Annotated in this window: 56 protein-coding genes and 2 other annotated features (1 of these 58 running past the window's edge); of the genes, 14 read left to right on the forward strand and 42 right to left on the reverse strand. The window is 36.6% G+C overall.

Annotated elements, in window-relative coordinates; genetic code table 11:
• Positions 1-432: hypothetical protein (locus BCI01S_RS25665; RefSeq protein WP_167555739.1), on the forward strand; the 432-nt coding region annotated here is incomplete at its 5' end.
• A gap of 78 nt (positions 433-510) precedes the next feature.
• On the opposite strand, the gene galU is transcribed toward BCI01S_RS25665, so the two are convergent.
• The 10 genes from galU to BCI01S_RS25395 all read right to left on the reverse strand — a co-directional run bounded on the left by galU (position 511) and on the right by BCI01S_RS25395 (position 9,309).
• The gene (galU, locus tag BCI01S_RS19550; RefSeq protein ID WP_047942642.1) at positions 511-1,407 is read right to left on the reverse strand and encodes a UTP--glucose-1-phosphate uridylyltransferase GalU; all 897 of its coding nucleotides are present in this window, start codon (positions 1,405-1,407) and stop codon (positions 511-513) included.
• 343 nt (positions 1,408-1,750) lie between these two features.
• Positions 1,751-2,305: a YdhK family protein gene (locus BCI01S_RS19555; RefSeq protein WP_047942644.1), complete on the reverse strand. Its 555-nt coding sequence runs from the start codon at positions 2,303-2,305 to the stop codon at positions 1,751-1,753.
• A gap of 60 nt (positions 2,306-2,365) precedes the next feature.
• Positions 2,366-4,057, reverse strand: a complete 1,692-nt coding sequence (locus tag BCI01S_RS19560; RefSeq protein ID WP_061800808.1) for an ATP-binding protein — start codon at positions 4,055-4,057, stop codon at positions 2,366-2,368.
• Between the two features lie 140 nt (positions 4,058-4,197).
• Entirely contained in the window at positions 4,198-6,228 is a 2,031-nt protein-coding gene (locus BCI01S_RS19565) for a Na+/H+ antiporter (protein ID WP_061800809.1), read from the reverse strand.
• 105 nt (positions 6,229-6,333) lie between these two features.
• Positions 6,334-6,843, reverse strand: coding sequence for a DinB family protein (locus BCI01S_RS19570; protein WP_061800810.1), 510 nt, complete (start codon positions 6,841-6,843; stop codon positions 6,334-6,336).
• A gap of 12 nt (positions 6,844-6,855) precedes the next feature.
• Positions 6,856-7,368, reverse strand: coding sequence for a GNAT family N-acetyltransferase (locus tag BCI01S_RS19575; protein ID WP_047942647.1), 513 nt, complete (start codon positions 7,366-7,368; stop codon positions 6,856-6,858).
• 141 nt (positions 7,369-7,509) lie between these two features.
• On the reverse strand, positions 7,510-7,866 hold the full coding sequence (locus BCI01S_RS19580) for a GIY-YIG nuclease family protein (RefSeq protein WP_047942650.1): 357 nt from the start codon (positions 7,864-7,866) through the stop codon (positions 7,510-7,512).
• Between the two features lie 17 nt (positions 7,867-7,883).
• Positions 7,884-8,630, reverse strand: a complete 747-nt coding sequence (locus BCI01S_RS19585; protein WP_061800811.1) for a DUF2087 domain-containing protein — start codon at positions 8,628-8,630, stop codon at positions 7,884-7,886.
• A gap of 383 nt (positions 8,631-9,013) precedes the next feature.
• Complete coding sequence (locus BCI01S_RS25390) at positions 9,014-9,166, reverse strand: hypothetical protein (protein ID WP_156485467.1); 153 nt, start codon at positions 9,164-9,166, stop codon at positions 9,014-9,016.
• 2 nt (positions 9,167-9,168) lie between these two features.
• Complete coding sequence (locus tag BCI01S_RS25395) at positions 9,169-9,309, reverse strand: hypothetical protein (RefSeq protein ID WP_156485468.1); 141 nt, start codon at positions 9,307-9,309, stop codon at positions 9,169-9,171.
• Between the two features lie 89 nt (positions 9,310-9,398).
• On the opposite strand from BCI01S_RS25395, the gene BCI01S_RS19590 reads away from it, so the two are divergent.
• Positions 9,399-9,968, forward strand: a complete 570-nt coding sequence (locus tag BCI01S_RS19590) for an HAD hydrolase-like protein (RefSeq protein WP_061800812.1) — start codon at positions 9,399-9,401, stop codon at positions 9,966-9,968.
• A gap of 45 nt (positions 9,969-10,013) precedes the next feature.
• Here BCI01S_RS19590 and BCI01S_RS19595 read toward each other — a convergent pair whose 3' ends face one another.
• The 10 genes from BCI01S_RS19595 to BCI01S_RS19640 form a co-directional block, all read right to left on the reverse strand.
• The gene (locus BCI01S_RS19595; protein WP_201781399.1) at positions 10,014-10,805 is read right to left on the reverse strand and encodes a metallophosphoesterase; all 792 of its coding nucleotides are present in this window, start codon (positions 10,803-10,805) and stop codon (positions 10,014-10,016) included.
• Between the two features lie 17 nt (positions 10,806-10,822).
• Positions 10,823-11,566 carry a Yip1 family protein gene (locus BCI01S_RS19600; RefSeq protein ID WP_047942655.1) on the reverse strand — a complete coding sequence of 248 codons (744 nt, stop codon included), beginning with the start codon at positions 11,564-11,566 and terminating at the stop codon, positions 10,823-10,825.
• A gap of 430 nt (positions 11,567-11,996) precedes the next feature.
• Positions 11,997-12,599: a response regulator transcription factor gene (locus BCI01S_RS19605; protein WP_047942657.1), complete on the reverse strand. Its 603-nt coding sequence runs from the start codon at positions 12,597-12,599 to the stop codon at positions 11,997-11,999.
• Positions 12,596-13,729, reverse strand: a complete 1,134-nt coding sequence (locus BCI01S_RS19610; protein ID WP_047942658.1) for a sensor histidine kinase — start codon at positions 13,727-13,729, stop codon at positions 12,596-12,598. The genes BCI01S_RS19605 and BCI01S_RS19610 overlap by 4 nt, the downstream gene beginning before the upstream one ends.
• Before the next feature lie 8 nt (positions 13,730-13,737).
• On the reverse strand, positions 13,738-14,475 hold the full coding sequence (locus BCI01S_RS19615) for an ABC transporter permease (RefSeq protein WP_047942659.1): 738 nt from the start codon (positions 14,473-14,475) through the stop codon (positions 13,738-13,740).
• Positions 14,450-15,379 carry an ABC transporter ATP-binding protein gene (locus BCI01S_RS19620; RefSeq protein ID WP_061800813.1) on the reverse strand — a complete coding sequence of 310 codons (930 nt, stop codon included), beginning with the start codon at positions 15,377-15,379 and terminating at the stop codon, positions 14,450-14,452. The genes BCI01S_RS19615 and BCI01S_RS19620 overlap by 26 nt, the downstream gene beginning before the upstream one ends.
• A 119-nt stretch (positions 15,380-15,498) precedes the next feature.
• A complete protein-coding gene (locus BCI01S_RS19625; protein WP_047942662.1) occupies positions 15,499-15,984 on the reverse strand; it encodes a GNAT family N-acetyltransferase in 486 nt (161 codons plus the stop codon).
• Positions 15,981-16,355 carry a DUF2500 domain-containing protein gene (locus BCI01S_RS19630; protein ID WP_047942663.1) on the reverse strand — a complete coding sequence of 125 codons (375 nt, stop codon included), beginning with the start codon at positions 16,353-16,355 and terminating at the stop codon, positions 15,981-15,983. Before BCI01S_RS19630 ends, BCI01S_RS19625 begins: the two co-directional genes overlap by 4 nt.
• 202 nt (positions 16,356-16,557) lie before the next feature.
• Complete coding sequence (locus tag BCI01S_RS19635; protein ID WP_047942665.1) at positions 16,558-17,106, reverse strand: DUF3231 family protein; 549 nt, start codon at positions 17,104-17,106, stop codon at positions 16,558-16,560.
• A gap of 233 nt (positions 17,107-17,339) precedes the next feature.
• Positions 17,340-18,338 (reverse strand): tryptophan--tRNA ligase, encoded by a 999-nt coding sequence (locus tag BCI01S_RS19640; RefSeq protein ID WP_061800814.1) that lies wholly within the window; start codon positions 18,336-18,338, stop codon positions 17,340-17,342.
• A gap of 136 nt (positions 18,339-18,474) precedes the next feature.
• Positions 18,475-18,722, reverse strand: a binding site (T-box leader).
• Positions 18,723-18,889: 167 nt separating this feature from the next.
• Positions 18,890-19,127 (forward strand) — a binding site (T-box leader).
• A 56-nt stretch (positions 19,128-19,183) separates the two neighbouring features.
• On the opposite strand from BCI01S_RS19640, the gene tyrS reads away from it, so the two are divergent.
• Positions 19,184-20,431 (forward strand): tyrosine--tRNA ligase, encoded by a 1,248-nt coding sequence (gene tyrS, locus BCI01S_RS19645; RefSeq protein ID WP_061800815.1) that lies wholly within the window; start codon positions 19,184-19,186, stop codon positions 20,429-20,431.
• 45 nt (positions 20,432-20,476) lie between these two features.
• Here the strand turns inward: tyrS and BCI01S_RS19650 are convergent, their stop codons facing one another.
• Positions 20,477-21,427, reverse strand: coding sequence for an SDR family oxidoreductase (locus tag BCI01S_RS19650; RefSeq protein WP_176474096.1), 951 nt, complete (start codon positions 21,425-21,427; stop codon positions 20,477-20,479).
• A 230-nt stretch (positions 21,428-21,657) separates the two neighbouring features.
• Here BCI01S_RS19650 and BCI01S_RS25670 point away from each other — a divergent pair, with 230 nt between their 5' ends.
• Entirely contained in the window at positions 21,658-21,822 is a 165-nt protein-coding gene (locus BCI01S_RS25670; RefSeq protein WP_162837582.1) for a hypothetical protein, read from the forward strand.
• 42 nt (positions 21,823-21,864) lie between these two features.
• On the opposite strand, the gene BCI01S_RS19655 is transcribed toward BCI01S_RS25670, so the two are convergent.
• Complete coding sequence (locus BCI01S_RS19655; protein WP_047942669.1) at positions 21,865-22,731, reverse strand: DMT family transporter; 867 nt, start codon at positions 22,729-22,731, stop codon at positions 21,865-21,867.
• A 198-nt stretch (positions 22,732-22,929) separates the two neighbouring features.
• Entirely contained in the window at positions 22,930-23,373 is a 444-nt protein-coding gene (locus BCI01S_RS19660; RefSeq protein ID WP_061800816.1) for a C40 family peptidase, read from the reverse strand.
• A gap of 238 nt (positions 23,374-23,611) precedes the next feature.
• On the opposite strand from BCI01S_RS19660, the gene BCI01S_RS19665 reads away from it, so the two are divergent.
• Positions 23,612-24,583, forward strand: a complete 972-nt coding sequence (locus tag BCI01S_RS19665) for an exonuclease domain-containing protein (RefSeq protein WP_061800817.1) — start codon at positions 23,612-23,614, stop codon at positions 24,581-24,583.
• Between the two features lie 204 nt (positions 24,584-24,787).
• On the opposite strand, the gene BCI01S_RS26050 is transcribed toward BCI01S_RS19665, so the two are convergent.
• On the reverse strand, positions 24,788-25,075 hold the full coding sequence (locus BCI01S_RS26050; protein ID WP_082810100.1) for a TMEM164-related integral membrane acyltransferase: 288 nt from the start codon (positions 25,073-25,075) through the stop codon (positions 24,788-24,790).
• A gap of 683 nt (positions 25,076-25,758) precedes the next feature.
• Between BCI01S_RS26050 and BCI01S_RS19675 the strand changes: the two genes are divergently transcribed.
• Entirely contained in the window at positions 25,759-25,947 is a 189-nt protein-coding gene (locus tag BCI01S_RS19675) for an aspartyl-phosphate phosphatase Spo0E family protein (RefSeq protein WP_047942675.1), read from the forward strand.
• Positions 25,948-25,986: 39 nt separating this feature from the next.
• Here BCI01S_RS19675 and BCI01S_RS19680 read toward each other — a convergent pair whose 3' ends face one another.
• Positions 25,987-27,009 carry a homoserine dehydrogenase gene (locus tag BCI01S_RS19680; RefSeq protein WP_061800819.1) on the reverse strand — a complete coding sequence of 341 codons (1,023 nt, stop codon included), beginning with the start codon at positions 27,007-27,009 and terminating at the stop codon, positions 25,987-25,989.
• A gap of 136 nt (positions 27,010-27,145) precedes the next feature.
• On the opposite strand from BCI01S_RS19680, the gene BCI01S_RS19685 reads away from it, so the two are divergent.
• On the forward strand, positions 27,146-27,643 hold the full coding sequence (locus BCI01S_RS19685) for a sigma-70 family RNA polymerase sigma factor (RefSeq protein WP_047942678.1): 498 nt from the start codon (positions 27,146-27,148) through the stop codon (positions 27,641-27,643).
• The gene (locus BCI01S_RS19690; RefSeq protein ID WP_061800820.1) at positions 27,636-28,778 is read left to right on the forward strand and encodes an anti-sigma factor; all 1,143 of its coding nucleotides are present in this window, start codon (positions 27,636-27,638) and stop codon (positions 28,776-28,778) included. Before BCI01S_RS19685 ends, BCI01S_RS19690 begins: the two co-directional genes overlap by 8 nt.
• A gap of 46 nt (positions 28,779-28,824) precedes the next feature.
• On the opposite strand, the gene BCI01S_RS19695 is transcribed toward BCI01S_RS19690, so the two are convergent.
• Positions 28,825-30,240 (reverse strand): SpoVR family protein, encoded by a 1,416-nt coding sequence (locus BCI01S_RS19695; protein ID WP_047942681.1) that lies wholly within the window; start codon positions 30,238-30,240, stop codon positions 28,825-28,827.
• Positions 30,241-30,555: 315 nt separating this feature from the next.
• Positions 30,556-32,556, reverse strand: coding sequence for a penicillin-binding transpeptidase domain-containing protein (locus tag BCI01S_RS19700; RefSeq protein ID WP_047942683.1), 2,001 nt, complete (start codon positions 32,554-32,556; stop codon positions 30,556-30,558).
• 235 nt (positions 32,557-32,791) lie between these two features.
• Here BCI01S_RS19700 and BCI01S_RS19705 point away from each other — a divergent pair, with 235 nt between their 5' ends.
• The 3 genes from BCI01S_RS19705 to BCI01S_RS19715 all read left to right on the forward strand — a co-directional run bounded on the left by BCI01S_RS19705 (position 32,792) and on the right by BCI01S_RS19715 (position 35,833).
• Positions 32,792-33,172 (forward strand): thiol-disulfide oxidoreductase DCC family protein, encoded by a 381-nt coding sequence (locus tag BCI01S_RS19705; RefSeq protein ID WP_061800821.1) that lies wholly within the window; start codon positions 32,792-32,794, stop codon positions 33,170-33,172.
• Positions 33,173-33,559: 387 nt separating this feature from the next.
• Positions 33,560-34,432 carry a helix-turn-helix domain-containing protein gene (locus BCI01S_RS19710; protein ID WP_053215703.1) on the forward strand — a complete coding sequence of 291 codons (873 nt, stop codon included), beginning with the start codon at positions 33,560-33,562 and terminating at the stop codon, positions 34,430-34,432.
• Positions 34,433-34,753: 321 nt separating this feature from the next.
• Complete coding sequence (locus BCI01S_RS19715; protein ID WP_047942685.1) at positions 34,754-35,833, forward strand: C40 family peptidase; 1,080 nt, start codon at positions 34,754-34,756, stop codon at positions 35,831-35,833.
• Positions 35,834-35,860: 27 nt separating this feature from the next.
• Here BCI01S_RS19715 and BCI01S_RS19720 read toward each other — a convergent pair whose 3' ends face one another.
• Positions 35,861-36,046 carry a hypothetical protein gene (locus tag BCI01S_RS19720; RefSeq protein ID WP_047942687.1) on the reverse strand — a complete coding sequence of 62 codons (186 nt, stop codon included), beginning with the start codon at positions 36,044-36,046 and terminating at the stop codon, positions 35,861-35,863.
• 290 nt (positions 36,047-36,336) lie between these two features.
• On the opposite strand from BCI01S_RS19720, the gene BCI01S_RS19725 reads away from it, so the two are divergent.
• The gene (locus BCI01S_RS19725; protein ID WP_047942690.1) at positions 36,337-37,950 is read left to right on the forward strand and encodes an SWIM zinc finger family protein; all 1,614 of its coding nucleotides are present in this window, start codon (positions 36,337-36,339) and stop codon (positions 37,948-37,950) included.
• On the forward strand, positions 37,937-40,783 hold the full coding sequence (locus BCI01S_RS19730) for a DEAD/DEAH box helicase (RefSeq protein ID WP_047942692.1): 2,847 nt from the start codon (positions 37,937-37,939) through the stop codon (positions 40,781-40,783). The genes BCI01S_RS19725 and BCI01S_RS19730 overlap by 14 nt, the downstream gene beginning before the upstream one ends.
• A 158-nt stretch (positions 40,784-40,941) precedes the next feature.
• Here the strand turns inward: BCI01S_RS19730 and BCI01S_RS19735 are convergent, their stop codons facing one another.
• Positions 40,942-44,736, reverse strand: coding sequence for a S8 family serine peptidase (locus BCI01S_RS19735; protein WP_061800822.1), 3,795 nt, complete (start codon positions 44,734-44,736; stop codon positions 40,942-40,944).
• A gap of 517 nt (positions 44,737-45,253) precedes the next feature.
• Here BCI01S_RS19735 and BCI01S_RS19740 point away from each other — a divergent pair.
• Positions 45,254-45,688: a YwpF family protein gene (locus BCI01S_RS19740; protein WP_061800823.1), complete on the forward strand. Its 435-nt coding sequence runs from the start codon at positions 45,254-45,256 to the stop codon at positions 45,686-45,688.
• A gap of 73 nt (positions 45,689-45,761) precedes the next feature.
• On the opposite strand, the gene BCI01S_RS19745 is transcribed toward BCI01S_RS19740, so the two are convergent.
• From BCI01S_RS19745 to BCI01S_RS19805, 13 genes are all read right to left on the reverse strand, one after another.
• Entirely contained in the window at positions 45,762-46,067 is a 306-nt protein-coding gene (locus tag BCI01S_RS19745; RefSeq protein WP_047942696.1) for a hypothetical protein, read from the reverse strand.
• 177 nt (positions 46,068-46,244) lie between these two features.
• On the reverse strand, positions 46,245-46,682 hold the full coding sequence (gene fabZ, locus BCI01S_RS19750; RefSeq protein WP_047942697.1) for a 3-hydroxyacyl-ACP dehydratase FabZ: 438 nt from the start codon (positions 46,680-46,682) through the stop codon (positions 46,245-46,247).
• A gap of 205 nt (positions 46,683-46,887) precedes the next feature.
• On the reverse strand, positions 46,888-47,172 hold the full coding sequence (locus tag BCI01S_RS19755; protein ID WP_061800824.1) for a DNA-directed RNA polymerase subunit beta: 285 nt from the start codon (positions 47,170-47,172) through the stop codon (positions 46,888-46,890).
• A 15-nt stretch (positions 47,173-47,187) separates the two neighbouring features.
• Complete coding sequence (locus BCI01S_RS19760) at positions 47,188-48,015, reverse strand: flagellar hook-basal body protein (RefSeq protein ID WP_061800825.1); 828 nt, start codon at positions 48,013-48,015, stop codon at positions 47,188-47,190.
• A gap of 35 nt (positions 48,016-48,050) precedes the next feature.
• The gene (locus BCI01S_RS19765) at positions 48,051-48,863 is read right to left on the reverse strand and encodes a flagellar hook-basal body protein (protein ID WP_061800826.1); all 813 of its coding nucleotides are present in this window, start codon (positions 48,861-48,863) and stop codon (positions 48,051-48,053) included.
• Positions 48,864-49,225: 362 nt separating this feature from the next.
• Positions 49,226-50,227: a rod shape-determining protein gene (locus tag BCI01S_RS19770; protein ID WP_061800827.1), complete on the reverse strand. Its 1,002-nt coding sequence runs from the start codon at positions 50,225-50,227 to the stop codon at positions 49,226-49,228.
• Positions 50,228-50,905: 678 nt separating this feature from the next.
• Entirely contained in the window at positions 50,906-51,178 is a 273-nt protein-coding gene (gene spoIIID, locus BCI01S_RS19775; RefSeq protein WP_016204804.1) for a sporulation transcriptional regulator SpoIIID, read from the reverse strand.
• A gap of 784 nt (positions 51,179-51,962) precedes the next feature.
• A complete protein-coding gene (spoIIQ, locus tag BCI01S_RS19780; RefSeq protein WP_061800828.1) occupies positions 51,963-52,808 on the reverse strand; it encodes a stage II sporulation protein SpoIIQ in 846 nt (281 codons plus the stop codon).
• 484 nt (positions 52,809-53,292) lie between these two features.
• Positions 53,293-54,306, reverse strand: a complete 1,014-nt coding sequence (gene spoIID, locus BCI01S_RS19785; protein ID WP_061800829.1) for a stage II sporulation protein D — start codon at positions 54,304-54,306, stop codon at positions 53,293-53,295.
• Positions 54,307-54,661: 355 nt separating this feature from the next.
• Positions 54,662-55,969: a UDP-N-acetylglucosamine 1-carboxyvinyltransferase gene (murA, locus tag BCI01S_RS19790; protein ID WP_047945079.1), complete on the reverse strand. Its 1,308-nt coding sequence runs from the start codon at positions 55,967-55,969 to the stop codon at positions 54,662-54,664.
• Between the two features lie 33 nt (positions 55,970-56,002).
• Positions 56,003-56,752: a YwmB family TATA-box binding protein gene (locus tag BCI01S_RS19795; protein ID WP_047945078.1), complete on the reverse strand. Its 750-nt coding sequence runs from the start codon at positions 56,750-56,752 to the stop codon at positions 56,003-56,005.
• 202 nt (positions 56,753-56,954) lie between these two features.
• Positions 56,955-57,191 (reverse strand): DUF1146 family protein, encoded by a 237-nt coding sequence (locus BCI01S_RS19800; RefSeq protein ID WP_047945077.1) that lies wholly within the window; start codon positions 57,189-57,191, stop codon positions 56,955-56,957.
• Positions 57,192-57,486: 295 nt separating this feature from the next.
• Positions 57,487-57,671, reverse strand: the 3' portion of a protein-coding gene (locus tag BCI01S_RS19805; RefSeq protein WP_047940726.1) for a F0F1 ATP synthase subunit epsilon. Its footprint extends 223 nt past the window's final position; the window shows 185 of its 408 coding nt (coding positions 224-408); its start codon lies off the right edge, out of view; the stop codon is at positions 57,487-57,489.

A 57,671-nucleotide genomic window follows, 5' to 3' on the forward strand; every position in this document is an offset into this window, starting at 1 on the left:
CCCCAAACTTCAGTATTTATCAGCCAAACTTCAGTATTTATCAGCCAAACTTCAGATTTATCAGCCAAACTTCAGATTTATCAGCCAAACTTCAGTACTTATCAGCCAAACTTCAGTACTTATCAGCCAAACTTCAGATTTATCAGCCAAACTTCAGATTTTTCAGCCAAACTTCAGATTTTTCAGCCAAACTTCAGTACTTATCAGCCAAACCTCAGTACTTATCAGCCAAACTTCAGTACTTATCAGCCAAACTTCAGATTTTTCAGCCAAACTTCAGATTTTTCAGCCAAACTTCAGATTTTTCAGCCAAACTTCAGATTTTTCAGCCAAACTTCAGATTTTTCAGCCAAACTTCAGATTTTTCAGCCAAACTTCAGATTTATCAGCCAAACTTCAGATTTATCAGCCAAACCACCAGCCACTAACTAATCCCCCCTCACTCCCACAAATTCCAAACAAAAACGCCTCTCACATGCAGTTGATCTACATCCAAAAGACGTTCTCTTATTACAATACTTTGATTTTATCTAGATCAGCTTTATCCAGTACTGCTTTCATATATTCAATAATTTCTTCTCGCATTTCATCTCGTCGTAAAGCAAATTCTAATGTTGTTTTAACGAATCCTAATGTTTCACCAACGTCATAACGATCTCCTTCGAAATCATAAGCAAAAACACGTTGAATTTGGTTTAATTGTTGGATGGCATCTGTTAATTGGATTTCTCCGCCTGCACCTGTTTGTTGATTTTCCAAGTACATGAAGATTTCTGGCGTTAACACATAGCGACCCATGATTGCTAGGTTAGAAGGTGCTGTTCCAGGAGCTGGTTTTTCAATGAAATTATTTACCTGGTATCTTCTTCCTTCGCTCTCACCTGGATCGACAATTCCGTAACGGTGTGTTTCATTTTCTGACACTGTTTGAACGCCAATAACAGAAGCATGTGTTTCTTCGTATTGGTCAATTAATTGTTTTAAGCATGGTGTATCGCTCTGCACGATATCGTCACCAAGTAAAACAGCAAATGGCTCATCGCCAATAAAGCTTTTTGCACACCATACAGCATGTCCTAAACCTTTTGGCTCTTTTTGTCTAATATAATGAATATCTGCAAGATTTGAAGAATATTGAACTTTCTCAAGCAACTCAAATTTCTCTTTATCACGAAGATTCTGTTCTAATTCATGTGCGTAATCGAAGTGATCTTCAATCGCTCTTTTTCCTTTACCGGTAACGATAATAATATCTTCAATACCAGAAGCAATTGCTTCCTCTACGATATATTGAATTGTAGGTTTATCGACAATTGGTAACATTTCTTTCGGCATCGCTTTCGTTGCAGGCAAAAATCTAGTACCTAGACCAGCGGCTGGAATGATCGCTTTTCTTACTTTTTTCAACTTATTTCCTCCTTTAAGCAATTCACTTTTGATTATACCATTTTTTTGTTACAAAGGAATTCAAATACGAATTTCTTCTTTGTAAATTATTAGTAAAAAACACAAGGTTGTTCTTTATAAAATTATATTAAGTGTTAATCCGTTCTTCATAACGTACAATCATTATATCACTTCAGCTTCTCTTTGAGAATAGTTGTTATGTATTTTTTAATAACTTATCACTTTTTACAATATTTTGTCAAATTATCCCTTAAATGCATTTATTACACCTTTAATATTCAGAAAACTTATTATTCTACCATACAAAAAAAGAGTTGTAATAACAACCCTTTTCTTCTAATAATTATTCCGGATATACTTCTTCTTCGGTGACCCACTTGTGATTTGTTACCATATTGCCGCCTGTTGCCGGTTGATAATCTACCATATATACGGTTGTGTTCTCAGCGGAATCAATCGTCGCTTTTGCACCTTTCATCCCTTTCATATGATCTGCTTCTAATGTAACCTCTGTCCCTTTTTCAAGCATTTCATTCCCAGCATCTTTTATTTCCTCTTGAATAACCCATTTATGATGCTTGACTGGTTTTCCACCTGTTGTCGGAGTGTAAGTCACTTCATACGCAATCGTGTTAAATGCATTTAATATCGTCGCTTCTGCTCCGTCCATTCCTTCCATGTGATCTGCCTTTAAGATGACTTGACTGCCTTCTTTATAAGTTGGATCTGATGCTGGCTCTAGGCCATCGGGAATATCTGAAGATCCCGTTTCTTTGTGTTCATGCTGGGTTTGCGTAGATAGATTTTCACTATCGCTATTTTTTTCACCAGATGAACAACCGTAAAATAGTAACAGTACGGCAAAAACCGCCGCCATGTAAAAATGCCTACTTTTCATTTCATTACCTCCTCTATTATTATGAATTCTTTCACTTTAGAGGTTATTTTAAACATACGTCTATTTATTAGCGAGAGGTAATTGAATCGTGAATGTGGTACCCATTCCATCTTCTGAGACATAATCTATTTTGCCCTTATGTTCTGCGATAATGTTATAGCAGATTACTAGCCCTAGCCCGGTTCCTTTTTCCTTTGTTGTGTAAAAAGGTTCCCCCAGCTTATTCTTTATTTCATCTGGTATTCCCTTCCCATTATCAGTAATAGTAACAACTACCCATTTTCCATCAAGCTTTGCTTCCATATTTATGATGCCGCCATTATCCATTGCTTCAATCGCATTTTTGACCAAATTGATAAAAACTTGTTTAATCTGATCTACATTGCATAATGTATTTAAATGATCTCCATATGTATCTAAATTAATGACAACATTATCTAAATTGGCTTGTGATTGCATTAAGGTGTAGACATCGAGAAGAATTTTTCCAATGTTTGTTTCTTTAATTTCTGATCTGGCTGGTTTTCCTAAAAACATTAGCTCGCTTGCAATTGTTTCGATTCGATTGATTTCAAGATCAAGGATTGGATAAATATCATCTAATTTCATCGCCCCTTGGTATGCCAGCTTTAAAAAACCTTTAATGGCCGTAAGAGGATTTCTAATTTCATGGGCAATACTTGCTGCTAGTTGTCCTGCTATTCCTAGTTTTTCATTTTTTATCTGCAGCTGCTGGTTCTCTTTTCTAACACTTATATCTCGTGCAATGATAATAACGGTGGAACTTAAATCTTCAAAAAGAAACGGATAAGCTAAAACTTCTACCTCTACCTTTTTTCCTTTTGAGGTAATCAACTGCATTTCATATGGAGTAGAAATTTCTTCTTTCCATATATTTCTAGATTTATCTAAATAGTTTTCTAGGAAATCTGGCTCCATAATCTCGTAAGCTGACTTTCCGACAAGATCTTCTGCATCTAATAACTTTGCAGCTGCTTTATTTACATACATAATAATATTGTTGGAAGTAATAAATACCGCGTCTAGCATGTCCTCTACTAGCCGGGAATAGTAGGTTTGTGCTAATTGTAGGTTGGCAATCGTCTCTTCATATTTACCATTTCGCACGGGGGATGGAGGTAAGATTTCTTTTTCATAAACACTGGATAAGGTAAATTCCGTATCTGTCATCACATATGGATGGTACTTTTTTAAGCTTATATAATTGCTTGCAGATAATTCCATCCCGTCATAGACACATACCGTATAATTATGATAATCCCTTATGTACTCATCTACTTTATCCTCGTATTGAAGTAATTTATCTATGTTACTTTTTTCACTTAAGAGTCTTGGTATTATTTTCCCCCAATAACGGATGGTAATTTCTTTATTGAAAAATAGGGTAGGATCAACCAAGTCTTTGCTTGCCTCCATTATATTCTCCAAACATAGTTCTCCGTTTTTAAAATAAACATCTTCACTATCAATAAAGTTTATTTTATCAATTAGCTTAGTATGTAATCCGTTCGCTTCCAACTTTTTTATTATTAGTGGCCATATTTTCTGCTGATCGACAAAAATTACTATTTGCTCCAAAAGCAGACCGGTTTTTAAGAAGGACGCCGCATTAGTTATGTATTTATCTTCGTCGTTCGTTAAGTATAAGACATGGGCACCACTTGTCATATCAGAGAGATTTGTAAGAGCAACCTCTGGATGAAACCTTGTCTGAGGAGTATATACAGCCATTAAAAACCCCCAACTTTCTTTATAAAGTTTAATATCCTTTTATTATAGCATGTAAATTTCCGACTATTTGGATGAATTTATTATTTTTTCAAAAATAGAGAGAGAGTTCCTCACTATGCAGGAAGGAACTCTCTCTCCGTCTATTCTTCATATTCATACAAGGTTACACTCTCAATATAATGAACAAATCTACGAAGTTCTTTCGTCTGTTCTCGATTTATTTCTCCTTTTTCATACATTTGCTGTATGGCTGCGCGTTGCTGATCCACGATGCCTAGACGTAATTCTTCTATTTGTTCCTGCAGCTTTTCATTAAATGATGCTGATGGTTGTTTTTCCCAGCGATCGACCATCCGTCGGTATTCTAAAATAACGGATTCTACTTGCTGTTTATGTTCCGCTGTCTCTTTCCATTGTTCTAAATAGGAAAGAGCAGATTTCATCGAATTTAATAGCACCTCTTTGCTGATACGAATTTGTTCTCTTCGATCACGTTTATTACCGCGGTGTTTCCGCACAAAGCGTTTCCAGCCTCTCATGGCCTTTCCAAACAGAAATCTCGTCCCAGTTTGCACATTGGTGCATAGTATTTCTTCGCGATAGTCCAATGATTTTTCAAAAATCGCAAACACTTCTTCTGAAATTTTTTCCTCTTTTACTAAATGGTGTACATAGTTACGTTCTTCTTTTAAGGCGCGCAACCTAATTTCAACCAAGGCTGAATATTTATTCTCTTCCTCTTCTGTTCTTGCCACTTGATAATTTAACTGCTGAATGCGTCGTTTATATTCATCAATTAGTTCATAAGCAGCTGCTGTATTTTCTTCATTCATTTCTAAATAAAGCTTATCAATAGTGGAAAGCATAAGCTTTTTCTTTGCTCTGATTACTAGTTCTTCATCATTTATTTCTGTCTCTCCACTATTTTTACTAAGGAATGGCAAAAATATCGTAGCTGCAAGTAAAGTGAACATGATAACACCTGCAGCTAGAAAGAGAATTAAGGAACGCTCCGGAAATCCTTGGCCAGTATGGATGACAAAGGGGATCGACAGTACCCCTGCCATTGTTACCGCCCCGCGGACTCCTGTCAGACTGACCAGTAAAGTATGCTTCATACTCGGCTTTTCGCTTTCTCTTGTCTTGTTCGCTTTATATTCATAAATGGAAAATAAATAGGACCAGAAAAAGCGAATGCCAAGAATAACAATCCCAATTAACATGACATATCCGATAATTAACCAATTACTTAAAGAAGGATCTTCCACTGTATCCACAATAGAAGATGGGATATTTAACCCGAGTAATAAGAAGACTATTCCATTAAGAATAAAGATAACGATAGACCAAATATTTTCCGTTAATACCTGTTCCTCCGCAAGCATCGTTTCTGTTCTTTCACTCACTAAGGAGTGAATAATTCCACCTACTACAACAGCAATCACCCCAGAAGCATGGAGCATTTCCTCAGCTATAATAAAAATTAGAAACGGTGTCAGCACCTGTAACAAAGAGTGGAATGTAACATCCTGGATTCCCTGTTTTCGTAAAATAAAACGGATTATGATAATAAGAAGACTTAAAACAAGTCCTGCTACAGCTCCAATGAAAAAGGTATACGTGAAATCAGTCAATGCCTCTGTAATCGAGAAGTATCCTGTGACAACAGCAGCAACCGCATAATTAAATGCCACTAGCCCTGAAGCATCATTAATCAGCGATTCTCCTCTTACAAGGTTGAGCACGCTTGCTGGAATATGAATACGTTTCGCAATCCCATTGACAGCTACTGGATCTGTCGGGGATAAAATTGCCGCTAAAGCAAAGGCCGCCGCAAGTGGGATACTGGGAATAAGCCAATGAACAAAATAACCGCCAACGATAGTCGTAAGCAATACTAAGATAATAGCATTCCCTAAAATAGAAGTACGCATCTTCCATAGCTCTTCTCTTGGAAAATGCCTGCCATCGTTATAGAGCAAAGGGGCAACAAACAAGAGCAAAAACCACTCTGCCTCTAATTCAAGCTCAAAATCGGAGAAGAGAAGTGCCATCACTACTCCAAATGCAATTTGCGTTAAGGCAGTTGGGATAGAGGGAAGATAATGACTGACAATATTCGAAATCAGTAAACAAAATAATAATAAAATGATTGTTATTAATAACTCCATCTTGTTGTCTCCTTGCAGATTCTTATGCTAGTTTTTCTCCTTTTTATGTAGATTATGTTGGAAAGAGATTAAAAAGAGATTCCCAACAGGAACCTCCCTTCATAATTAAACCATGTATCTTTCTTTAATCAGTTTCAAATGATGAAGCTCATGCCCGGCAATAATATAAGCAAGGGCCATGACAGTAAATTCTCCGTTATTAGCAAAACCCCTGTTTTCCCAAGCATCTTCTGGAAGGCCTTTCAACAAGCTTACCGTAGATTTGCGGACTGCCACTAATTCTTCTAATAGATCATCTATTGTTCTTGTCGAAAAATGGGCATTCTCCACATAGTCCTCATCATCATAACCGGCTAATTGCGTTTTATCTCCTCGAGCAATCCGCATTAAGCGATATGCCTGAATTCTCTCCGTATCGCTCATATGACCAACCACTTCGATGAATGACCACTTTCCATCTGCATAGCGAAAATCACGTCGGTCTTCGTTTTCCTTTATATAAGCAACTGTTTCTTCTATTTGAGCATTAATTAAAGCAATTATATCTCCCTCTGGAACTAAGCCTATATACTCCCGATAATGTTCTGGATAATCACTAATGGCTGGTCTTATCATGCTGACTCCCCCTTATTCTTCTACTGGAGATTTAGGTCCTGTTAATTCTAGCTGATAAAAGGCTAAATCTAACCATTTCTCAAATTTATAGCCTGCCTTTTTTATCGTGCCTGAATACGTAAATCCTAATTTCTCATGAATAAAGATACTTCCTTTATTCGTACTGTCAATTCCGGCAATAAGGGTTGCATACTCCTCTTCTTCCGCCCGCTCAATCAGAGCTTTTAATAAGTGTGTACCAATTCCTCTTTTTCTTGCTTCTTTATGAACATACACCGAATGCTCAATCGAATATTTATAAGCTGGCCATGCTCGAAATGGTCCATATGTTGCAAAACCAAGCACCTTCCCAGCCTCCTCGAAAACAAAAAGAGGATATCCGCCCTCCAGCTTCTGGTTATACCATGCTTTTCTGTCTTCTAAGGAATGGGCACGATAACCATATACGGCCGTTGTATGTAAAATGGCATCATTATATATTTCCAAAACCTCTTCTAAATCTGTTTCCTTCATCTCACGGATCATTGCCATATCCCCTTTTTTCTATAATTTGAAAAATTCCATCAAATTTTATAATCTTATTAAGTAAGATACCAATTAGGGACGAAAAATGAAAGTATTTTTTACTTTATCTAATGAAAAAAGATGTCCTATTAAAGACATCCCTTACTCTTTCCTGCTATTATAACCACTATCTCCAAACGGCTGTAATTTCTCCAGCCACTTTTCTTCCAACTTAGCCAGCTCTTCCTTTTCATTGTAATAAGGATCATCTTTCTTCGGCTTTAATACTTCTACTATCTCAAAGGAAAATGCTTCTTTGCCGTATTGCTTCCATTCATCCACCAATTTTTTATTTGCATATCCGCCATTTTCCAAGGAGAATTTCACGCCATTAATGGTTTTGAAATTTCTTGTACTAACGACACAGACTTTCCCATTCTTCTTATTAGTAATTGTATAAATACCGGCTTCGACCGGAATTTCTTTATATTGCATTTTCAGCTCTTTTTTTCGGTCCATTGTGATTCACCTTTCTTTTACTTTTTTAACCAGTAAAGACTTCCATCTGCTTTACGGTCAAGAAATCCGTATTCGATTAAATATCTTCTGATAAGAACATAGTCAGGGTAAATTGTTTTTAAATGCTGATTCAATTGCTTCTCCGTGTAGTTTTCTTGCCCTTCTAAATACTTCGCTATTTCCCGAAGAACCCCTAATTTCTGCTTTTGTTTGATCGGGAATTTACTTAATATACCATTGTTGAAATATTTTGCTGCTATTTTTCCCTGCTCTTCTTCCGTGATATTATATCTGTCGTCTACCATTGCAGCAGTAGGATGAACAGGGACAAAGCTTGGCGCATGATGGTCCTTTTCCTTCAGCAGCTCCATTATTGCCAGAAAATTTTTCGCCTGCCTTTCTTTTTCCTTAAGAGCAAAACGATGATGCCGAATGGTTGAAGCACTGCCGATTTCCAACTCTGCTTTCACTTCTTCATCCCTTTTTCCCTGATAAAACAGCTCCAACAATTTTGTCTGATGCTCCGTTAACCCTGTCATCTTTTTATCTAAGCTTAGTAAAAAATGAAAAACTGATTGATGGACATCCTCGATATGACGCTTCATGTACTTTTCCGCTTCATATAATCTGCCGTCTTCCGGGTAGATAATCCCTTTCTCGATCTCCTCCCCACATAAAAGACAAAGATACGAATCTGAATTCTCAATATAACCCTTTTTTAATTCATCAATCGTTGCATTTTGAAAATAAGATGAAACATTCATTTATAAACACTCCATTAATTCGTTTGTTGTTTTACAAACAATTATCATTTACGTTAGTTAAATATTAAACCTACTTTGGGTAATCGTCAATAGTCTTAGGAGTTTTTTGTTGTTGAGTCTTTGGCGTGTTTTGAGGCTTTGGGGTTTCTTTCTTTTTCAGCTTCTATTGGAGTTAGGTTATGCAAGCTATTTTTCTTCTCTATTCTATTTTTTGGCTTTCATCTGTGCTCTGAACACCACTTGTCCCTTTCCAGCTCTCCTTTTTGGTTTTCATCAACGCTATGAACACCATCTTTCTCTTCCCTGCTCTCCTTTTTGGTTTTCATCAACGTTATGAACACCACCTTTCTCTTCCCTGCTCTCCTTTTTGGTTTTCATCTGCGCTATGAACACCACCTTTCTCTCCCCTGCTCTCCTTTTCGGTTTTCATCACCGTTATGAACACCATCTTTCTCTTCCCTGCTCTCCTTTTCGGTTTTCATCACCGTTATGAACACCTTTTTTTCTTCCCTGCTCTCCTTTTCGGTTTTCATCACCGTTATGAACACCTTTTTTCTCTTCCCTGCTCTCCTTTTCGGTTTTCATCACCGTTATGAACACCTTTTTCTCTTCCCTGCTCTCCTTTTTGGCTTTCATCTGCACTATGAACACCACCTTTCTCTTCCCAGCCCTCTTTCATCTTAGCTCTCTATCTAACAATCTCTGAATGGACATTCCCAAACAAGTGTACTACCATGAAAGAAACTGCTTTTATTGGAGGATATATGGATGAATATTCTTTGGGATTTTGATGGTACGTTGTTTGATACGTATCCTGCTTATACAAATATTATTTATAAGGTATTGGGTGAAAAGGTGGACAAGGCCGGTATTTATAAAGAGCTAAAAGTATCTTTTTCTCATGCGATGGAATATTTCAACATATCAGAGCAGCAGCGAAATGAGATTAAGCTTATGAATAAAGGAATTGCTGCGGATGAGGTGAAACCTTTTACAGGGGTAGAGGAGATTTTGAAAACTGCGGAAATAAATGTGATTATGACGCATAAAAGCTATGACGGTGTGGTAAATTTTCTTCGGCACTATGGGTGGGAGCGTTATTTTGCTGAAATAGTAACATTGAAGAATGGTTTTCCGCGGAAGCCTGCGGTTAATGCCTATCAATATTTGCACACGAAGTATTCCATTGACTTAGCTATTGGTGATAGAGAACTGGATTTAATTCCAGCTAAGGAATTAGGGATACAAACTTGTATATTTCAAAATCAATGTGAATTTGCTGACTTTCATCTATCAGACTTTGCTGATTTTTTCAAAGTATACCCGATGAAAGCGTAACTATTAAGATAATAAAGAGCATCCCCTTACATCTCGGAATGCTCTTTACTCTTTTTCCAACACTACTTCGATAATTTCAGGACGATTAAAAATTCGCTGGGGAATGATGCTATTTCCTAAGCCTCTATTCACAATCATTGCTGTGTCTGCTTTTTTATACATACCAGCTGTATATTCTGGCATGAAGCCTTGATCTGGAGCGACAATTCCACCGATAAAGGGCAATCTTACTTGACCACCATGTGCATGTCCTGTTAAAGCTAAATCTATTTTTTCATAGAGAGAAAAAAGCTCTGGCCGATGGGACAACAGCAAATTGAAATGTTCTTCATCCTTCAGGCCACCTAGTATTTCAGCTAGATTATCCTCTCCAGATAAAAAGGTTGGATCATCTACACCGATAATATTAATCGTTTCTCCTCCAACCTTTACAAGTGTCTGTTCATTTCTTAACACAAACACGCCTGCATGTTTTAATTTCGCTTCTAATGACGGAAATTCCCCTGACCAGTATTCATGATTGCCTGTTACATAATACGTTGGCGCAAGCTGGACAAGTCTTTCCATTAATGTCATACTTTTTTGTTCATCGTATTTTTTTGAATCCACAAGGTCTCCAGTGAAAACGATCAGGTCTGGGTTTAGCTTTTTTACTTGCTGTATTAAACGCTGTTGCTCTTTTCCAAATTGCTTACTATGTAGGTCCGATAACTGCACTATTTTTATCGGCTTTGTTATTTTGAGAGACGAGAGAGTAAAGCTCGAGGTCGATAAATGATTATTCTGGTAGTATGAAAAAAATATACAGATGCCTATTAAACTAGCAAGAAGCAACATTCTTTTTCTCACTATATTCACTCTTTCTCCCAGTTCACCTCAAAACCGCCTTGTAATCCATCTCCGGTCACAATAAGCTTATAGGTTTCTGTTTTTTTTGCATCAAAGGTTAAAACTTTTTTCTCTTCATTACTTAAGCCAATTCTTCGATTTTTTTCATCTATTAAATAATACCCGAAGCCACCGCCATTGCGATTGGTAAAATCAATGTGAATGGTAACCCTTTCCCCTTTTTTCGCTTTAATCGGGACTTCATCCTCCCCGTTAAAATAAGCAAAATAAGCTTCGTAGGACTGTTCGCCTCTTACTGTATTCCATTCTTTTTTCACCGTGAAGTCTGGGATTGTTAACAAAAGAAAGAGAATAGGTGTACAGGCAAATATCCACTTAAACCAACTTACTTTAGCAGCTATTTTAATCCCTATATAGAATAAAATCGCGCTAAAACCAGAAACGATAGCAAGGACAGGTAGAACATTCCACATAATCGGCAAAAAAAGACATACTCCCACCACAATATATAATAGTAATTCTAGCTTTGGAAAATAGTTAGATATCCAATCTATTACGATCGAAATAAGAATTCCGAAACCAAAAAAGCCTATCCAAAAGTATGGATTTTCAATTTCATGTGAAAATAAATATAAATCGAAACTTGATAGAAAAATATAAGAAAAAAAGAGTGTTGCCGCAAAACCAGCTCCTGCTAGTTTTATAAAGGCATATTCCATTCCCCTTCTAAAGTTCTGACTATCTACCATATTTGTTCCTCCTAAAGGATAGTTACTAATATTCTATCAAAATAAGAAAATAAATTGTTAAATTTTTGGAAAATAGGCATAAGTTAAGGAAAATTTCCATCAGTCGGTTTGCTTGAGGTGGGTTATCCTAGCTGTTAAGCATACGATAAAATCAATTATTGATTTTATATGCTTTTATCAAAAAGAAGATTCTTATTCTTTTCCGTCTCAAATAATTACGAGTGGATATCCTTATCTTATATATTTTTCAGGCAGCAACATATTGCAGTTTACTTATTTTCTATTTTGACAAACCAGCCCGTTCTCTTTAACTATCCTATTGGGATGGAGCTTATGGTATTCGAAAATTGATCATGCTGTTGTCTCACTGTGGGGGCATTTAGCTTTTATAAGATGCGAGGAATAAGAATTCGTGAGAAGGAGGGCTATATTATAACCAACCATTCCGCTTCGCCTCGGCAATGGCCTCCATTCGATTTTTTGCCCCTAATTTGCTGATTGCTTCTGAGATATAATTGCGAATCGTTCCAGAAGATAAATAAAGCATTGCCGCAAGCTCCTTTACCGATTTTCCTTCTTCAATCAGTACTAATATTTCTCTTTCGCGCTTTGACAATGGATTTTCTTTTCCAATGCTGCCAAAAATCAGTTCAGAGGCGAACTCTCTTTTTCCGTCCATGATTTTGCGAATAGCTTCTGCTAATTCCTCGCTGGGACCATCCTTTAATAAATAGCCATGAACATTGGCATTTAGTGCTCTTTCAAAATATCCTGGTCGCGCAAATGTCGTTAAAATAATCACTTTACAAGAAGATTTCTGCCTCTGTAATTCCTCTGCCACGTCTAGACCGCTTTTAATAGGCATTTCAATATCTAATAAACAGACGTCTGGATTATATTTTTTTATTAGCTCTAAGGCCTGTTCGCCATTTTCCGCTTGTCCCACGACCTCCATATCCTCTTCAAAATTAAGCAACGTTCCTAATGCTCCTCTTAGCATGCGCTGGTCTTCTGAGATGATAATTCGTATCACAATATCTCCTCCTCTCTTCTTTCCTTTCGAATAATGGGAACAATGATGTGCAGAGTGGTTCCCGAATTAGCCGTCATACTCCATTTTCCGTCAACCAATTCCAGTCTTTCACGCATTCCCTTTAATCCATTCCCTTGCGTTTCATCCCCTTTCACGCCTTTCCCATTATCCTGCACGATAAGCTCTATCTCGCCTATACGTTGTTGAATCGATACTTTACTGATGGTTGCCGCACTGTGCCTGATTATATTTGTTACTGCTTCTTTTAAGCAGAGACTAATAATATTCTGGGTTAAAAGCGGGACCTCTCCATCTTCTAGTTCGATTGCTAGTTCACTTTCTATCTCTGCTGTCTGTAAAGCTGTCTGTATCTCTACTATTGCTTCACGAATGGTTATGGCGCGCATATCAGACACAAGCTCACGAACTTGCTTTAACGCTGATCGTGATATGCTTTCCATTTCCTTTGCCTCTTGTATGGCACTATCTGGTTGAGCTGGCACCATTTTTGCGATAAGCTGGCTTTTTAATGTCAGCAGGGATAAAGTGTGGCCGAGCGTATCATGCAAATCTCGAGCAATTCTCATTCGTTCTTCTCTTTTAACAAGATGGCTAATTTGCTCATTCGCTATATCTAATTGTCTTTCTAAATCCATCCGTCGGTTCATCGAGCGGATTCCAAAAGGAGAAATCAGCATAATGATAAAGAACGGCACTAAGAAAAAGAGAGACTCAGGATTGACACCATTCCAACTAAAGATAATTGGAATAACCAAGGAAATGGCAAAAAGGCTGTAAAAGTAATAGAAGTACTTTTTGCCTGAGTAATATCCGATAAAGTTAGCAGGAAAATACCCCATAAATAATAGATTAGGATCATAGAAGATACTAAAAAACATGACTATCAAGATTTGCACAACCAGCCAATAATTAAATATACTCTCTTCCATATGACAGTATAATTGTCGATAAGCCAGGAGGAAAACAAGTACAAGCAGGATACCAATCAATTGCTTTATCCCATTCTCCTGCATTACCTGAATAATCGGAAGTAATACGTATACTAAAAAGATATAAGGAAAAAAGCCATATCTTTTCGGAAAAAGCTCAAATTTCTTCTTGGTATCCATTTTGGACTTTACACCGCCTCTCGTTTTTTTCCAATATAAATTGATAATACCATAAATAGGAGAAGATACCCGGTAATCATCAGATAATTGAGAAAGGATGGATATTGATCTCTAATAATCTCCCACGCTCCATTAGCAAAATGATAGGAAGGAACCCATTTCGCCACTTGCTGCATAAAGGATGGAAACACATCAATCGGCATCCACATTCCTCCTGTTATTGCCATAGACATATATAATAGATTGCTAATTCCTGAAGCTGTTTCTACTTTTTTGATATTACCGACGATCGTTCCAAGCGCTAGAAACGGGAGGGATCCGAAGAGAATCCAGATTCCGCAAAGCACCCACTGAGAAAAAGAAAGATGAACCGCATTAATAAGGACTCCAGCCGTAAATATCACCATGATGGAAAATAAATGGATAACAGTTTGTGCCACCATCTTAGCTCCAAAGTAAGCAAATTGGGAAAGGGGCGTAATATGCAGGAAAATGGTCCACCCTTCTGCTTTTTCCTCCACAATTTTGATTCCTAATGTCATAATACTAGAGCCCATAATGCTAAATGTTGTCATCGACATTAAATAATGTACATTCCATAATGCCTCATCATCTCGTGGTGCTGTGAAAATGTTGGTAAATAAAAAATAAAAAAGGACGGGAATAAGTAAGGACCAAAAGATATAATATTTATTCCGAAGCGTTCGGACGATTTCCGCTTTACTTTGCATCCAAAAAGATTTCATTCTCATTAACCCCCTTCGTATCTTCCATTAACTGCGAGAAAACCTCTTCTAACCGACCAAGCTTTACTTCTATATGCTGAATATCCAACTGTCTATCGAAAAGTTCTTGTAAAAGCTGATCCGAATTTGTAGCAGTCAGCATTACTTTCTCCTTCTCTTTCTGCACATCCACAACATATGGCAATTCTCGGTAGAATTTTAAACTATAAGGAGATTTCTCCTGAAACATTACCCTTGGTTTTGTAAGTTTTTCCTTCAATTGTGCTGGTGTACCGTCGCCTACTACCTCCCCCTTATTAATCATAATAATTCTTTCCGCTACTTCATCTGCTTCTTGTAAGTAATGGGTTGTAAAAAGGATTGTCTTTCCTTGTCTATTCAATTCTTTGATTTTTTGCCAAAACTGTTCTCTTGACGTTACGTCCATGCCCACGGTTGGTTCATCTAAAAACAACAAATCAGGATTTCCTGCCAGTGCCAACGCAAAATTCAAGCGTCGTTTCTGCCCGCCAGAAAGCTTTTCCGTCCGTTGATTCCAAGCTTCTTCTTGAAGCCCTGTTAGTTCCAACAGAGTTGATAACGCTAGCGGACTTTGATAATAGCTTTGAACTAATTGGATTAGCTCCTTTACCTTCAAGCTGTCCATCACACTAACTTCCTGCAGCATCCCACCTACCTTTTCTAATACTTCCTTTTGTCTAGGATTCTTGTGAAAAAGAGAGATAGTCCCTCGGGTAGGTTTAATTAATCCAAGCATCATCCGCATCGCTGTCGTTTTCCCTGCGCCATTCGCTCCTAAGATTGCCACCATTTCTCCACGTTTTATTGAAAAGGAAATATCATGAACTGCCTTCTTTCCCTGAAACTCTTTCGTTACGTGCCTTAACTCTACAATTGTTTCCAACTACTCCACCTCCAAGCTATTATCCTTAGTATAGCGAGCAAATAAGAGGCGGTTTAGTCGCAGATGTCAGGAATTTAAGATGACAAATGTCATTTTTTTATAAAAAAATGCTCTGGTTACTAACCAGAACACGGTTTGTTTCCTTCTTCTCTTGTCATTACGAAAAACTCTACATCATTTGCATTCTTAAAAGCAGAAACTTTACGAAAGCCAAATTTTTCATATAAGGCGTTAGCTCGTTTATTAAAGGCTGCAACCGTTAAGCGCAGCGGCTGATTAGTTTCTATGGAATCGATAATAAATTGCATAAAGCCCATGCCCCGTCCCTGTCCTGTTAAGTCAGGACGCATACCAAGACCGATATCGAGGTATCCTTCTGGATATGCTTGAAACAGATATCCAATTGGAACCTGAGCAACAAAGCCTGTACAATAGAATCCGACTAGATTCCCCTCCTGTTCAATCGCATAATAAAGGTTTTCTGCAAACTCTTGTAACGATTCTTCTGTTACTTCTCCATTATATAAATCATAGGGGACGGGATAGGTCCAGCTAAGGATTTCCCTGGCCGCCTCTTCTGTCATCTTTTGGATAGTGTAATTCATCCGCTATTTTCCCCTGTCCTTTTATTTCGCGTGAATCCTAAATATCTTGTGCCTTGAAATTGCAGTTCCCCGCTGTCCCCTTCAGCCAGCATGCCATATTCTTCGTCTTTCAGTTGAAATTCGGTACGATTTCCATTCGTAAATTCAAATGTGGCAAAATAGTGATTATATGCACGAGTATTTCCTCCGCCGTGAATACTTGTTCGTTTGCCTACTACCTTCGCAGCAGAAGTAAGATGTGGCTGCCGATTATTTTCCCCCCACTGAAAGATACCCTTTAAAACATTAAATAAAATAATAGCAAATACAAGAAAAATAAAGAGACGTGCAACTGTAAACATAATATCCCCACCAAGCAAAAATTCTTCCATAGACCAATCTCCTTTTATGAAAAGATTATTTTCTTTTGTTCCAATAGCACTATTACGCATGTATATGGGAAAAGGTTTCAAAAGGTAGTCATCATTTTCCTAAAAGGTTGTGCTTTCTTCAACAAAAAAATCTAGCGCTACGCCGCACTAGACTTTTTTATTAATATACTCGAACAGTTTATTTTTTATATTTATTTTTGAATTACTGCTGTGGTGCACCTGGAGGATAGAAGCTCGGCGGCATCTTAATCCATCCATGTTCCCTCATTCTCGTTTTTAACTCCATCCCATAAATGCTTTTCTCCGTATGGAAACGAATCCACATTAATCCGACATCACTGCGCACACTTTGCGTAATATTAGTGGAGCACATAACAATATTGCTTGTTACTTTTGCCGCCAGTAAATTGGCTATCTCCATATCGGTAGATTTCGCTCCTAAAGGCACGGCATTCGGATCGGACTTAGGCTTTGACTCAGCAGAACTTGAGAGGGGAACGCCTTCCTTAATCATAAACTTCTCTAATGTTTTGCGCTGTTCTGTTGCTAATTCTTTTGCTTCATGAAGCAATTTGATTAAAACATTATCTGTCGTTGTATTAAGTGCCATCTCAAGTACAGGAATTTCATCCGCAATTGCAGCATGATATGTCCAGCAGCCCATCGCCTCTCCAATATGAAGCAAAGGTTTCGGTTCTGAATCAAATCTTGTCTTAATATAGTCAAGAAGCGCTTCCATCTTATGTGCCATTACTACACCTCTTAGTGTTTTTTACCTATAATGTTTACAATTAGATGGCAGTTTATTCAAAATAAAGAAAAGGGAGATGAAAAGTGAAAAGAATCTCCTTTTCTCACAAATGAGCGACCATTTAAGTTCACAGTAAAACTTATTGATACTTTTGTTTGCGACTCTGGCTCTTATACTTGCTCCTCTCCTCACTTTGCTTGCGGCTCTCCACCCTTTTACTTGCCGCTCTCCACTCAGCGCAGCACGCCGATCTGCTTTCTTACTTCCTGTAAAAATGGCAATGTTCGTGCTCTCGCTTTTTCTGCTCCTTTTTGGAGAATGAGATCTATTTTTTTCGGATTTGCCATTAACTCCTGATATTTCTTTCTTGGTTCTTCTAAGAATCGATTCATCACAGCAAATAATTCTTTTTTCACTTCACCCCATCCGATTCCGCTTTCGTACTTTTTGTGCATCTGTGCTATTTCTTCGGCACTAGCAAATTCCTTATACAGCGTGAATAGAATAGACGATTCTGTATCTTTCGGCGCTTCTGGCGGAAGCGAGTCTGTTTTGATTTTATTAATCAGCTTTTGTAGCTTTGCCGGTTCTTCAAAAAGCGGAATTGTGTTATGGTAGCTTTTGCTCATTTTTCGACCGTCTAGGCCAGGCAAGATGCTTGTTTCTTCATCTACGATATATTCTGGTAGTACAAATGTCTCTCCATATTGGTGATTAAAGCTTTCCGCAATATCGCGGGCAATTTCCACATGTTGTATTTGATCTTTTCCGACTGGTACCATATTTGCTTGAAATGCAAGAATATCAGCTGCCATCAAGATTGGGTACGTAAATAATCCCATATTTACCCCATTATCTACCTCTTTCCCTGCTTGTTTATTGCTATCAACTATTCCTTTATAAGCATGTGCTCGGTTCATCAATCCCTTTGGCGAAAAGCAAGCTAATATCCAATTCAGTTCAAAAATTTCGGGCACATTCGATTGACGATAAAAGATTGTTTTTTCTGGATCCAATCCAAGTGCTAACCATGTTGCTGCTACTCCATATGTTAATGTTCGAAATTCTTCCCGATCGTGAATTTTTGTTAAACCATGATAATCTGCAATAAAATAAGCAGCTTGATAATCGCTATTTTCTGCTAGCTTCAAAGCCGGTTTAATTGCTCCTATATAGTTCCCTAAATGAATCTGCCCAGTTGGCTTAATACCTGTTAAGACAATTTGCTCCATTTGATAATCCTCCCTTTTCTATAAGCGAAACCTCCGTCAGCGGGACTTCTTCCTCCTGCTGATGGGGTAGTTGAACCATTCGAAACTTTACGGACGGTAAGCATCGGATAAAACACAAAAAGGGCTACTCATCCTAAAAAAGGACGAGTAACCCGTGGTGCCACCTTCATTCGTTTATATCCGATAAACGCACTTATCCGTACAGAAACATAGCCGTTTCTTATACTTTGTCTTTTTTAACGGTAAGACGTTTCCGCGCAGCCTACTATTGGTTCAGCCTTGAAGCTCCGAAGCCCATTCAACAATCAATCCGTACTGATTCGCACCAACCATCAGCTCTCTTAAACCTTTCAACTGCCTACTCTTCTTCCTCATCGCTCATTAATATTACATATATAGTAAAATATACTTTTCAAAAGGTCAAGGGATCTAAAATGAAAAATTTTTTAAACACAAAATCAACATAACCTCTTGTATTTGCAAATTTTATCTGTTAGTATCTTTATCAAGTTAGCGCTAACTTCAAATTTTACTAAATATATCTTTTAAATATACATGCTTTGATTGGAATGAGTAGTGCCTATTTCCCTGTTCTTAGAGAGTCAATGGCCGGTGCAAATTGACACAAAAATAGACGCGAATTACCTCCAGGAGCATTCTTTGTGAAAGAATTTGATTCGATTAGCAAAGAACGGATGAGCCGTTACCCATAATGAGTGGAAGAGTATAATTAATTATATTCTTCAATTAGGGTGGTACCACGTGCTTACAAGCAACCACGTCCCTTTTTTTAGGGGCGTGGTTTTTTGTTTATTAATCATTCATTTAACGAAAGGAGAAAAAAGATGAGTCCATTTATTGAACAGTTAACGAGCGACCAAGAAAAAGAAATGAAGAGGCAGCTAGATATCTATCGCCAAGGCGTACAAGACATCATTCCAACAGAAGAACTCGCAGAAAAAATTGCAAAATCCCTTGTGACCAATACGCCGCTAAAAGTAAAGCTTGGTCTTGACCCATCTGCGCCAGATGTTCACCTTGGCCATACTGTTGTACTGAATAAATTGCGCCAATTTCAAGAAAATGGGCATACCATTCAATTGATTATCGGAGATTTCACTGGGAAAATCGGTGATCCAACTGGAAAATCTTCTGCTAGAAAACAACTGACAGATGAAGAAGTGAAGGAGAATGCAAAAACTTATTTTGAGCAATTCGGAAAAGTATTAGACATGGAAAAGGTTGAGCTTCATTACAACTCTAAATGGCTCTCTTCCCTTTCTTTCGAAGATGTTATAGGACTTGCTGGAAAAATAACTGTTGCCCGCTTACTAGAACGAGATGATTTTGAAGAGCGATTAGCATACGGAAAATCAATTTCCTTGCATGAGTTTTTTTATCCATTAATGCAAGGGTATGATTCTGTTATGTTAGAGGCAGATATTGAGCTTGGTGGAACAGATCAGCATTTTAACATTCTCATGGGCCGCCACTACCAAGAGAAGTTTGGAAAAGAAAAGCAGATTGCTATATTAATGCCTCTTTTAGAGGGGTTAGACGGGGTTGAAAAAATGTCTAAGTCAAAGCATAACTACATTGGCATTGATGAGAATCCCAATGATATGTACGGCAAAGCGATGTCCATCCCTGATCCACTAATGAGCAAATACTTTGAGCTTATTACTGATCTTGAGCCTGCTGAAATCACGCAAATAAAAAAAGAATTGCATACAGGATCTCTTCATCCTCGGGATGCTAAAATGCTGCTTGCAAGAACAATCGTCCGGATGTACCATGGCAAAGAAGCAGCCGAAAAGGCAGAACAGCAATTTATTACAATTTTTCAAAAAGGCTCCTTACCAGAGGATATTCCAACCGTTAAGTGGACTGGAAAAAATCCTGAATCGCTTGTTCAGCTATTAGTAGACTTACATCTATTAACCTCGAAAAGTGAAGCAAGACGGATGATACAAAACGGTGGTATACGCATCAATGGAGAGAAAGTCGAAGAAATGGACCTTGAAGTTTCAATCAATAAGGAATTGATTATTCAAGTAGGGAAAAGAAAGTTTGTAAAACTGTTTAGCGAATAAAATAAAAATGGGCTAGCTGCTAGCCCATTTTTCTATTCTCTCACTTTAGGAGCTTACTACTTCGCCTCCATTTACGTGCAGAACTTGCCCTGTTACAAATCGAGAATCATCAGAAGCTAAATATACAAAGGTCGGTGCTAATTCAAATGGTTGGGCCGCTCTTTGCATTGGATTCTCTGAACCAAAGATAGCTACTTGATCAGAGGAGAAGCTCGCCGGAATTAATGGTGTCCAAATTCGCCCTGGCGCTACTGCATTTACTCGAATGCCGTCTTTGACAACACTTCTGGCAAGAGCACGAGTGAAACCTACATTTGCTGCTTTTGTGGCAACATAGTCAATTAACAGAGGTTCCCCAGCATATGCAACAACGGAAGCAGTGTTAATAATGCTGCTGCCCGGCTTTAAATGTGGAAGAGCTGCTCTTGTCGTATAAAAATGCGAATAAATATTAACCTTAAAAGTATTATCAAATTGTTCATCCGTAATATCTGTTAATCTTGTCTGTTGAAATTGAATGCCGACATGGTTACAAAGGATATCTAATTCTCCGAATACCTTAACTGTTTTCTCCACAATATCTATACACTGTTTTTTCTTGCGCAAGTCTCCTGGTAATAACAGACATTGCTGCCCTAACTCCTCAATTCTTTTTTTCGTACGATTCGCATCCTCATGCTCATCTAAATAGGCTATTGCTACATCTGCCCCTTCCTTTGCAAAGGCAATTGCAACGGCCGCACCAATACCACTATCTCCTCCTGTTATGAGAGCCACTTTCCCTTTCAGCTTTCCACTTCCTATGTAGTGGTCATTTTCAATAATTGGCTTTGGCACCATATAACTTTCAAGTCCTGGCTGACGAAGCTGTCTATTTTCTGGAAAATTAATCGGTATTTCCTCATACTTCGTGATTCTTCCGTAGTTCGGATAAAGCGGATATGGTTCTGTCTGTTTATTGGCAGTAAAAAGGTCTTGGACTTCCTTTAATTCCATAAGCTTATCTGATTGATGATTTCTTGTTTCTACTAATTCATAAAATGTTTCTGGCACTTGATACATCGGATCTCTCGGATCATTTACATAAATAGACATACTGATCCCTCCTCATAGTCGTAACATATCCTATGTGGCATTCAATATTTGGTGCCTAATTATCTTTTTGGGACTAACTCTCTTTTGTTGGAAGTGAATACATTAAAAGGAGAAATGAAGGAGGGGTAAAGATGAGATATGAATTTAACCCGAAGGTAAAATTATTACTGCAAAAGCATTCTAATGAAACTGTGTATATGACCTATATCAACCATAAATGGACAATGCCAAAAATAACGATAAGGCCGCCATATTTTAAAAAGCCAGTTTATGAATTACATTTTCCAAAAGTATAAAAAAATCAAAGGAATGGATCTTTTCCATTCCTCTTTTATGGGCTAATTCCCTGATTCACTTACCTTTCGCTTCAAAGCAGCATGAGCTTGTCCCCAGAAGATAAGTAAGATACCAATAATCTGCAGAAAATCAGGACGATATGCTGTTAAGACAATATCCATAAAAATCGCAACTGCTGGATCGATAAATACTAGGATTGCAATTGTCCCAGAAGACAGCTTTGGCAAGCTGCTAAAAAACAAATAATACACAAACCCTGTATGGACGATCCCAGTTAATAAAATATAAAACCAATTTTCGCCCGTTAACTGGCTAAAATAATCCCATTGGACAAGCGGCAATAGCATGAGAACCCCGACTCCTGTTTGGATAATGGTTGTTAATATAGGATTTAATTTTGAAATTTTCTTGCCCATCAAAGTGGTTAATGCATAAAATAAGGCTGCTCCAAATGCCCACGGCAATCCAGCTGACATAAGACTTTCTAAAGACAGATAATCTTGCATTCCCCCAACTAATAATGTTCCGATAAAACATGTAATAACCGTCAGCATTACTTTTAAAGTGATCTTTTCCCGATAAAGAAAACTTCCCAGTAACACAACTAGAACCGGTGCCAAATGATAGATCGAAACGGCAACCGTTACGGACATATGCTCAAAGGAACGAAAGAAGAAGACCCAGTTAACAACGAGAAACACACCACACAGGACACTAAAGCCAATCTCCTTTTTCTCCACCGCTTCTTTTTTCTTATTTGAAAATAAATACACCAAACTTAATACGACACATGCACAAATGCATCGAATAAATACAAGTTCGATTGATGGCAAATTTGTTTTGGCAGAAAAATAGCCAACCGAACCAAATATGGCCATCGATAATGCAAATTTCATTGCTGCACTCATAATACTCCCCCAAATTCTTTCCAGTTGCTCATTTTACTCTTAATGATATAGAAAAATTGGTCTTTTTGGAATATGTTGGGGGTATTTTTTTCAGTTTATTTCGTAAATTCTTTAAATACTAGCAAAGCTGAAAAGCAAACTCTATTAAAATGAATGTAAATCCATTCAGCAAACAGAAAAACCCTTTCTAAGAAAGGGTTAAATTCTTTTTGCACCATAATATTTTGTTTTCCAATAAGAGTTAGATAGCTTGTCCACTTTTACTCCTTTGGAGGAGGAACTATGGATAAACTGATTACTTCCTATGTATATGCCGACATGAGAGGCACCTTTTTTATATGTTTCAAAGAAGATTAAATCCCCTTTTTGCAAGTTTGCTTTCTTAACTTTTTTCCCTTTTTTGTACATGCTTGCGGTTGTTCGTGGCAGTGATTTGCCGACCTTTTTGTAGCTATAACCGACAAAACCGGAGCAGTCAAAACCTTTTGGAGACGTTCCTCCGTATTTATATGGTGTTCCAATGTAATTTTTCGCAACAGTAACAACTGATTTCTTTGAAGCAGCACTTGCCTCAGGTGCAGTAAATATGCCGGAAAATAACAAACCAAATGACAGGAATGACATAACAAGAACTTTTTTCATGTAGTGACCTCATTTACCTAAAATATTATTCCCAAGGCTTCCTTCTATCAACAAAATCTATCTTCTCATATTATTCAGATAATTAGGTTACAGCTTGATAGAAATTCGATTACAAATCTATTACAATATTATTTAAGAATAACTTTCCTGTGGTTCCAATATCTTCTTGTTAGCTAATTTCTCTAAAGAAAGGAGCGAACATGATATACTAATAGAAAAAAGAAGGAGCGTATAAACAGTGGATTTTATTGCTATCGATTTTGAAATTGCGAATGCTGATATGGCAAGCGCCTGTTCCATTGGATTAGCATATGTAGAAAATAACGCGATAATAAAAGAACAATATTTTTTAATAAAGCCGCCAAGTCTATCATTTGATCCAAAGTTTGTAGCGGTTCATGGAATAACAGAAAAAGATGTTGAGAATGCAAAGAGGTTTCCAGAAGTATGGGAACTAATAAAAGAAGATATTTCTTCCCATACCATCATCGCTCATAATGCCCAGTTTGATATGAGTGTTCTTAATGCCTGTCTAGAAAAATATCAATTGGCAAAACCAGACTTTTCCTATATTTGCAGTATTCCTATTAGCAATCGGGCAACAAGAGGCGCAAAAATTGGGCAATCATTGAAGGATCGGACATCTTATTTTGGTATTTCTATGCAAGAACATCATCATGCAGGTTCCGATGCGCGAGCATGTGCAGAGCTAGTAATCGCTTGTATTCACTCGAGAAAGAAGAATTCGTTAAGTCATTACTGTGCTTCCTATCCAACTCTTCCTATAAAACAATTTTCTGAATTAAAACCACAAAATACTTTTGGAAGAGCAACTAATTTTTCCAACAGAAAACCATTCAAGAAATTTGCTTCCGTTTCCATATCGGAAATAACACCAACAACGGATTCCTTTGATGTGGATCACCCGCTATATGAAAAAAATCTTGTATTTACTGGCGATCTGCGTACACTAGAACGGAAAGATGCGATGCAGCAAGTGGTTAATGTTGGAGGCATTATTAAAAGTGGTGTCAGCAGCAAAACCGATTATTTGGTGGTCGGTGACCAAGACCAAAAGCTTGTGGGATCTGAAGGCATTAGTTCTAAAGAAAAAAAAGCGTATGATTTACAAGCAAAAGGAAAACCCATAGAAATTATTAATGAACAGCAATTTCTAGCACTATTAAAAAAAGAACGAGTCAATCATTAATCAAATAGAAAGTCTGTTTCTTCCCCACTAAGAAGCAGTCTTTTTTATTATCCTTGCTTTCCCTTTTCCATCGAAAGGAAATAAACAAAACAGAAAATAAAAAAAGGCGACTGTCCCAAGATCAAGTATGTTATATGAACTAAATAATCAATCATATAATTACCGCCTGTATAAGTATTAATAATCCACGCAAGCACTGCACTGCTATTTAGGACAAAACGAACCCTTTTTAGTCGGTTTATATTGGTGGACAAGCACAAAATAAAGACAAGTCCATATAATAAGAATGTGCGTAACAAAAAAGTGAAAATAGCGGAAATGGGGATAACCTATAAATAACTCTGGTGTGAAAATAGCCATCAATGCGCCAATCATGCCGAAAAAATAGACAACTTGAAAAACAAACTCCCATTTTGTAATTAGAAGCAGCAAACAAAGCACTAAGCTAATAGAACACAGATGGAACGGCAGTATAAAGAAGCATCCCATCATCCATCCTTATACATCCAATAATCATACATCACCTCTAAACCAAGTAACAATACAAAGAAAGTAGACTAAAAAAATGATCATTTGGATGTTATTCCGAAAAAAAGCAAGTAAAATTCCCCCTATTATAAGAATACCTATCATGATGAGAAGAGAAACAGAAAATAATTCAAAGGGGAAATCATCATAAAGATGGCCGTACCATCCCTTCCTTACCACCATTCTCCTTTCTGATATTTTCCGAAAAAAAACTTTTTCCAAATTATTTTTAAAAACTATGTATAAAAGTTTAATAGTTTGGGAATATTATAGACAAATACTACTGAAAAGAAAAAACCATTTTTGAAGGAGAGGATTATGATGAAACTACAAACAAATACTGCAATGACCGATTTTATTGACAAAGATAAATTCGAATTAGAATCCTACCTTGAATATTTATTTAATCTTGCTTCGGAAAAATAATCTGAAGGATACGATGATTTTTCATCATTAAAAAATCATCGTATCCTCCAGACTCCCTTTTAGGTGAAATGATTAGATATCGCTTTTCTTCTCGCAAAAAAGGAAAATTATTCAACAAGTCATTCTCCTACATTTTTGTAAATTTAATAGAAAAAGTACTTATTTTTTCCAATTTAATTTGGTAAAATAATAAAGCAATCTATAAAATATAGGAGCTTTAAATGATAATGGTACTTTCTCGAATGAATATAGAAAACGTTTGTGAACTTATGGACACAATCGATTCTTTAAAAATACAATTGCTTAAATATGGGATTGAAAAAGGATTAGATGATCCCAATACCATTCAAATAAGTGAACTGCTAGATACATATATTGTCATGTATCAGAAAAAACTGGCTCAAAAATAGACAAATATACATAGTCCTCCTGCAAATCCTCTTCTACATTTATTCCTGCCGAATAAGATTAATCATATCTTTCATCGCTGCTGCTGCTGCGCCTCTCGGATGTGACGCACCGCCAACACAGCAAATGGCTCCCATTTCTTCCGTTTCAAACAAGATTCCTTTATTTGTTCCCTTTACATGGATTAACGGATTTTCAGGAGGAATCATTTCAGGTTTTACTTGTAAGATAAACTTATCTCGTTGCTTTTTCGCTGTTGCAATTAACTTCCACTCACAGCTATTTATTTTGGCACGCTGTATATCTGCTTTGGTAATCTTGTCGATGCCATCGATATCCACATCTTCTAAAGTTAGATTCGTATGAAGTAAACCATTTGCTAACAGCAATATTTTGCATGCACTATCCAACCCTTTAATATCTAACTCAGGGTTTTTTTCCGCAATTCCATTTTCCTGTGCTAACTGTAATGCTTTTTCAAAAGTCAGGTTCCCCTCTGACATACTTGTCAGGATGAAATTGGATGTTCCATTTAGAATCCCTTTTATCGATTGAATGGTACTGCCTGCCAAACTAAATTCACCGATATCTAATGTAGGCAGCGCTGCTGCCGTAGCTCCACTATACTTAATATGACATCCTTTCCCTTTGGCAATGGCCAGTAATTCTGGCAAGCAATGAACAAGCGCCCCCTTACTGACAGATACAATATCCATATTTGCCTCGAGCGCTTTTTTTATGTAAGAAAGGGCTGGTTCGCCTGTTTCTATATTCGTAGGAGTACACTCTACAAGAATATCTCCTTTAATGGCTGGAGATTCAAGCACTAAATCTTTCATACTAGCATATTGCGAAATCCCAATCGAACCTGTTGGGAGCTGATGCAGTATAGATAAATCCAATCCTTCCGATTCATAGATCATCCCTACAGATCCAACTACTCCAGTTACCATCAATTCTGTATGATATTGTTTTAGGAACAGTTCTTTTTTCCGATACAATAATTCGATAAATTCCTTCCCGACTGTGCCATATCCCGTAACGATTATCCTTTTTTGTTTCATTGTTTCAACTATTCCTTTCTTTTATTCTTGCTATAGACTTCTTTTTTTTCTGTTATATTCCCTTTATTTTGGATTAAATATTTTTCACTGTAACTTTTCATCTCATTAAACGTGTTATAAGTGATAGGGGGCGAAGATGAAGGATTCAATTGATTCTATTTATCAAACTTATTTTAATGATATTTATTATTTTCTCCTTTCACTCTGCCATAATCATCATTCTGCAGAAGACTTAGTTCAAGAGACATTTTTCAGAGCACATCTCTATCTGGAAACTTTCCAAGGAAAAAATGTGAAGGCCTGGCTTTTCACGGTGGCGTATCACGTTTTTATCGATCAGTTTCGAAAAAATAAGCGACTAGTAGTCAAAGAGAATGATTTCTTTCAAGAAAAGATGGATAACGCGCAAAGAACAGAGGAGACAGTCTTATTAAAAGAAGAAATTCAAAGAGTGATAAACATGCTAAAAGTATTGCCTGAAAAACAAAGGATGGCCGTATTACTAGCAGACTTCCAAGAACTTACAACAGAGGAAGGTGCCATGGTAATGAACATTAGTCCAACCTACTTTAAAGTTTTACTCTTCCGAGGGAGACAAACAATAAGACAGAGGGGGAAACAAATTCGTGAGTGAAGAGTACAAAAAAAGGTTAGAAGCATATAAAAATGGGGAACTTTCAAAAGAGGAAGCAGCAGAAATAGAGAAAGATTTAGAAAAGATGGAGCAATATTTTCAAGTTTTTGAGGAAGCAGAAATGAGCAATCATCATCAAGCCGCACCACTCCTGATTGATTCAAAAAAACAAAGAAGAATAGTAAGAAGAGGAAAGTGGATGGCCCGATTTCAAACAGCACTTACTGCATTAGGACTAATCATTCTTTTCACCATTCTTTCTTCCATTTTCACTGCTGTTTATTACGCTTGGGGCACCCCTGATAGAACAGATGTATACCGAAACATTATTGATTTAACCCTTACTGTAACAGATCCCTATGGGCAGTACAGTGGAACAAGTGCAGCTACAAAGCCTTACTTTGGACTGGAAACAACAACAGATATTGAAAAAAAAGTCGGGGATGAAATCTATAAAACGGGGGAGTATAAAACAAAATTTTTCTTTTCACTCATGGGAATGCCTGAAAAGAAAACACAGGGAGTCATCTCCCAACAACAAGCCTCCTTTTCCTTTTTACCAAAAGAGTCATCCCCATCGGAATGGAAGCGACTAGAAAAAGTAAAGAATGGCACTGTAGCGTCTGTTTATTTGTCCTTCTCTGAATTATTATCAACAAATAAAGTGTTTGATTATTTAAAAGATAGAAATATAGAAATTATCTGGTTTGCTGTTGATACAGGGGTAGAGAATAGAGACGAATTTGGTATAGATCCAATTGGCTTTCCTAATAACCCTATTTGGCATGATGATGATATGATCACAGATTCAACCAAAAAAGAAGGAAACTTTTGGTTTTCCATTGAATCTAGCTCCTCTAGTTCGCCAGAGTATACAGAAGGAGATGCGGAGATTCTGCATAAACAGTTTCTAAAAACACTTACATTTCTAGAACCGTATGAAAAAAAGGCAGAGAATTTTTATTTTGGTCATTTAGAATTAAATAAACGAATTGCTTATATGAAAAAAAATGGTATTAATCATTATGGGGTTGTTATTACTGGTCCTACAGAAGAAATACTCAAGTTAAAAAAAGAAAGCTGGATAAAGGAAATTAGTATAGATGATATAGGTTTTTGGAATTGGGATGAATAAAAGAAGAACCCACAGGACTCAATAAAGCTCTGTGGGTCTATTTCTCCTATAAATACTTCCGATGCAGCGCTTTTCCATCATAGCTATAAAGAAGCGGTTTATCTTCTACTACCGTCTCCATATGCACGCCTCTTCCCCATAATTGATGAATATACGGAAGAACCTTTTCTAAATATTTCAAGTCTAATTCAATTCCCTCGAAGCCATGCTTTAAGTACAGCTCTCCATTTTTATTATAATCACCATCATTGACTGTAATATATGGGAAACCCCCATTAACGCGCATGCTCACTAATTGATCCCGGACTTGTTCCCATGCCTTGTCGACAATTTTATAATCTCTTCCTTGCTTTTGGAACAAATACATATCTTCTCTCATGACAAGATCTTTGGTTAAATAGTTTCTCAGAAAAGAAATATCTGATTCTATTTCCCGAACTTCAAACATTTTTTCTCGCCCTGATCCTGGTTTAACACCTCTTTGCTTCATTTCTTCTGTTGGATTATTATAGCGTTCCTCGATATCTTCAAATATCTTTAAACCTAGATAATAGGGGTTAATGCCCGTTTTAGACGGCTGTACTACACCAGCATTCAGCTTTGCAAATTCAATGGCTTCCGCACTTGTTAAATCTAATTCTCGAACAATCCGCTGATGCCAATAGGATGCCCAGCCCTCATTCATGATCTTTGTTTCTAACTGTGGCCAGAAATAAAGCATTTCTTCGCGCATCATGGTTAAAATATCCCTTTGCCAGTCGCTAAGCTCTCGACTGAAGTTTTCAATAAAAAGTAGTAAATCCTTCTCTGGCTGGGGCGGGAATTTCTTGGCTACTTTTTTCTTCGGCTTCTTTGGTTTATTTCGGTCGTCCAATCCCCATAATTCATCATAAGGTGTACTTGTTGGTTCCTCTTCCTCCACAAATTCTACATCGTCCATGGACCAAGCTAATTTAGGTCTCATCAAGCTTGGGTCAATATGTTCATCAATGGCTAATACCGCATCCAAAAACGTTTCCACTTCCTGCTTCCCGTATTTGATTTCATATTGACGAATTCGATCAGCAGTTGCGGCCATACTTTCAACCATTTCTCGTTTGGTATTTTGGAATCGAACATTATTTTTAAAGAAATCACAGTGTGCCAAAACATGGGCAACGATAAGCTTATTATTTATTAAGGAGTTACTATCAAGCAAAAAAGCATAACAAGGATTTGAGTTAATGACTAATTCATATATTTTGGATAGGCCTAAATCATAATGTAATTTCATTTTATGAAATTGCTTTCCGAAGCTCCAATGGGAAAATCGAGTAGGCATTCCGTAAGCACCGAATGTATAAATGATATCCGCAGGACAAATTTCATATCTCATTGGATAAAAGTCTAGTCCAAATCCAGTAGCAATCTCGGTGATTTCTGCAATGGCATATTCCAATTCCTTTTGTTCTACCTCATTCATTCCGCTCTCTCCTTTCACCGTTTAAACTAATGTATGAAAAGAAAAACGGAATCATGAGTAAATTGAATAGAAATTGAATTGGATAGATCTTTTATTTATTGCTTGTGTAGGTGTTGGCGAAATGATTTTGGAGTAAGTATGATGCTGTTTTTGTTGGACTAGCTGGATTTTGGCTTTCATCACGGGTATGAACGCATTTTTTCTGTCACTCCTTCTACTTTTTAGCTTTCATCCCACCTGTTGCCCCTCCCTAATCCTTCCTGTCTACTTTTATGAAAAAAAAAGGAGCATTCCCACAGAACACTCCTTTTCTCTTTATTCTATTATCTCTTTTACCTTTTTCACAACGTATCCAGAGCTGCCTTTATCTTGTACGCTTTCCATCATCATTGCAATCAAGAGGTTCTTATTGCCTTTATCATAGGTAACATACCAGCCGTTTTCTGTTCCCTTTTCGCCTTGCTTTTCTTTTAATTCAGCTGTACCTGTTTTTCCTGCGAATGTTTTTCCGCTTATTTTTCCGGCACGTGCTGTACCGTGAGGACTTTCAATAACCTGTTGTAAGTCATCAGAAATGGTGTTGGCTACTGATTCGTCCATGATTTTTTCTTTCCAAACCTTACTCTTCTCTTCACTATCTAATAATACAGGTGTTATTAGATTTCCACCGTTAACAAATGGTGTGTATGCTGTCGCAAGATGAATCACACTCATTTCCACATGCCCTTGGCCATATCCTGAGTCTGCTAAAAGCTGCTCTGTATCTAATTTGCCATAGGTGGATGTTTCAATTGGGTAAGCATAAGTAAACGGTTCTTCAAACCCGAATTTTTTTAGTTCTGCTGCAAACTTATCTTTACCTAAATCAAGTGCTGTCTGCGCAAAGTAAATATTATCACTATATATCAAAGCATCCGCCAGATTTACAGGCTCTGAGCTTGTATGCACTCTTGTGACATAATAACCGCCCCAAGATTTATCCTTCTGCCACTTCTTAGTGGTAATCTTTCTTTCCTGTTCAGGAGTAATGACGCCCTCTGTTAATGCAGCAGCTGCTACAAGCGGCTTCATAACAGAACCAGGAGCATATTTATTTTTAAAGCGATTGGTAAAAGGATCTAGCTTATTATTATCATATGCTTCCTTCTCAGACGTTGTCAGGCCAACAATCATCTTGTTTGGATCAAATGCGGGACTGCTGACTAACGCAAGTGTTTCCCCTGTTTGCGGATTAATAGCTGTAGCTGCACCTGCTTCGCCATCCATTTTTTCATATATTTCCTTTTGCAAGTCTGCATCGATTGTTAACTTTACATTTTCACCATTCTTCACATCTTTTTTCGCTAAAGTAACTGTACTGCCGTCGGCTTTTTTAATAGAAATTTCTTCGCCATTCGTGCCTTTCAATCGTTCCTCCAGCACTTGCTCTAAGCCTCTTTTTCCAATTACATCTGTGCTTGAATAACCCTTCCCTTTATTCTCCTCCAGCTCTTCTGCTGTGATGCTGCCAATGTAGCCAATTAAATGGGCAGCACTTTCGCCAAATGGATAAATTCTTCCTTTGGTATCTTGCTTCTGCACACCAGGTAATGCAAAGAGTTTATCTAAATAAGCACGATCTCCTGTGGCAACTTTCTTTATTGGAACAAAAAAGCTCGGTTGGACCCAATCTGCTTGGATCGCTTTCTCTATTGTTTCTTTTTTAATATCCAAAAGCTTTGCTAGATTACTTATGACAGCATCTGGATTGTCTCCCATTTGTTCTGGAACCAGCCCAACTTCATAAATAACTCCATTCATGGCCATCGGATTCTCATTTTTATCCACAATACTACCGCGTTCTGCTGGAATCGTGTTGACCGAAATTTTATCATCAGGACCTAACTCAGAAAATATATAAGTAGTATCCCAATTTATATACCAATTCTCGTCTTTGTCTCGCTCTTCTTTTACAAGCGTGGCCTGATTATCAAAACTGATTTCTCCTGCCATACTGTTCATTTTAACCGAAAATGGAATTTCTGCTTTCTCTACTTTATCAAATTTTTCGTCGTCTGAAGGTTTCTTATATGTTATCTCTAAATCTTTAATACTTAAGTCTTTGTAAATTTTTTCATATCTAGAAACAAATTCTTCTTCCGAAACATTTTTCTTTGCTTCTGTTGATAAGAAAGCATACATTTCTTTGAATTTTTCGTCATTCCACAGTTTTATATATTGTGATAGCCGTTCATCTGGGGTAGGATCATTCTTATTGCACCCTGTTACCACTGCTATCAATACAAATATCAGTAAAAGCATCCATCTCTTTTTCATTCCTATCTCCCCTTCTAATCTACTACTACTAGCGTACCATTTTTTCATAAAAACGGAAAAAGAATTACATACAAAATGGTCATTTTTTTATTTTTTCTTTCCTGCATCCTGTATATTATTACCTTTCTGACAAAATAATAACTTTATTACGAAGACCAATTGAAAAAATTACAGATCGTTTTTAACATACTTTTGCTTCACCATTTGCTAAAATACAGACTAAGGGGGGATATAGATGATTGTGTTATTTGATGGGGTTTGTAATTTATGCAACAAAAGTGTGCAATTTATTATTAAAAGAGATCCACATAACCAATTTTTCTTTGCTTCCTTACAGAGCGAAACTGGAAGAAATCTATTGAATAAATATCATTTATCTGAGGTTGATAGTGTTATCCTTTTAAAAGAAGATAGATACTATTTAGAATCGGATGCCGCTTTAGAAATTTGCAGCCATCTTACAGGTGGATGGAAGCTTCTAGCTATTTTAAAAGTAATCCCGCCTTTCATCAGAGACCCTCTTTATCGAATTATTGCTAGAAATCGTTATAAATGGTTTGGCAAACAGGATTCCTGTATGCTTCCAACAGAAGAAATGAAGAAGCGCTTTTTATAGTTCCCTCACATTCTTGCCTTTTCGAATAAAAAAGACCGCTTTCTCATCAGAAAACGGCAGAAAATTGGAGATAAAAGGACTACTCGTAAAACAGATATTGGGGTTTAATAGAAATCTCAAAATTTCTATTAAAAATGCTCAATTAAGTTTTATTATGCGAATAATTAGAAGGCGTAGGTGGGCACTTCTAAAAATAGCAAAAATATTCTTAATATATTGCAGTAAAAACAATTAAATCATATTATTAAGATAGATGAATTCTTGATTTCAAAGTAAATTTCGGCATTTTAAGGCATTTAGCACTGTTTTTTTGCAAAAATCTTCAAAAATATAACTTTAGGAATATCATTAAAAAAAGGTGAGCTTTTCTATGTAGGAGTGAAGCGATTGAATTTTTCAGCGGTTGGGGAAAAAATCAAGGAATTACGAAAGCAAATGGGACTATCACAAAAGGAACTTTCTCACAATATTTGTACACAAGCGCAAATAAGCAAGATTGAAAAAGGAGAAGTACTTCCATTGTCTTCTACTCTTTATCTTATTTCTAGGCGATTGGGAGTAGACGTAAATTACTTCTTCGATATTGGTACGACCCCCAGACTAGATTATGTGGAAGAAACTTTTCGGCAATTAAAAGCAGCTAGAAGGAATACTGATTATCATACAATAAAACAAATTGTAAAAGCAGAAGAAAAAAATCCTTTATTTACGCACCATAAAAAAAACTATCAATTGCTGCTTTGGCATAAGGCAATTTATGTATTTGAAATCGACCGTGATTTTAATCGAGCAGTAAAGCTTATTAATGAAGCAATTGAACTTACCTTTGACACTGTCTTCACAGAAAGAGAAATAGAAATCTTTATTAGTAAAGGAATCTTTCACTATGAAGAAGGATTTATTGATGATTCCTTGACCATTTATGAACAAGCATTTAAAGCGATCAACCAGCTTCCCTATTTAAAGGATGATACGATTAAAAGCAGATTATATTTTAATATCGCGAAATCCTTAACAGATCAATCCATGTTTGATGCATCCATTACCTATTGTAAGGAAGGGATTGATTGGGCGATACAACAGGATAACCTTTATTTGCTGGCTCACTTTCACTATCATATCGGATATAACTATGAATTACAAAAGAATTTTGACCTAGCTATTCCTTATATGCAAGATGCACTAATGATTTTCCAATTAGTAAAAGATCATCGATATACGGATTATATCGAAGGAAAAATCCGTAGCTGGCAAACATAATATATGTATTATATAAAGATGTCCTCCAACTATTCTCCCCTACGAATCGTGAAATAGTTGGGGGCATCTTTTTTCTTAAGCGGGGATAACGATCACTTTCCATCACCTCTATGCTATCCGCATATATACCTAGTTAGTTATTCCCTGTTTATACAATCAGTTTCATCTCCAGCAACTAATGTCCTAATGATAAGATTCTATGAATAATTACCTATTTTCGTAAAACGTTATCAATTTTATTAAAATAAAAGGTCAATAGTCTGATAGGTTATGGTAAGATAGATATACTATAGTTTAATCATTAGGAGTGAGTGATAAAAAATGAAGAAGAAAGTCACAGTATTGGCAACTACGGCTATTCTGTCAACCACTTTCGCAGCGAATGCCTCTGCTAGTACTTATGTAGTGAAAAAAGGGGATACTTTAGGACAGATTGCGAAGAAATTCAATACGACTGTTAATGACATAAAGTCGCAAAATAATCTTTCCTCAGACCTTATTTTAATCAATCAAGAATTATCTATTGGCGATGATTCAAAATCTAGCAGCAATACAACTAACGCTAGTAAAACTTCTACGAAGACAAGCTCAAGTGCCAAGACATATAAAGTTGTTTCAGGAGATTCCCTTATTAAAATAGCAAATCAGCATTCTATTTCTTTAGGAGAGTTACAGCAATGGAACAATCTATCCTCTTCGCTTATCTATCCTGGTGATATTTTATATGTTTCCAAACCTGGAAATGCTAATTCCAACCCGTCTAGTAACTCTGGAAGTAACAGCAATACAGCTGTAAAGGAAACTACAACTGCTTCTACAGGAACTTATACGATTAAAAGCGGAGATACTTTAAGTAAAATTGCTTCTACGTATAAAATGTCTGTAAGCCAACTAAAGCAATTAAATAATCTAAATTCTGATTTGATTTTCCCAGGACAAAAATTGAAGGTTACCGCTTCTGAAAAGATAACTAACACTGGAAATACTAATCCCTCTTCTAATAAACCGACTCTTATTTCTAATGGAAACAATGGACAATCCTATGCTTCCAAAGTCGTTTCGGTCTCTAAAAGTCTAGTTGGCATTCCATATGTTTGGGCAGGCTCAACTACTGCAGGGTTTGATTGCAGCGGATTTGTTTACTATGTGTTAAATCAAAGCGGTAAATCAATTGGACGTTATTCTGCTGAAGGCTACTATGACCGCAGCTATTATATAGATGTTCCAGCTGTTGGAGATATTGTCTATTTTAAAAATACCTACAAACAAGGTATCTCTCATTTAGGTATTTATATTGGCAACAATGAATTTATTCACGCTGACTCAAGCGGCGTTCGTGTTACAAGTTTAGATAACTCATACTATAAAGAGCATTTTGATAGTTTTAAACGTTTATATTAACAGATAATAATAGAAAGGGCTGTCTATTTAGCGGGCAGTCTTTTTTGTATGCTTTGGGGTTGGCTGATATATCCCTACTTTGGCTGATATACCCACTACTTTGGCTGATTTACTCCTTGTTTTGGCTGATATACCCACTACTTTGGCTGATTTACTCCTCGTTTTAGCTGATATCTCCACTACTTTGGCTGATATACCCTTACCATGGAACAAATATTCCTCCATTTTGCTAATATATCTTCCAATCTCGCACCATTCAGCGCCGAGCTTTTACCAAACTGCGTATATTTTTTCCTACTTTCATTGTCTATTCTCTTCATTCCCTATATTCGTTACTTCAAAACTAGTATCCAATTACGCTCTTTTACTTCTCTTCTTCTGTCCTCTACCATCTCTATTCAAAAAGCGTTATAATTAAAGAATGGACTTTTTTGGTGCCTCTACTTCTTAGAGCACATCTTTAAGCAAAATTAATCGATTTACCAATATGGGAGGGATACATTATGCTTCTAGAAAAGTATTTGGAGCCAGTGAATTTTTGCGCAGAAAACTTAATGAATTTATTGGATGCAAATGATCCCCAAATGAAAAAGGTTGTGGAAAAGGGACTGCTTCTGTACAGACAAAGCTTTGTCTATCAGGTCAAGTTCTCCAATGAATTGGTGACGGGAATGATCCAAGATGTAACGCCTGTAAGGGCCACTTTAGATTTGGATTATGTTCAACAGAGCTCTTGTACTTGTCACGCAGAAGGATTTTGTCGCCATCAGCTCGCTCTATTTTTCTATTTACTTGCACAAGTTGGGAAAGTGTCCACTTGGTTGGAAAATTGGCGTAAACCAATTGAGAATGCGGAAATGTTAAAAAATCTCGGTATTATGCGAGCAAGTGACTTACTGAAGGAAAAAGAAGACAAAGAGCCAAATTATACAGATTGGATTGAAACATTGGAAAAGAGTTTTCAATCCCTTATGGAGACAAATCATAACAAACCATATCTGATTGCGGAAACGTATTATATTTATATACGAAAAATAAAAGCAGCTACTCCTCTCCAAACAGAGTGGAAGCTCCTTTATTTAGTTATCGCCCATGTATTTACTTTTAAACAATTATTAATAGTTAGTAAAAAACTAGATCATAATACACAAACAATCAATCGCTATTATCGACATCTTTTTCATGATTTAATGAATAGCATCGAGGATAACCTCTATAAATTATCAAACTTTACCTTTCCATTTGCGTTTGACGATTTTTTAATTAGTCTAAAGGATGATATACGAGCAATTCTTACCATCCAGCCAATATTAGCATTTGAGTGTATACAGCTTTATCGCTTAATGTGGACGGATCTTTTCGCCACGAAAAAATGGAGACAGGATGAATTGACACAATTGTCAGCGAACAGCGACCCAAGCTTTTCCGAAAAAATTGCCATGATTCACCTAGAAATCCTTCTTCAAAAAGATGAGAATGCCCTTAAAATCATTCAATCACTTGATACACAAGTTACTTCGTATATGCTTTATTGGATTGATTATTTATCGAGTCGCAAAGCTTGGAAAAGAATGGATTTATATATACCAGCATTTATTCAAGAACTGAAAAATTATATATGTACAGATGATGATGACGATTATTGCTACGAATTTACACAGATGGCAATCCGAGCGATTCTCCCTTATTGCCTAGCTATGAATAAAGAAGACTTACTTGAAAAAGCATATATTCATACACTTCCATATAGCTACCGCAAATATGAGGATTTTCTGTATGAGAAGAAACAATTTGATAAATGGATGGATCTGTTTACCATGATGGGATATGGACTAGATCATCTTCACAAAGAACAAATAAAAACGCTGCAGGAATATGATCAATCATTATTGCTTTCCTTATATCATCGTTCGATTCAAGAACATATCGAAGGGAAAAATAGAGAGCATTATCGAATCGCTGTCCGTCAGTTAAAAAAACTGCGTACCCTTTATAAAAAGCTGAAAAAACAAACCGAATTCGAGCAATTCTTATTGGTTATCTTAGAACGTACGAAACGATTAAGAGCCTTTCATGAAGAATGTAGAAAGGGAAAGTTAATCCATGCTGAAAACTAACTATCTAAAAATAAATGTTCATTACTATGAGAATAGAGGATTTTTTTTAACAGGAGAAATAGAGAATCGCTATCTATATCCTAATTATTGGAAAAAACTTCTTTTTCAGCAGCATCAAGAGAGCTATTATGGAACTATCCTAGATACTGTAACAATTGATGAAATAGAAGGCGTATTATTAAGTGGCTGGCAGTTGGTGACTTTGCTTGCTACTGAAGGGTTTAATCGTTATGTAGATTGGGATTGGAATGATACTGCACAGGTTTGTCTTGCTGCTGCCCCAAGTATTTTGGAAGCTATTAAACATAAAGAATGGATACCGGATTTCAGCCAATGGGAGGTTGGCAATTTCCAATGGTCCCTGCCCAATCGTATCATGGATGAATTTGATCCGAGCTTTTGGGAAATGGAACTTCACGATGAGTTGGCAGGTCAAACAAATAACGATTTTATCCAGCAATGGTTCCAGCATTCGCTCAATCATTATTTGGAAGATCATCAAGAGACAAAACAAAATTTCCATGCAAGAATCCAAACATTAAAGAATGCAAATATTCCTTCCGAGCAGCTGGCTGCTTATTTCACTGAAGATAAATGGCAGGAATGGATGGGGTTAAAAGAAACAGACTATCCATTCACGCTAGGAATCCGTCTGGAAGAACCAACTGAAATCGATACAACTTGGGATTTGGATATATTTTTACGATCAAAGGAAAATCCTGATCTCGTTGTGGATATACATGATGAAAGTAATATGCCGAAGAAGTGGTTAAACTTTACCTCCTATATTGAGGAAGAACAACAGCGCTGGCTCCTGCTTTTCCCATGGCTAAAAGGAAAAAGCGGGATAACCAATCAATTAACAGAAGAAGAAGCTTGGCTTTTTTTATCAGAAGCTAGTGAAACATTCCTTGCCCTTGGAGTGGATATTCTTCTTCCTTCTTGGTGGCAAGCAATGAAGTCAGCCAACTTGAAAGTGAAAGCAAAGGTTTCGAGTACAAGTCATCGTCCATCCTTTGTAGGGCTACAGGCAATGCTGGATTATAATTGGCGCTTTTCTATGAATGGCGTCACCCTCTCTGAAGATGAATTCAATAAATTAGTGGAGGAAAAACGCCGTCTTGTCTTTATTAAAGGTCGTTGGATTAAATTAGATCCCGCTTTTATTCGGCAAATACAGGATTTAATGAAAAAAGCTGAAAAAGAAGGTTTGCATGTCCGCGATATTATTGAGCAAGAGTTAATGCAAGCGGAAGAACAACAAAATGATGAGCTAGAGAATCCGAAAACATTTGCAAGAATCCAAATCGACCTAAATAGACAATGGAGAACGATGATTCATCAATTAAAAGAAGTAAAGAATCTGCCATTAGAAGAAGTTCCACACAGCTTTTTAGGCGATTTACGTGCTTATCAAGTGCTTGGGATGAGCTGGCTTCTCTTCTTAAGAAAGTATGGATTTGGAGCCATTTTAGCAGACGATATGGGACTAGGAAAAACAGTTCAGCTTATTTCTTATTTATTAAAAGTGAAAGAAACAGAAGCAGAACTAACAACACCAGCTCTTATCATTTGTCCTACTTCTGTCCTCGGCAACTGGCAAAAGGAGTTAGAGCGATTCGCACCTGATTTAAATGTATATCTCCATTATGGAGCTAATCGCTTAAAAGATGAGGCCTTTTTAAATAGAGTACACGAAGCAGATGTAGTCTTAACCTCTTATGGATTAACACATATCGATAAGCAAAGCTTCGAAGAACTCACATGGAGTACCATTGCAATCGATGAAGCCCAAAATATCAAAAATGCGCAGACAAAGCAATCAAGAGCTGTGAGAAAATTAAAGGGAGCACATTATATTGCGCTCTCTGGAACACCGATGGAAAATCGTCTCAATGAGCTTTGGTCTATTTTTGATTTTACTAATCACGGTTATTTAGGTAGCCTCGGACAATTTCAAAAGCGCTTTGTTATTCCGATTGAAAGGGAAAATAAACCGGAACAAATCCAGCAATTGCAGACACTGATTCGTCCATTCTTATTAAGAAGAACGAAAAAGGATGAAGAGGTTGCCTTGAATCTCCCTGATAAACTGGAGCAAAAGGAATATTGTCCTTTAACGACGGAGCAGGCTGCCTTATATGAACAATTAGTTACCGATACATTTGCCCAAATTGAGCAGCTCTCTGGATTCGAGCGGAAAGGTCTTGTCCTACAAATGTTAAGTAAATTAAAGCAGTTATGCAATCATCCTGCCCTTTACTTAAAAGAGCAAGCACCTACTAGCTTAATTGATCGATCAGTAAAAATGGAGAAATTGGCAGAACTGACCGATACGATTTTAGAGAGAGGTGAAAGCTGCCTTATTTTTACACAATATATTGAAATGGGACATATGATTCAGGAAATGATGAAGAAAAAGTTCAGCATCGACGTTCCATTCTTAAATGGCAGTATGTCCAAGCAACAACGTGATCGCTTAATTGACCAATTCCAAGCTGGAGAATTTCCGATTTTCCTCCTTTCCTTAAAGGCTGGAGGAACAGGATTAAATTTAACAGCTGCCAACCATGTTATTCATTATGATCGCTGGTGGAATCCTGCTGTAGAAAATCAGGCAACAGACCGTGCATACCGCATTGGACAGACTCGTTTTGTTCATGTTCATAAGCTGATTTGTACAGGAACATTAGAGGAAAAAATTGATGCGATGCTGGAAAAGAAACAATCACTAAATGACCAAATTATCCAAAACGAAAATTGGATGACCGAGTTAACAACAGATGAATTAAGGGATTTGGTGTCATTGAATGAAAACCCAGCAGCCTTATAGGGTGCTAGCAGAGAACAGAACCAAATGGATAATACAGAAGACATGAATAAAAACCCCAGCAAGGATATGAATTACTCGGTATCCTTGCTGGGGTTTATCTTTGATTGAAATACTTATGTCTCAACCTGTTTCTCGTCTTCTTTTTTAGATCGGTTTGTTTATTTATCCTCTGGGACTTTAATATCTTTTCGATTTTCTTGTTTAGTCATCTTATAGAAATATACAGTTTTCGTTGTTTTATGGCCAGCTAAATCGGTTGCTGTGAATTCAAATTCATTTAAGCCATTTTCTAAGTCTAATTCCACTTTCTTGATTGTTTTTTCTAAACTTCTCATAGCATATGGCTCTTTAAATGTCTGATAATAAAGCTCACTTCCATTTAGAGCTAATTGAATATCATCAAAATTATCCTTTACTGTTACATGTACAGTTGGATTTTTGCCATTGCTATTTACGATTCGATTGCCAGAAAGCCCTTTGAAGGAGATGACGGGTGCTTCAGCATCAACGATAAAGCTTCGTTTAAAGACTGCTGTATTATCAGCACTGTCTATTGCTTTGATTTCAACAGAATGAACGCCATTTTCATAAGGAATGACTGTATTAAAGGTATATTCTTCTTTCTCCTCATTATAAACAGTGTCTACTTTTTGACCGCCAATCGTAAATTCTTTAAGGTCCGATTCATCCTTGATTGTTCCACTAAATACCACTTCTTTTTCTCCATACACCTCTAAAGCTTCTGGGGTCGCTAAAGAGATTACGGGAATAGTTGTATCCTTCTTCTCTTCTTCGGCAACCACACTTGCTTCCTCTTTATTGCCAGCATAATCATACGCAACAACTGTTACAGATGTACCTGGTTTTACTTCATTCGGCAAAGTAAATTCAGTTGTTTCACCGCTGACTGGAGTAGTTACAACTGATTTCCCATCTACTAAAATATCTAAATAAGAAATCCCAGAGCCATTTTCATCATCAGACGCAGCAATTTCCAATACTTTATTATCTTCTGCTAAGTCCACTTCAACAGTTGGACTTACTGTATCAACAATAACCGGAATATCTACTATCTGTGGTTTTGCACCTTTATAGTCAAGGGTTGCACTAACGCGGTAGAAATATTGCCCTTCCACTAGCTTTCCATTCACTTTTCCATCCCATGCCCAATTGGAATCAAGAACATATTTTGTTCCTTTGCCGCCATCATAGTAATTCTTTCTAATTTCTTCTTGTGTACGTAATGTCCTTACGGTTTTCCCCTTACTATCAACAATAGAGAATTGAACTTTCTTTGCATTTCTTAAAAACGATAGAACCGGAATTATTTCTTCTTGGACTCCATCATTATTTGGAGAAATGGCAATTCCTTCTTTTGTAAACTTACTTGTAATCGGATCATATCCAAGGTATAGGAAGTCTTCTCCTTCTTTTGTCACCGCTCCAGCCATGCCATAGAAAGATGTCTCATCATATTTCATCCCATCTAAAATGGGTGCTTTGTTCCAGTCACCTTTAAATCCAACATACGGCACGGTTAATGTTGCATTTGTTTCCTGAGGATCTGTTAATGTTACATACCCTTCCACAAAATAGCCATTTTCAAATACGCGATCAATCGCTACAGGTGTTTCCCAACTGCCTGTTTGAGAAGGATCAATTACTTTTGCATTTGTTAAATCAACAGATACTTTAATTTTTTTGCTTTTGTTGGCAGGAATGCTTATCGTTGTTTCATTCTTATCATTTACTTTTATCTTTGCATCCAAAATCTTCTGTGCTTCTAATAGATTAGCAGTATAACCTAACTCTCCGTAAGCCGCAAAGTCTGTTTGTATATTTGCAGCCACATCATACTTAACCTTCTTATCACTATAGTTTTTCGCTTCTAGAGTAAAAGTAAAGGTGTTTCCTACTTCTTTTAAGGCTACTTTCCCTTCTTTCGTCTTCTTCTCCGTTACTATAACAGGTGATTGTAATGCTGCATGCAGCTGCATTAATCCAGCACCTTGACGACGTGGAGAATATGGTACCTCCCAGTCAAATGCACTGTTTACTGTTCCAATATCTGTCACCGGTTTAGCGGTGTTCATTAAGAGATTTTTCGCAATGTTTACTCGATCAAAGCCTGATACATCGAATTCATTATCTACACGTTCTAATACAAGGGCAGATCCCCCTGAAACATGCGGAGCTGCCATCGACGTTCCACTCTTCATCCCATATTGATTATTTTCTAAAGTAGAATAGATTTGTCCACCTGGTGCTGTGATTTCTGGTTTAAAGTCTAAGTTATTCGTTAGGCCCCATGAGGAAAAGCTACTCATTTTTCCGGCTTCTGGATTAGCGGAAGTTATTTTTTTGCCATCAAATGTAATCGAGATAGTTTCACCACTTTGAAGAGCTGCTGCTAATTTATCCCCATCTGTTTTTAATAAGAATAGTTGAGGAATCTTAATGCTTGCATCTGTTGCCATGCTAACAAAGCCATCTGTATTATTATAAATAATAACACCAGCTGCCCCTGCCTGCTGTGCATTGATTGCTTTATCCACGAAGCCGATTTCGCCTCTTTGGATGAGCGCATAGTTATCCTTCACATCAACTGCGGCTAATTCTTCTGGTTTCCCTAATCCAGCATAAACAATTTTAAATGTTTTTTCCGTAACTGAATTTGGGTGAACACTGCCTGCTGACAGGAATCCAGCTTGTTCCATCTGACCATCATATTGATAGGAAAGTGCATCAATATCTATAAAACTATTTTCAATAGATGCAACTTGTAAACTATCATAGGCAACACCTGGTGAACCAGATACTCCAATATCAGGGTTAGAGCTAGATGGATTGGCAAAGCCATTTCCAAAATGGGCAGAGTTTCCAGCTGAAATAGACATCATAATTCCATTTTCCACAGCACGCTCTACAGCTTGCTGCTCTGGTGCATCGGCCGCAACAAAACCTGCTGGAGATCCTAAACTCATGTTAAGGACATCTGCACCCAATACGATCGCATCATCAATAGCTTTAATATAAATATCTCCCCAGGTAGTCGATACAGTTGGGTCATTTCCGAAAACCTTTAACGCTAAAAGCTGTGCCTCTGGCGCAACTCCTTTAATCCCATTATTGTCTTCATCGCCATTTGCTCCAACAGTACCTGCGACGTGCATCCCATGCATACTTGCCCCTTCAGCGATATCTTGAATAATGTCATTTTCATCCATATAGTTATATCCGTATGGTACCTTTTCGCTATAAAATTTACCTTTAAGCCCATTTTCCTTTTTAAATTGGGCAATTTCTTCCTTGCTCAATTCCTCTTCTGTTTCATCAGAAAGTACCATGTCCTTATGATTTGGGTCAATGCCGGTATCAATTACACCAACAATCATTCCTTCGCCTTTAAAACCATAATCCCGCCAAGCATCTTGAGCTTGTACAAGTTCTTTACTATATATCATGTCTGCTTCTTCTTCTGGTCTTTCATAAGCTGTGGCAATATGTACTTTTGCTACCTCTGGAAGTTCCTCGATTTTTTCAATATCTCCGTACTTCATTTCTCCACTAAAACCATTAAAAATGGTGGTGAAATTCTCTAATTCCTTAAATTTTACTTTTCTTGCTTTTACTTTTTCTTTTACTTTTTTCTGCTCTGCTAACTTTTCGCTCTTTAATTTTTCTTTTGTTGATTTAGGCAATTCTTTTACTTGCTTTGCTTGTGCTTGAGCATATTGCACCGTCGGCTCCGTGTTCATCTCTACCACTACCCGAACCGTATCGTTTTTATTATAAGTGGTCTCTAGCTCGTCCACCTTTATGGTTTGGATATTTTGCTTGTTTTCTTCTCCTTTATTACGAATTTCCTTATCTGGTACAGTTGCTGCCAATACACTATTGGAAAATAGCATACAGAGCATAATAACTAGAAAAAATACTTTTCTAAGTTTCATGTTAAAACTCCCCTCTACCCCTTCTTTATTTTCGGAATATATCGAACTATATAAAAATATCACAATATTCTTATATTTATTAAGGGACGAAAGTACTGTCTCTCTCTTGTATATACTAGTAATTTAGTCAGTAAATATCGCATTTTTATTCCTTTTTCGCCAAGAGCTGACGTTATTCTGCTTTTCTGCCAATATCAGGATATAATCACCTTGGGGAACTATTGATGAAAGGCTGTGATGAAAGCTAGTTTTTAGAAGCAAATGTTAGCAAAAATTATAAAACATTCTCCTTTTAGAAAGAATAGATTAAAAAAATAGTGAACAATATAAAACAAACTTTTATTAATATAATTTTTAAAGAGATTGTTTTCAGATGGAGGCAGGGAGAATATTTTTGTACTATACGAAATAGAATTATATTCACTTATTTTCCAATCGGATCATTCGAGAGCTTAGATAATTCATCAAGGTAAGGTATAATAAAAGAAAAGGAGAATTTGCCTGGGGAGGGATTATCGTGAAAACTTTTAAATTAATTTCTTTACAGATTCTCACGAAGGAAAAGCTAGTGCCGATTAAATTGATTGATGGATTGATTATAAATAAAGAAGATGATTTTAATCATTGGCTAATTGAGGTTTATACAGAATTAGCTGCTATCGCTTTTCTTGATGAAGCATTTCAGAAGAAGGAGGAGTTGCTTGTTCAAGCTGTTATCTCAAAAAAAGAAAATGATCCCGCTCCTTTTGAAGTAATGATTCTGTCTATCCAAAATTTTGGTGATAAAGCAAGCATTCTTTTAGAAGGAACATTAAAAAGAGACAGAAAAGACTATGCAGAGCTATTGCTCCAATATCTAATCGAAGAAGGCTATGAAGGGAAAAAATTATCGAATAAATTTACTGAGCTGATGCAAAGCAAGCCACAGACATTTTTGGAGAAGAAGCTGTAGGTTGCAGGAGAACTATTGAATAGACGAATCTCAAGGCCTGGAATAACCTTGAGATTCTGAACATATAGGCTCTTTATCGATCTATATCGTCTTTGTCTTTCATATCATCTTTATCTTCGATCATATCTTCACCAGGATCATTATCATCCTTTGTTGGATCTAGATCATCATCTTTATTTTCATCTGGTACATCTGGTTCGTTGTCATTATCCAGATCAGTACCTCTGTCTGGAACAACGTCATTCGTATCTAAGTCTTTATCTTCGATTGTGGTATCATCATCCGGTGGAGGACTTTGATTATCATCATCATTACCACAAGCAGTTAACAGCATAGCAGATAACGCTGAAACTCCTAATAACTTCATCCATTTAGTCATTCGTTATACCCCTTTTCTTGATAAGTATCATTCATGACCATTCATTTGGTCAGTTATTAGGTTATCCAAGAAAAGAAAATTATTACGCCTTATTATTCAATTCCAATAATAAACAATGTTGTAAAGAAAAAAAGAAGAAGCTGCTCGTTTAAACAGACACCTCTTCTTTCTGCCTTTTTATGCTTCTTTCTTATCTCCAAGGGCAAACATAATTTCTGCTTCACAGGCAATTTCACCATCAACAGTAGCTACACATTTTCCCTTTCCAAAGTTGCCACGTAGTCTTGTCATTTCTACTTCTAGTCGCAGCTGATCTCCTGGAAACACTTGCTTTTTAAAGCGGCAGTTATCTACTCCAGCAAAGAAAGCTAATCTTCCTTTATTCTCTTCCTTAATCAACATGGCAACCGCTCCTACTTGCGCCAATGCTTCTACAATTAATACACCTGGCATAACTGGGTATTCAGGGAAATGCCCATTAAAATATTCTTCATTTGCCGATACATTTTTAATACCTACAGCTTTTTTACCTTCTTCCACTTCTAAAATTCTATCTACTAATAAAAATGGATATCGATGAGGAATTATTTCTTTAATTTGATTAATATCTAACATTTTGTGACCTCCTACTAATATGTGGTTATATTATATTGTACTAAAAAAAGCTATGAAAAAGGAAGGGATATCCCCTCCTTTTTTAAGATGTTTTTTAAAATAGTTGTTCTAGCTATCATCCTGAACAGCTATTTCGTTAATTTGATCATTCCAGCACACCAGCAAAAAAGGAATCTGTAATTATTTTTACAAATTCCCATCTTCTTTACTCTTCATTTATCAAATTGACAATATGCATCCAGGTATCTTTTTTAAAGGTATCCGTTGCTTTTCCGTTTCCCATTACACTATAACCGACAACGGCTCCAGCTAGAACACTTACAGCCATTACTAAAATAATGACAACAATACGTAGCCATATAGGAAACAGACGAACTCTAATCTTCTGTTTAGGAGAAGCTTTCTCTTCTGGATTATTCTTCTCTTTTTGATCTTTTTTAACCTGTTCTCTTGTCTTAACCATTTCTTGACTACTGCTATTTAATGCCATCACTTTTCTCCTTTTTTAACGTATTCCATTCACTAATCCCATCATCTGATCTGCTAAAGAGATGGATCTGGACTGAAATTGGTAGGAGCGCTGTGTAGCAATCAGATTGACCATTTCTTTGCTTATATCCACATTAGATTGTTCTAATGCTTTTTGTTTCATTGCAATTTCATTTCTTCTGCCGCCATTCAAATCGACCATTACTTGATTTTCATCAGCAGTGTCAGAGAGTCGATATAAGTTCTCCCCTGTTTTTTCAAGGCTTTGCGGATTATTAGCATACGATATGCCGAGATTAAAGGTTTCCTGCCCGCCATTATTCAATTGAACTGTTAAAGTTCCTGTTGATGAAAAAGCATATTCTTTAACATTATTATTTAATAAAATTGGGTTATTATTCTCGTCAAGGATAGCATGGCCTTCTTTCGTAACCAGCATATTCTCATTATTAGATACAGGTGATAAATACATCGCTCCATCTCTCGTATAACGCATTTCGGAAGTTCCTCCGTCTTGCACCAATACTCTGTATAATTGTCCTTCTTTCGTCAATGCAGTATCCAAAACGCGATCAGATGATTTAATCATTCCTTGTGTCATCACTAATTGCGTTTGAGCCATTTTAGCGCCTACTCCTTGCCTGATGCCGTTTGGCGTCTGACGATTGACTTCCTGCGTTTCATCCTTTTGATTATTAAATTGCTGATAAAGCATATCTGTAAACGTCCCATTTTGCCTTTTATAGCCTGTAGTATCAACATTAGCCATATTATTACTAATAAGATCCATTTGCTTTTGCAGCTGTGTTAAAGTATTACTAGCCGTTATCATCGTTCTATTCATAGCGATTCCCCCCTTTACTACTATCTAAATGATTCTTATAGCTTACCAATTTCATTTGCGGCTTGATCCATGCTCTTATCATAAGCCTGCAATATTTTCTGATTAGCTTCAAATGCTCGATAAGCAGTCATCATATCTGTCATTGTCTGCGCTGTATCAACATTAGAATTCTCTAAAAAACCTTGATTAATTTGAAAGGTAACTTGGTTATTTGCATAAGCACTTTGTAGAGCGGCTCCATCTTGTGCTCGATACAAACCATCCCCCTCTTTTACGAGCTGTTCCGGTGAATCTGTATAACTTATTCCAAGACGATACACTTCTCCATTACTGCTTGTAAGCACTCCATCAGATGTAACAGAGAAATCCGCACTTGTAAGTTGAATTCGTTCATTATTTTCATCTAAAACGTAAGCACCACTAGAAGTAGTTAAATACCCTTGGCCATCTAAGGTGAAATTTCCGTTTCTCGAATAAGCAACTCCATTATCATTTTGCACTGTAAAAAATAATCCGCCGCCAGCATTCGTTCCATTCCCTGGAATATTCGCGTTTAAGATTGCTAAATCTGTCTTTAATCCTGTTTGATTAAGATCACCTTGAGTAAACTTCGGGATTATTTCTTGCATATAGACTCCTGTTGCTAAATAGCCTACTTGCTGCTTTTCTATAGTACCAGCTGCATTTTTCCTAACGCTTTGCTGTAATAATTCAGGAAAAGCTCTCATGGATGATTGATCTGCTTTAAAACCCGGTGTCGTACTGTTGGCCATATTATTAGAAAGCATTTCGGTTTTGCGCTGCTGAGCAAGCATACCAGAAGCTGCTGTATAGAACCCTTTAAACATAACTGTCTCCTATCTATACAAAAATTTCGATTCAAGCATATATATTCTATATTCTATTATAAAAAAAATATCAAAAGATTACATTAAATTTTGTTGAAAAAAGTCTAAAAATGTTCGTTATATTAATCATTTATTATATCGGCTATTCATAGGAACAATCTACTGGAAGATAAAGGAGGAAGAAGAACCTTATGGTTACTAAAAAAACAGAAACAGCTAAATAAAAAATCGGAATAAGAAAAAGAAATTTTTCCATTCCGATTTTTTAGGTTTAAGACTTATACAAACGGGTATGAAATAAATAGATTTCATTTTCCTATGCATAAACAAGTTTTTTCACTTGTTTATGCACCCCCCATTTTTTAGCTTAATTTTCTTTTTGGAAGACGATCAATATTATCTAACATTATTCCTGTACCGATTGCTACAGAATCCATTGGATTTTCAGCTACTAATACAGGAACCTTCAATTCATCCGCTAATAGTAAGTCAATCCCGTGAAGTAATGCTCCACCACCAGTTAAGATAACTCCACGATCAATGATATCAGCAGAAAGCTCAGGTGGTGTTCTTTCTAAGACACTTTTAGCAGCTTGTACAATAACAGATACGGACTCTCTTAATGCTTGCTCAATTTCCTCTGAATGTACCGTAATAGTTCTTGGAAGACCAGAAACCATGTCACGACCGCGAATATCCATTTCTTCTTTTCTAGAACCTGGAAAAACAGTTCCAATATTAATTTTTATATTCTCTGCCGTACGTTCTCCAATTAAGAGCTTATATTTTCGTTTAATATATTGGAGAATTTCATTATCAAATTTATCTCCAGCCATTTTAATACTAGAAGAAGTAACGATATCCCCCATTGATAGCACTGCTACATCTGTAGTACCGCCGCCAATATCAACAACCATATTTCCACTTGGTTGGAAAATATCCATTCCTGCACCAATCGCTGCAACCTTTGGTTCTTCTTCTAAATAGATTTTCTTTCCACCACTTTTTTCGGCTGCTTCTTTTATTGCTTTTTGTTCCACACTAGTAATATTTGTTGGACAACAAATAAGAATTCTTGGCTTTGAAAGAAATCCTTTTACGTTCAATTTATTAATGAAATGCTTTAGCATTGCTTCTGTTACATCAAAATCAGCGATAACGCCATCCTTTAGTGGGCGAATAGCAACAATATTTCCAGGCGTACGTCCGACCATACTACGAGCTTCTTCTCCTACCGCTAACACTCTGCCTGTATTGCGATCTAATGCCACAACAGAAGGCTCATTTAATACAATCCCTTTTCCTTTTACATGAATGAGTACATTTGCTGTTCCTAAATCGATACCAATATCTCTAGCAAACATTATATATGCTCCTCCTTCGCCTTTAGCTTTTCCATTTTTTTCATTTTATAATTTCATTTTCCTTATAGAGACAAAGAGCTGGCTTCCACACTATATGTAACGACATCCTCATATTTAAGTTTCATTAAATGTAGTTAAACGAAAAAACATTCCTAAGAATTCCTTCCATTCACACAGTTATAGCGCCTTTTTAAATGCCACTAAATATTTACCTCGCTTAAATATGTCTTTCTTATCGCTCTATATTAAATCAACCATTTTCATTCTTTTGTAAAGTGAATTATGTATTTTTCAGGTTAAAATTTGTATGTTTTTTTCTCTATCTATTTAAACCACTCTAATTTTTTATTTTATCATAAGATCACGAAATAAGTAACTTTTTGTAAAAAAAATGAGTTTTTTTTCACAAAATAATTTTCTTTTTTCTCAAACAAGAAAAAGGACATTGCTTCCAAGGTCCTTTTAGCTATTATGTACCCTTTATTAGCATTCCAAAATGAGTTGCTTTTTATACTCATTCTTTTTCTCTATCGATGGAGACACCTCCACCGATAGACTGTTGTAACTCCATTTTTCTAAACTTCCCTTTCTGTTTTAAATATTTCCAGGGTAACTTAATATTGCATACTTTTTCTATTTAATTAATGCATTCATGATAAAGCATTACCCTGGAATTTCTTACTGTACAGTTTCCCCTTCAAGCTCTTCCTTTTTATATTTCATTTTTGTTGCTTCCCCACCGCGTAGATGTCGTATTGATTTATGATAATCAAGGATCTCTTTCACTTCATTTGCTAAATCTGGGTTAATTTCAGGAAGTCTTTCTGTTAAATCTTTATGGACTGTACTTTTGGATACGCCAAACTCCTTCGCTATTACGCGAACCGTTTTTCTCGTCTCCACGATATACTTTCCAATCTTGATAGTTCTCTCTTTGATGTAATCGTGCACACCACTCGCCCTCCCTAAATTGGATGTGAGAAGTGTGAAATGAGACTCGCTTTTCGCTTCGTTGAAATTCTTCATCCCGCACGTTTCCTTTCCTGCATAATACTTTTCTTCATGCGGCAGAAAGTCAAAAGCTTTCTGTTCTTATAGGGATTAAACATGTCCTCAACTACATATCCATTATCTTCAAACGACCCCTCACTCCAAACTTCCGCTTTGTAAGGTTTGTAACATTTTATTAGCTTGGGTAAGACTTTATGCAGAAAAATATGAATAGGGACAAGGTTTATCTGTTTTTTTCTATATTTACTTGTTTTTGAGGAATTAAATAGCTATGTTTTATGCGAAACAATTGATTGGCTTGAAAAACAGGAATGATATTTTTAAAAAGAGGAAATTGCCGATGTGTGGTTTTATATCTGTTATTATTAGAAAAATATCTGTTGTTTTCATCGTCAGAGGTTTAATATTTCCCGAGAAATTTGTCATTTTCCGCTCGTAAATGACTATTTTCCATTTATGTCTTCCACTTATAGTTAAATTATACTACTACTTTTCACTTATAAATATTCTGGAGTTATTAGATGTCTTGCCTTTTAGTGGACTATTCGAGGATATAAAGCTAGATGTCTAGATGAGAATTCTTTGTATTTACATATTTTCTTCGACATTTCCCATCCATAAAATACTTCTTTCGAGAATACATAAAGGTTGCCATAAAGTAGCTATCACTCGCATAATCTTTATTTTATGCTTTGTAAAAACTACTTATAGCAACCTCTAGTTATTAAGCGTTCGGATCTGTAGTTGTAGACCCTTCTGAATCTTCATCCTGTTTAGCGTCTGTTCCATTTTCTAATTTGTTATCTGTCGGCATTTCTTCATCGGAATTACTTGATTTTTCTACTGCTGAATCATTTCCAGAAGTAGCACCAGAAGTATCATCACTTTGTAAAGCACTTACCGGTTTACCAAAATAATCAATAGGGTTCACAGCTACATTGTCTTTTCTTACTTCAAAGTGGACATGAACTCCTGCTTCTTGATTCAACTTACTTTTTCCAGCAGTTGCTAATGGTTGGCCTTTCTTTACTTCAGCCCCTTCTTCCACTTGGAAATCCTTCACAGATTGGTAATATGTTTTAATCCCATTGTCATGATCAATTTCAATTGTATTCCCTAATAGAGAATCTTCCGCAACTTTTGTAACGGTTCCACTTAGAGCTGCTACTACTTCAAATTCGCTGTCATCTTCCATTTTTAAGTCAATACCTGTGTTTGGCTGATATTGATTATTATAGAATACTAAAGATTCAGCTTGCTTTTCTTTACTAGCCGTATTATCATAGAACTCTTTTTGTGTAATGAAAGAATCTTCATCGACTACTGGCCATGCAAAGTTCTCAAATTCCTTTGCTACTGGTTCTGCAGGTTCATCTGTTTGTTTTGTTGGCATATCAGCGTTATCATATTTATACTTATCTGTTTCTGATGCGCTATTTTGATACCATAGGACCCCTGTTAGAATAATAGCTGCACTTGCGATATAAATGGCTGGAAATGCCCAACGCTTTTTAAAAAAGCTTTTTACTTTTGACTTTGGAGAAGTACGTTTGTTTTCTTCCTCTCTCATTTTATCATCACCTCAGCAATCATTCTGAACAGATAATGATAAATATATACCTACATGCTAAAAAATTTTTTAGACTTATTTTTCGACAAAGTTCTTGAGTTTATACATAGAAACGAAAATTTTAATTATTAATGGGATGAAGTCACAATAAATAAAGCAAGCCTTCTTGAGGAAGACTTGCTTTTTAGGCTTGTAATTAGTGCTTTGGCTGATTTCACCGCTGCTTTGGCTGATACTTCTTTACTTTGGCTGATTCACCCGCTGTTTTGGCTGATATTTCTCTACTTTGGCTGATTCATCCGCTGCTTTGGCTGATACTTCTTTACTTTGGCTGATTCACCCGCTGTTTTGGCTGATATTTCTTTACTTTGGCTGATTCACCCGCTGTTTTGGCTGATACTTCTCTACTTTGGCTGATTCACCCGCTGTTTTGGCTGATACTTCTCTACTTTGGCTGATTCACCCGCTACTTTGGCTGATTCCCTTATTTCTGAGCTGTGTATTTCGCTAGCATATCATCAGATGCTGTTACATCTACCCCTTTATAATAGTATTTTACGATTTCTTCATAGTTTTTCCCATTTGCGGCCATTCCGTTTGCCCCATATTGGCTCATGCCGACACCATGACCATATCCTTTTGTAGCAATATAAACGTTATTTCCCTTTCGTTCCATTGTAAAGTCCGTTGATTTTAAGCTCAACTTTTCTCTAATATCTGTTCCTGATAATTGTTTTCCATTAATCTTGGCACTTGCAATTCGTTTTCCTTTTGTATATTTAACGTCTTCTAATACATTCCTGTCAGCTGTAAGCTTAACGCCTAAGCTCTTCTCGAAGTCTTTAACAGGCATTGTCACTTCCCCTTTAAACTTTGGCGAATTGACATCCCATGGGCTTTCCACACTTTGTAAATAGGAGATGGAATTAGCCCAGACATCATCTGAATTTTCCGTGTATCCGTTGCTTGTGGAGAAAAACGTGGCATCAATAGGAGTACCTTCATACGTTAAAATTTGCCCCTTTGTAGCCGCTACAGCCTCTTCTATTTTAGCCATATTCTTCTTCCAGTCTAACCCATCATTTTCCCAAATTTTCTTTAATTCTTCGCGGTTATTATACACTTGGTAGTTTATTGTATCGCCAACTAATGCTCCCTTTGGAAGATCTGTTTTCTCTTGATGCATCATTCTTTTTACAATATATGTTCTCGCTGTTAAGGCTTGTGCTTTTAATGCTTCTTTTTCAAATTTCGCTGGCATTTCGGATGCAACAACCCCAACTACATATTCTTCTAAGTCTAATTTCTCTACTTCTTGTTTATCTTCACGATATACAGCTACTTCAATAGCAGGCTCTGGCGTTTCTGCAGGTGGTATATTACTCTTTACCTCTTCCTTTTTACCCTGAATAGAGGGCAGAACAAGGATGGTCGGAATAAGTATAGTAATAGCAAACAGAATAACTCCTAGTACGATGAAAGGTTTGATTTTAATCATGAATAAAGCCTCCATAAGATAGAAATAAGACCTTTTTAACTGTCTCTAAAACATTCTTATGGAGATGGACAAGCTTTTATTCCTTCTTTTTTCTAGAGAAATATCCTTAATTTATGGTTCTAAACATATCCGTTTTGCATACTATTTTAGCAATCCTGTGTTTTAAACAACTCCGGTAATCCCCTCTATTATATAACAGATATTAACAGAAGTAGGAACTGAAACACATATAGAAGCCTCTATTGAACTTCTCGGTTATTCTAAAATATTTTTCATATTATGTATAATTTTGCCCATAAAAAAACAAACTTTATCTATCGGAATGAAATCGATAAATAAAGTTTGCCAATTATATTTATGCATTTAAATCTGCAACATAGCTTGCCGTTAACGTTAATTCACTTTCTTCGGTAATTCTTTCAATATCAGCGCCTAACGCAGCTAATTTTTCGTGGAAATTAACATAACCACGATCTAAGTGTTTAAGCTCTGTAACGCGTGTAATACCGTCTGCTACAAGTCCAGACAATATTAAGGCAGCAGCAGCACGTAAATCAGTAGCAGCTACTTCTGCACCTTGCAGATTAGTTGGTCCATTCATAACAACAGAACGACCTTCAATTTTCACATCGCCATTCATACGTCTAAATTCTTCTACATGCATAAAACGGTTTTCAAAAACAGTTTCTGTAATCATACTTGTTCCCTTTGCACGAAGAAGTAATGCCATCATTTGAGATTGCATATCTGTTGGAAATCCTGGATGAGGCATTGTTTTGATATCTACAGCTTTTAAATTTTCTGCACTAATCACACGGATACCGTCTTCTTCTTCTTTGAAAACAACACCCATCTCTTCCATTTTGGCAATCAAGGATGATAAATGTTCTGGAACCGCACCCTGTACAAGGACATTTCCATTAGTAATAGCAGCAGCGATTAAAAATGTCCCTGCTTCAATTCTATCCGGAATAATCGTATGTTCTGTACCATGTAGCACTTCTACACCTTCAATGCGAATAGTTCCTGTACCTGCTCCTCTTACTGTTGCGCCCATTTTATTTAGGAAGTTCGCCAAATCAACAATTTCAGGTTCTTTTGCTACGTTTTCAATAATAGTCGTACCTTCTGCTAAAGAAGCAGCCATCATAATATTTTCCGTCGCACCAACACTTGGGAAATCAAGATAGATTTTCGCACCTTTTAAACGTCCATCTACGGAAGCTTCGATAAATCCATTACCAACCTGAACCTTTGCTCCCATTGCTTCGAAACCTTTTAGATGTTGATCAATTGGTCTTGAACCAATTGCACAACCACCAGGTAATGCTACTCTTGCATGGCCATTTCTTGCTAACAAAGATCCCATTACTAAAACAGATGCGCGCATTTTTCTTACGTACTCAAATGGCGCTTCAACGCTTAAATCATTTGATGCATCTACAGTTACTTCTCCGTTTTCAAAATGTACTTCTGCATTTAAATATCGCAATACTTCATTAATCGTATATACATCTGAAAGAGTCGGAACTGATTTAATTATACTTTTTCCATCACTTGCTAATAATGTAGCGGCGATCACAGGCAAAACGGCATTTTTTGCGCCTTCTACTTTAACCGTTCCATTCAACCTTTTTCCGCCGCGGACGATGATTTTATCCAAAGTCTATTCCCCTCCGCGTCCAATATCTCTATATTAATATTCAATCGTTATGATGGGTGTGCCAACTACGAACGTAGTTTTTCCTCCCATATCTTGTGTTCTTAGTCCTATTTGTACGTTCATTTCCTTTTCGCTATTATCAATTCGTTCTTCAAATATCGGCGTATATGCGGAGGTGGATATAAAATCATCCTCTTCCAACGCCTCTACTTTTTTTGCTTGAAATGCATCTAGCAAATGGTTAACTTTATAAGGCAAAGTCTCATTCATCTTATCACTGAATTCGCCTTTAATACAAGAGAAAATTGTTGGTTTTCCTCGAAATATGTCAGAAATTTTTTTATTAATTTCCATATCTAACCTTTTCATTTCTTTGTTCGCTAACTTCTTTCCTCTCACCTCATACATAATATATGATTGGACGTTATCAGTTGTTAAAGAAGTGGTTAAGATTATACTTTCTTCTATTTGGCCACTGGATTTCAAGACCATCTTTGCTTGCCAGCTCTGATGATTTTTCGTTTCCACCCAATCACCATTTGGGAAAACTCTTTTTAACTCTGACTGATATGCTTTTGCATCTTCAATGCTTGTAACATTTTCCAGCCTTTCTCTTGCATGCAGAGACCATTCATTAATCGTTACATTTTCTTGTTTTTGTAAAATTTCATTTATAGTTATTAAGTCAGACTTCGTTCTCGCGATAGTGATGTTATTCCCAATTGTAAGACAAGCCAAACCAATTAATATTGTTATTATAATTAACGTTTTATTTATCTTCATTGTTATTCCTCCCCCATACTACCATTGTTTCCAAGGAGAAGAATTGCATACTAATGATTAATCGTCACTTTTTGACATGAATAAAACGTTAATCAATGAACAAACTATTTAAGCACACAAAATGAATTTTACTTAAAAAACAAAGGAATGAAAACATGTATGAAGACCTATCTTTGTAATTAATTATTTCTTATTTTGGTAATTACTTCAATATTAATGGCAATTGTTGTGACCAAACTAAATAGTCGAGTAAGAAATTGCTGACAATCGATCCCATTATAATTGCTAATAATACATATAATACTCGTGCTTGAAAAACTCTGTTTTTTCGAAGGAATTTCTCAAAATTTAGTGACTGTAATGCCCACCATGAAAGAGCGATAAAAACGATATGTATCAAAATACTCAGTAACGCCTGTTGTCCAAAAGCTTCTACCATTTTTTCCTCCCATCTATCCCTTCTGTTTCAACTCTTATTTGACGTATTGACTTATAAAAAGGTTTCAATTTGTGTAATTATTTTTTTATTTTTTCCATCCTTAAAATCGTAAATATTTATCCGAAGTAATTATCTCTCTTCCCTACTGATTGTTCGGTACACTTTTAAGCCCCATTCAGAGTGTTTTTCCATTATTTACTTGCCATTATCTATTTAAAAAATAGGAAATCTACTTTGCTGTCTTAATCCTCACTTTAAATCTACCCCACTAAAAAAAGCCCCCTTAGGGACTTTTTTAGTATTTTTTCTCAACAATGGATATACGATTCATTGCACGTTGAAGAGCAAGTTCTGCACGTCTAAAGTCCACATGTTCTGATTTTTGAGCATGTAATCTTTGTTCTGCGCGCTCCTTAGCACGTAAGGCACGATCATAATCAATTTCTTCCGCTAATTCAGCAGATTGAGCAAGTACTGTCA

Origin of the sequence: Niallia circulans NBRC 13626 (genome assembly GCF_001591585.1) — a bacterium.
Classification (GTDB): Bacteria; Bacillota; Bacilli; order Bacillales; family Cytobacillaceae; genus Niallia; species Niallia circulans.

Excerpts from the sequence above, each read along its gene's own strand:
- BCI01S_RS19555 (WP_047942644.1), bottom strand. The coding sequence starts at position 2,305 with ATGAAAAGTAGGCATTTTTACATGGCGGCGGTTTTTGCCGTACTGTTA.
- BCI01S_RS19560 (WP_061800808.1), bottom strand. The coding sequence starts at position 4,057 with ATGGCTGTATATACTCCTCAGACAAGGTTTCATCCAGAGGTTGCTCTT.
- BCI01S_RS19565 (WP_061800809.1), bottom strand. The coding sequence starts at position 6,228 with ATGGAGTTATTAATAACAATCATTTTATTATTATTTTGTTTACTGATT.
- BCI01S_RS19570 (WP_061800810.1), bottom strand. The coding sequence starts at position 6,843 with ATGATAAGACCAGCCATTAGTGATTATCCAGAACATTATCGGGAGTAT.
- BCI01S_RS19575 (WP_047942647.1), bottom strand. The coding sequence starts at position 7,368 with ATGATCCGTGAGATGAAGGAAACAGATTTAGAAGAGGTTTTGGAAATA.
- BCI01S_RS19580 (WP_047942650.1), bottom strand. The coding sequence starts at position 7,866 with ATGGACCGAAAAAAAGAGCTGAAAATGCAATATAAAGAAATTCCGGTC.
- BCI01S_RS19585 (WP_061800811.1), bottom strand. The coding sequence starts at position 8,630 with ATGAATGTTTCATCTTATTTTCAAAATGCAACGATTGATGAATTAAAA.
- BCI01S_RS25395 (WP_156485468.1), bottom strand. The coding sequence starts at position 9,309 with ATGAAAGAGGGCTGGGAAGAGAAAGGTGGTGTTCATAGTGCAGATGAA.
- BCI01S_RS19590 (WP_061800812.1), top strand. The coding sequence starts at position 9,399 with ATGAATATTCTTTGGGATTTTGATGGTACGTTGTTTGATACGTATCCT.
- BCI01S_RS19595 (WP_201781399.1), bottom strand. The coding sequence starts at position 10,805 with ATGTTGCTTCTTGCTAGTTTAATAGGCATCTGTATATTTTTTTCATAC.
- BCI01S_RS19600 (WP_047942655.1), bottom strand. The coding sequence starts at position 11,566 with ATGGTAGATAGTCAGAACTTTAGAAGGGGAATGGAATATGCCTTTATA.
- BCI01S_RS19610 (WP_047942658.1), bottom strand. The coding sequence starts at position 13,729 with ATGGATACCAAGAAGAAATTTGAGCTTTTTCCGAAAAGATATGGCTTT.
- BCI01S_RS19615 (WP_047942659.1), bottom strand. The coding sequence starts at position 14,475 with ATGAAATCTTTTTGGATGCAAAGTAAAGCGGAAATCGTCCGAACGCTT.
- BCI01S_RS19625 (WP_047942662.1), bottom strand. The coding sequence starts at position 15,984 with ATGAATTACACTATCCAAAAGATGACAGAAGAGGCGGCCAGGGAAATC.
- BCI01S_RS19630 (WP_047942663.1), bottom strand. The coding sequence starts at position 16,355 with ATGGAAGAATTTTTGCTTGGTGGGGATATTATGTTTACAGTTGCACGT.
- BCI01S_RS19635 (WP_047942665.1), bottom strand. The coding sequence starts at position 17,106 with ATGGCACATAAGATGGAAGCGCTTCTTGACTATATTAAGACAAGATTT.
- BCI01S_RS19640 (WP_061800814.1), bottom strand. The coding sequence starts at position 18,338 with ATGGAGCAAATTGTCTTAACAGGTATTAAGCCAACTGGGCAGATTCAT.
- tyrS (WP_061800815.1), top strand. The coding sequence starts at position 19,184 with ATGAGTCCATTTATTGAACAGTTAACGAGCGACCAAGAAAAAGAAATG.
- BCI01S_RS19650 (WP_176474096.1), bottom strand. The coding sequence starts at position 21,427 with ATGGAATTAAAGGAAGTCCAAGACCTTTTTACTGCCAATAAACAGACA.
- BCI01S_RS25670 (WP_162837582.1), top strand. The coding sequence starts at position 21,658 with ATGAGATATGAATTTAACCCGAAGGTAAAATTATTACTGCAAAAGCAT.
- BCI01S_RS19655 (WP_047942669.1), bottom strand. The coding sequence starts at position 22,731 with ATGAGTGCAGCAATGAAATTTGCATTATCGATGGCCATATTTGGTTCG.
- BCI01S_RS19660 (WP_061800816.1), bottom strand. The coding sequence starts at position 23,373 with ATGAAAAAAGTTCTTGTTATGTCATTCCTGTCATTTGGTTTGTTATTT.
- BCI01S_RS26050 (WP_082810100.1), bottom strand. The coding sequence starts at position 25,075 with ATGATGGGATGCTTCTTTATACTGCCGTTCCATCTGTGTTCTATTAGC.
- BCI01S_RS19675 (WP_047942675.1), top strand. The coding sequence starts at position 25,759 with ATGATAATGGTACTTTCTCGAATGAATATAGAAAACGTTTGTGAACTT.
- BCI01S_RS19680 (WP_061800819.1), bottom strand. The coding sequence starts at position 27,009 with ATGAAACAAAAAAGGATAATCGTTACGGGATATGGCACAGTCGGGAAG.
- BCI01S_RS19685 (WP_047942678.1), top strand. The coding sequence starts at position 27,146 with ATGAAGGATTCAATTGATTCTATTTATCAAACTTATTTTAATGATATT.
- BCI01S_RS19695 (WP_047942681.1), bottom strand. The coding sequence starts at position 30,240 with ATGAATGAGGTAGAACAAAAGGAATTGGAATATGCCATTGCAGAAATC.
- BCI01S_RS19700 (WP_047942683.1), bottom strand. The coding sequence starts at position 32,556 with ATGAAAAAGAGATGGATGCTTTTACTGATATTTGTATTGATAGCAGTG.
- BCI01S_RS19705 (WP_061800821.1), top strand. The coding sequence starts at position 32,792 with ATGATTGTGTTATTTGATGGGGTTTGTAATTTATGCAACAAAAGTGTG.
- BCI01S_RS19715 (WP_047942685.1), top strand. The coding sequence starts at position 34,754 with ATGAAGAAGAAAGTCACAGTATTGGCAACTACGGCTATTCTGTCAACC.
- BCI01S_RS19725 (WP_047942690.1), top strand. The coding sequence starts at position 36,337 with ATGCTTCTAGAAAAGTATTTGGAGCCAGTGAATTTTTGCGCAGAAAAC.
- BCI01S_RS19730 (WP_047942692.1), top strand. The coding sequence starts at position 37,937 with ATGCTGAAAACTAACTATCTAAAAATAAATGTTCATTACTATGAGAAT.
- BCI01S_RS19735 (WP_061800822.1), bottom strand. The coding sequence starts at position 44,736 with ATGAAACTTAGAAAAGTATTTTTTCTAGTTATTATGCTCTGTATGCTA.
- BCI01S_RS19745 (WP_047942696.1), bottom strand. The coding sequence starts at position 46,067 with ATGACTAAATGGATGAAGTTATTAGGAGTTTCAGCGTTATCTGCTATG.
- fabZ (WP_047942697.1), bottom strand. The coding sequence starts at position 46,682 with ATGTTAGATATTAATCAAATTAAAGAAATAATTCCTCATCGATATCCA.
- BCI01S_RS19755 (WP_061800824.1), bottom strand. The coding sequence starts at position 47,172 with ATGGCATTAAATAGCAGTAGTCAAGAAATGGTTAAGACAAGAGAACAG.
- BCI01S_RS19760 (WP_061800825.1), bottom strand. The coding sequence starts at position 48,015 with ATGAATAGAACGATGATAACGGCTAGTAATACTTTAACACAGCTGCAA.
- BCI01S_RS19765 (WP_061800826.1), bottom strand. The coding sequence starts at position 48,863 with ATGTTTAAAGGGTTCTATACAGCAGCTTCTGGTATGCTTGCTCAGCAG.
- BCI01S_RS19770 (WP_061800827.1), bottom strand. The coding sequence starts at position 50,227 with ATGTTTGCTAGAGATATTGGTATCGATTTAGGAACAGCAAATGTACTC.
- spoIIQ (WP_061800828.1), bottom strand. The coding sequence starts at position 52,808 with ATGAGAGAGGAAGAAAACAAACGTACTTCTCCAAAGTCAAAAGTAAAA.
- spoIID (WP_061800829.1), bottom strand. The coding sequence starts at position 54,306 with ATGATTAAAATCAAACCTTTCATCGTACTAGGAGTTATTCTGTTTGCT.
- BCI01S_RS19795 (WP_047945078.1), bottom strand. The coding sequence starts at position 56,752 with ATGAAGATAAATAAAACGTTAATTATAATAACAATATTAATTGGTTTG.
- BCI01S_RS19800 (WP_047945077.1), bottom strand. The coding sequence starts at position 57,191 with ATGGTAGAAGCTTTTGGACAACAGGCGTTACTGAGTATTTTGATACAT.